The 57,671-nt window shown below is 62.6% G+C and carries 50 protein-coding genes (2 of these 50 running past the window's edge); 29 read left to right on the forward strand and 21 right to left on the reverse strand.

Annotated elements, in window-relative coordinates:
- A protein-coding gene (locus AC0969_RS03250) for a polyprenyl synthetase family protein (RefSeq protein WP_479622829.1) crosses the window boundary here: on the forward strand, positions 1–672 show its 3' portion. Its footprint begins 258 nt before the window's first position; 672 of the gene's 930 nt are visible here — the last part of the coding sequence; its start codon lies beyond the left edge, outside the window; its stop codon occupies positions 670–672.
- Positions 673–692: 20 nt separating this feature from the next.
- Here AC0969_RS03250 and AC0969_RS03255 read toward each other — a convergent pair whose 3' ends face one another.
- From AC0969_RS03255 to AC0969_RS03280, 6 genes are all read right to left on the reverse strand, one after another.
- On the reverse strand, positions 693–1,430 hold the full coding sequence (locus AC0969_RS03255; protein ID WP_479622687.1) for a lysophospholipid acyltransferase family protein: 738 nt from the start codon (positions 1,428–1,430) through the stop codon (positions 693–695).
- A gap of 66 nt (positions 1,431–1,496) precedes the next feature.
- Positions 1,497–2,798 carry a dihydroorotase gene (locus AC0969_RS03260; RefSeq protein WP_479622688.1) on the reverse strand — a complete coding sequence of 434 codons (1,302 nt, stop codon included), beginning with the start codon at positions 2,796–2,798 and terminating at the stop codon, positions 1,497–1,499.
- A gap of 198 nt (positions 2,799–2,996) precedes the next feature.
- Positions 2,997–3,962 carry an aspartate carbamoyltransferase catalytic subunit gene (locus AC0969_RS03265; protein WP_479622689.1) on the reverse strand — a complete coding sequence of 322 codons (966 nt, stop codon included), beginning with the start codon at positions 3,960–3,962 and terminating at the stop codon, positions 2,997–2,999.
- 3 nt (positions 3,963–3,965) lie between these two features.
- A complete protein-coding gene (pyrR, locus tag AC0969_RS03270) occupies positions 3,966–4,454 on the reverse strand; it encodes a bifunctional pyr operon transcriptional regulator/uracil phosphoribosyltransferase PyrR (protein WP_479622830.1) in 489 nt (162 codons plus the stop codon).
- Between the two features lie 8 nt (positions 4,455–4,462).
- Positions 4,463–4,870, reverse strand: a complete 408-nt coding sequence (ruvX, locus tag AC0969_RS03275) for a Holliday junction resolvase RuvX (RefSeq protein WP_479622690.1) — start codon at positions 4,868–4,870, stop codon at positions 4,463–4,465.
- A 164-nt stretch (positions 4,871–5,034) separates the two neighbouring features.
- Complete coding sequence (locus AC0969_RS03280; RefSeq protein ID WP_479622691.1) at positions 5,035–5,634, reverse strand: YqgE/AlgH family protein; 600 nt, start codon at positions 5,632–5,634, stop codon at positions 5,035–5,037.
- 165 nt (positions 5,635–5,799) lie between these two features.
- Here AC0969_RS03280 and AC0969_RS03285 point away from each other — a divergent pair, with 165 nt between their 5' ends.
- The 17 genes from AC0969_RS03285 to AC0969_RS03365 all read left to right on the forward strand — a co-directional run bounded on the left by AC0969_RS03285 (position 5,800) and on the right by AC0969_RS03365 (position 26,334).
- Positions 5,800–7,059, forward strand: a complete 1,260-nt coding sequence (locus AC0969_RS03285; RefSeq protein ID WP_479622692.1) for a sarcosine oxidase subunit beta family protein — start codon at positions 5,800–5,802, stop codon at positions 7,057–7,059.
- 2 nt (positions 7,060–7,061) lie between these two features.
- Positions 7,062–7,370 (forward strand): sarcosine oxidase subunit delta, encoded by a 309-nt coding sequence (locus tag AC0969_RS03290; protein ID WP_479622693.1) that lies wholly within the window; start codon positions 7,062–7,064, stop codon positions 7,368–7,370.
- A complete protein-coding gene (locus tag AC0969_RS03295; protein ID WP_479622694.1) occupies positions 7,367–10,363 on the forward strand; it encodes a sarcosine oxidase subunit alpha family protein in 2,997 nt (998 codons plus the stop codon). Before AC0969_RS03290 ends, AC0969_RS03295 begins: the two co-directional genes overlap by 4 nt.
- Entirely contained in the window at positions 10,356–11,009 is a 654-nt protein-coding gene (locus AC0969_RS03300) for a sarcosine oxidase subunit gamma (RefSeq protein WP_479622695.1), read from the forward strand. Before AC0969_RS03295 ends, AC0969_RS03300 begins: the two co-directional genes overlap by 8 nt.
- Before the next feature lie 11 nt (positions 11,010–11,020).
- The gene (gene glyA, locus AC0969_RS03305; RefSeq protein WP_479622696.1) at positions 11,021–12,295 is read left to right on the forward strand and encodes a serine hydroxymethyltransferase; all 1,275 of its coding nucleotides are present in this window, start codon (positions 11,021–11,023) and stop codon (positions 12,293–12,295) included.
- Between the two features lie 22 nt (positions 12,296–12,317).
- Entirely contained in the window at positions 12,318–13,289 is a 972-nt protein-coding gene (locus tag AC0969_RS03310) for a dipeptidase (RefSeq protein WP_479622697.1), read from the forward strand.
- Between the two features lie 65 nt (positions 13,290–13,354).
- Positions 13,355–14,227: a glycine betaine ABC transporter substrate-binding protein gene (locus tag AC0969_RS03315; protein ID WP_479622698.1), complete on the forward strand. Its 873-nt coding sequence runs from the start codon at positions 13,355–13,357 to the stop codon at positions 14,225–14,227.
- 28 nt (positions 14,228–14,255) lie between these two features.
- On the forward strand, positions 14,256–14,789 hold the full coding sequence (locus AC0969_RS03320) for a DUF5943 domain-containing protein (protein ID WP_479622699.1): 534 nt from the start codon (positions 14,256–14,258) through the stop codon (positions 14,787–14,789).
- A 9-nt stretch (positions 14,790–14,798) separates the two neighbouring features.
- Positions 14,799–16,859: an oxidoreductase gene (locus AC0969_RS03325; RefSeq protein WP_479622700.1), complete on the forward strand. Its 2,061-nt coding sequence runs from the start codon at positions 14,799–14,801 to the stop codon at positions 16,857–16,859.
- 1 nt (position 16,860) lies between these two features.
- A complete protein-coding gene (locus AC0969_RS03330) occupies positions 16,861–18,753 on the forward strand; it encodes a (Fe-S)-binding protein (protein ID WP_479622701.1) in 1,893 nt (630 codons plus the stop codon).
- Positions 18,750–19,844, forward strand: coding sequence for an FAD-binding protein (locus tag AC0969_RS03335; protein WP_479622702.1), 1,095 nt, complete (start codon positions 18,750–18,752; stop codon positions 19,842–19,844). The genes AC0969_RS03330 and AC0969_RS03335 overlap by 4 nt, the downstream gene beginning before the upstream one ends.
- Complete coding sequence (locus tag AC0969_RS03340) at positions 19,841–20,713, forward strand: adenine nucleotide alpha hydrolase family protein (protein ID WP_479622703.1); 873 nt, start codon at positions 19,841–19,843, stop codon at positions 20,711–20,713. Before AC0969_RS03335 ends, AC0969_RS03340 begins: the two co-directional genes overlap by 4 nt.
- 12 nt (positions 20,714–20,725) lie before the next feature.
- Positions 20,726–21,991 carry an aromatic ring-hydroxylating oxygenase subunit alpha gene (locus AC0969_RS03345; RefSeq protein ID WP_479622704.1) on the forward strand — a complete coding sequence of 422 codons (1,266 nt, stop codon included), beginning with the start codon at positions 20,726–20,728 and terminating at the stop codon, positions 21,989–21,991.
- 2 nt (positions 21,992–21,993) lie between these two features.
- Entirely contained in the window at positions 21,994–23,103 is a 1,110-nt protein-coding gene (locus AC0969_RS03350; protein ID WP_479622705.1) for an FAD-binding oxidoreductase, read from the forward strand.
- A 225-nt stretch (positions 23,104–23,328) separates the two neighbouring features.
- Positions 23,329–24,378: a quaternary amine ABC transporter ATP-binding protein gene (locus AC0969_RS03355; protein ID WP_479622706.1), complete on the forward strand. Its 1,050-nt coding sequence runs from the start codon at positions 23,329–23,331 to the stop codon at positions 24,376–24,378.
- Complete coding sequence (locus AC0969_RS03360; RefSeq protein ID WP_479622707.1) at positions 24,371–25,243, forward strand: ABC transporter permease; 873 nt, start codon at positions 24,371–24,373, stop codon at positions 25,241–25,243. The genes AC0969_RS03355 and AC0969_RS03360 overlap by 8 nt, the downstream gene beginning before the upstream one ends.
- 122 nt (positions 25,244–25,365) lie before the next feature.
- Positions 25,366–26,334 (forward strand): GlxA family transcriptional regulator, encoded by a 969-nt coding sequence (locus AC0969_RS03365; protein WP_479622831.1) that lies wholly within the window; start codon positions 25,366–25,368, stop codon positions 26,332–26,334.
- Positions 26,335–26,416: 82 nt separating this feature from the next.
- On the opposite strand, the gene AC0969_RS03370 is transcribed toward AC0969_RS03365, so the two are convergent.
- Positions 26,417–28,609: a protein kinase domain-containing protein gene (locus AC0969_RS03370; RefSeq protein ID WP_479622708.1), complete on the reverse strand. Its 2,193-nt coding sequence runs from the start codon at positions 28,607–28,609 to the stop codon at positions 26,417–26,419.
- 4 nt (positions 28,610–28,613) lie between these two features.
- Entirely contained in the window at positions 28,614–29,486 is an 873-nt protein-coding gene (locus tag AC0969_RS03375; RefSeq protein ID WP_479622709.1) for a Tll0287-like domain-containing protein, read from the reverse strand.
- A gap of 172 nt (positions 29,487–29,658) precedes the next feature.
- Between AC0969_RS03375 and AC0969_RS03380 the strand changes: the two genes are divergently transcribed.
- From AC0969_RS03380 to AC0969_RS03405, 6 genes are all read left to right on the forward strand, one after another.
- On the forward strand, positions 29,659–30,606 hold the full coding sequence (locus AC0969_RS03380) for a choline ABC transporter substrate-binding protein (protein ID WP_479622710.1): 948 nt from the start codon (positions 29,659–29,661) through the stop codon (positions 30,604–30,606).
- A 68-nt stretch (positions 30,607–30,674) separates the two neighbouring features.
- Complete coding sequence (gene purU / locus AC0969_RS03385; protein WP_479622711.1) at positions 30,675–31,535, forward strand: formyltetrahydrofolate deformylase; 861 nt, start codon at positions 30,675–30,677, stop codon at positions 31,533–31,535.
- Between the two features lie 19 nt (positions 31,536–31,554).
- A complete protein-coding gene (betB, locus tag AC0969_RS03390; RefSeq protein ID WP_479622712.1) occupies positions 31,555–33,015 on the forward strand; it encodes a betaine-aldehyde dehydrogenase in 1,461 nt (486 codons plus the stop codon).
- 11 nt (positions 33,016–33,026) lie between these two features.
- Positions 33,027–34,697, forward strand: coding sequence for a choline dehydrogenase (gene betA / locus AC0969_RS03395; RefSeq protein WP_479622713.1), 1,671 nt, complete (start codon positions 33,027–33,029; stop codon positions 34,695–34,697).
- A 133-nt stretch (positions 34,698–34,830) separates the two neighbouring features.
- Positions 34,831–36,222: an L-serine ammonia-lyase gene (locus tag AC0969_RS03400; protein ID WP_479622714.1), complete on the forward strand. Its 1,392-nt coding sequence runs from the start codon at positions 34,831–34,833 to the stop codon at positions 36,220–36,222.
- 132 nt (positions 36,223–36,354) lie between these two features.
- The gene (locus tag AC0969_RS03405; RefSeq protein WP_479622715.1) at positions 36,355–37,836 is read left to right on the forward strand and encodes a cryptochrome/photolyase family protein; all 1,482 of its coding nucleotides are present in this window, start codon (positions 36,355–36,357) and stop codon (positions 37,834–37,836) included.
- A gap of 47 nt (positions 37,837–37,883) precedes the next feature.
- Here AC0969_RS03405 and AC0969_RS03410 read toward each other — a convergent pair whose 3' ends face one another.
- From AC0969_RS03410 to AC0969_RS03435, 6 genes are read right to left on the reverse strand one after another with little or no spacing between them, the layout of a single operon-like run.
- Positions 37,884–43,625, reverse strand: a complete 5,742-nt coding sequence (locus AC0969_RS03410; protein ID WP_479622716.1) for a hybrid sensor histidine kinase/response regulator — start codon at positions 43,623–43,625, stop codon at positions 37,884–37,886.
- 38 nt (positions 43,626–43,663) lie between these two features.
- Entirely contained in the window at positions 43,664–45,895 is a 2,232-nt protein-coding gene (locus AC0969_RS03415; protein ID WP_479622717.1) for a methyl-accepting chemotaxis protein, read from the reverse strand.
- A 22-nt stretch (positions 45,896–45,917) separates the two neighbouring features.
- Positions 45,918–46,457, reverse strand: a complete 540-nt coding sequence (locus tag AC0969_RS03420) for a chemotaxis protein CheW (RefSeq protein WP_479622718.1) — start codon at positions 46,455–46,457, stop codon at positions 45,918–45,920.
- Between the two features lie 13 nt (positions 46,458–46,470).
- Entirely contained in the window at positions 46,471–46,836 is a 366-nt protein-coding gene (locus AC0969_RS03425) for a response regulator (protein WP_479622719.1), read from the reverse strand.
- Positions 46,836–47,234 carry a response regulator gene (locus AC0969_RS03430; RefSeq protein ID WP_479622720.1) on the reverse strand — a complete coding sequence of 133 codons (399 nt, stop codon included), beginning with the start codon at positions 47,232–47,234 and terminating at the stop codon, positions 46,836–46,838. Before AC0969_RS03430 ends, AC0969_RS03425 begins: the two co-directional genes overlap by 1 nt.
- A gap of 49 nt (positions 47,235–47,283) precedes the next feature.
- Positions 47,284–47,457, reverse strand: a complete 174-nt coding sequence (locus AC0969_RS03435; protein WP_479622832.1) for a rubredoxin — start codon at positions 47,455–47,457, stop codon at positions 47,284–47,286.
- A gap of 95 nt (positions 47,458–47,552) precedes the next feature.
- On the opposite strand from AC0969_RS03435, the gene thiD reads away from it, so the two are divergent.
- From thiD to AC0969_RS03450, 3 genes are all read left to right on the forward strand, one after another.
- A complete protein-coding gene (thiD, locus tag AC0969_RS03440; protein ID WP_479622721.1) occupies positions 47,553–48,542 on the forward strand; it encodes a bifunctional hydroxymethylpyrimidine kinase/phosphomethylpyrimidine kinase in 990 nt (329 codons plus the stop codon).
- Complete coding sequence (gene hemL, locus AC0969_RS03445) at positions 48,526–49,839, forward strand: glutamate-1-semialdehyde 2,1-aminomutase (protein ID WP_479622722.1); 1,314 nt, start codon at positions 48,526–48,528, stop codon at positions 49,837–49,839. The genes thiD and hemL overlap by 17 nt, the downstream gene beginning before the upstream one ends.
- A gap of 121 nt (positions 49,840–49,960) precedes the next feature.
- Positions 49,961–50,614, forward strand: coding sequence for a glycine zipper 2TM domain-containing protein (locus AC0969_RS03450; RefSeq protein ID WP_479622723.1), 654 nt, complete (start codon positions 49,961–49,963; stop codon positions 50,612–50,614).
- 136 nt (positions 50,615–50,750) lie between these two features.
- On the opposite strand, the gene AC0969_RS03455 is transcribed toward AC0969_RS03450, so the two are convergent.
- The 5 genes from AC0969_RS03455 to dusB are packed head-to-tail and all read right to left on the reverse strand — an operon-like array spanning position 50,751 to position 54,294.
- Complete coding sequence (locus AC0969_RS03455) at positions 50,751–51,041, reverse strand: putative quinol monooxygenase (protein WP_479622724.1); 291 nt, start codon at positions 51,039–51,041, stop codon at positions 50,751–50,753.
- A gap of 24 nt (positions 51,042–51,065) precedes the next feature.
- Positions 51,066–51,380, reverse strand: a complete 315-nt coding sequence (locus AC0969_RS03460; RefSeq protein WP_479622725.1) for a c-type cytochrome — start codon at positions 51,378–51,380, stop codon at positions 51,066–51,068.
- Positions 51,381–51,384: 4 nt separating this feature from the next.
- Positions 51,385–52,962 (reverse strand): bifunctional phosphoribosylaminoimidazolecarboxamide formyltransferase/IMP cyclohydrolase, encoded by a 1,578-nt coding sequence (gene purH, locus AC0969_RS03465; RefSeq protein WP_479622726.1) that lies wholly within the window; start codon positions 52,960–52,962, stop codon positions 51,385–51,387.
- Positions 52,963–53,011: 49 nt separating this feature from the next.
- Positions 53,012–53,248, reverse strand: a complete 237-nt coding sequence (locus AC0969_RS03470; protein WP_315182599.1) for a Fis family transcriptional regulator — start codon at positions 53,246–53,248, stop codon at positions 53,012–53,014.
- Positions 53,245–54,294 carry a tRNA dihydrouridine synthase DusB gene (gene dusB, locus AC0969_RS03475; RefSeq protein ID WP_479622727.1) on the reverse strand — a complete coding sequence of 350 codons (1,050 nt, stop codon included), beginning with the start codon at positions 54,292–54,294 and terminating at the stop codon, positions 53,245–53,247. The genes AC0969_RS03470 and dusB overlap by 4 nt, the downstream gene beginning before the upstream one ends.
- A 166-nt stretch (positions 54,295–54,460) precedes the next feature.
- On the opposite strand from dusB, the gene AC0969_RS03480 reads away from it, so the two are divergent.
- Positions 54,461–54,988: a septal ring lytic transglycosylase RlpA family protein gene (locus AC0969_RS03480; RefSeq protein WP_479622728.1), complete on the forward strand. Its 528-nt coding sequence runs from the start codon at positions 54,461–54,463 to the stop codon at positions 54,986–54,988.
- A gap of 84 nt (positions 54,989–55,072) precedes the next feature.
- On the opposite strand, the gene aceA is transcribed toward AC0969_RS03480, so the two are convergent.
- Positions 55,073–56,392 (reverse strand): isocitrate lyase, encoded by a 1,320-nt coding sequence (gene aceA / locus AC0969_RS03485; RefSeq protein ID WP_479622729.1) that lies wholly within the window; start codon positions 56,390–56,392, stop codon positions 55,073–55,075.
- A 314-nt stretch (positions 56,393–56,706) separates the two neighbouring features.
- Between aceA and AC0969_RS03490 the strand changes: the two genes are divergently transcribed.
- On the forward strand, positions 56,707–57,186 hold the full coding sequence (locus AC0969_RS03490) for a YqaA family protein (RefSeq protein WP_479622730.1): 480 nt from the start codon (positions 56,707–56,709) through the stop codon (positions 57,184–57,186).
- Here the strand turns inward: AC0969_RS03490 and AC0969_RS03495 are convergent.
- Positions 57,183–57,671 carry the 3' portion of an RNA pseudouridine synthase gene (locus AC0969_RS03495; RefSeq protein WP_479622731.1) on the reverse strand. The gene runs 264 nt beyond the window's last position, so the window shows 489 of its 753 coding nt (coding positions 265–753); its start codon lies off the right edge, out of view; its stop codon occupies positions 57,183–57,185. The two genes, AC0969_RS03490 and AC0969_RS03495, sit on opposite strands and share 4 nt — an antisense overlap.

Consider the following 57,671-nt stretch of genomic DNA (forward strand, 5'->3'; position numbering starts at 1 on the left):
AACGAGTCCTTCGGCAACCCGGCCAGCGTGTTGGTGGGCGACTTTTTGTACTCGCGCGCTTTCCAGATGATGGTGGATGTCAAAGATATGCGCATCATGCAGACTTTGGCCGATGCCACCAATGTGATTGCCGAGGGCGAGGTGATGCAGCTGGTCAACATGCACGACGCGTCGCTCGATGAAGCCGCCTACCTGCGCGTGATCCGCTCCAAAACCGCCAAACTCTTCGAGGCTAGCGCCCGTCTGGCCGCTATTTTGTCCCACAGCTCGCCCGCGATTGAGCAAGCTTGCGCCGATTACGGCCAAGCCCTAGGCACGGCATTCCAGGTGATTGATGACGTACTGGACTATGACGGGGACGCGGCGGAAATGGGCAAAAACCTGGGCGATGACCTGCGCGAAGGCAAAGCTACTTTGCCATTGATCGCAGCCATGCAACGTGGCAGCCAAGAACAAAGTGACTTGATCCGCCGCGCCATTGAAACCGGTGAAACCGAGCGCCTGAACGAGATCATTGCGATTGTCAAAAGCACCGGTGCCTTGGATGTCACCCGCCAAGCCGCAGCCGCTGAAGCGCAGCGCGCAGTAGAGGCAACGAAGCACTTCCAGCCCAATGCCTACACCGATGGATTACTGCAATTAGCCGCGCAATTGCTGGAACGCCGCTCTTGATTTTGTAGCGTATCAGGCTCCTAGCCATTTCGCAAAACTTGCACTTGCTGCTGTAAATCCTGCGCCCAAGTGCGGCGGTCTCGGCCCTCGGCATGTTCGGGCACGCCAAAGCGGACTTCGGCACCCAACGATGTGGCAGCCAGCGTGCGCCAGATAGAGCCCACCAGGGTTTCATCGCCCACAAAACTGGGGGCGAAGTGCACGGCCCCGGTATGTACATCCACAAAGCGCAGCGCCAGCGGCAACACCGGCACATCGGCAGATATCGCGGCTTGCAGCAGGTTGGCGTGGAAGGGCAACATGCTGCGGCCGTCGCCAGTGGTGCCTTCAGGGAATACGCCCAGCACGTCCCCCGCCCGCAGGCGCTCGGTCATGTGGTGGACCACGCGCATCGCGTCGCGGCGGGATTCCCGCTCAATGAAGAGCGTGCCCGCACCCGCAGCCAGGGTGCCGACGATGGGCCAGTGTTTGACGTCGGACTTCGACACAAAGCGGCAGTAACCCGCTGCGTGGATCACCGCAATATCCAGCCACGAGAGGTGGTTGGCCACCAGCAGCAGAGGGCCGTGGGCAGGCGGTGTGCCGTGGACCCGCAATGGGATGCCGAAGACCTTGAGCACCTGGACAGACCAGGCCTGCACCTGCCGCCCACGCTCGGCATCGTCCATCAGGGGAAAGTGGCGGCGGATGGTCCACCAGCCGACGGCGATGTGCCACAGCAGGTGCAACAGCTTGATTAGGACGCGAAAGAGACGCATAGAAATTTATAAAAAATAGGCTGCTAACGCAGATACCACCTACGCTAGCAGCTATCTATTTAATAGTTAAACCAGACGGTCTTCAAAGGCCACGTGCCCGGCCACCACGGCGCAACGCACCCGGCCGGGCAGCTCGTAGCCGGAGAACGGGGTGTGCTTGCCCTGGCTGCGCAGGGTGTCGGCAGCGACGGTCCAGCGGGCAGCGGGATCAAACACGCAGACATCGGCCACGCCGCCCACCACCAGCTGGCCCACGCTGGCTTGCAGCGTACCCAGGCTGGTGCCGAGCACGGCGGCAGCGGCGCTGGTAACGGTGGCCAGGGCGCGGTGCAGAGGCACGCCGTCGTCTTCGCTCCACTTCAAGGCCAGGCTGAGCAGCAGCTCCAGGCCCGTGGCACCGGGCTCGGCTTCGGCGAACGGCAGGGCTTTGGCATCCGCCTCAACCGGCGTGTGGTCGGACACCAGCGCGTCGATGGTGCCATCGGCCAGGGCGGCGCGCAGGGCATCGCGGTCGCGCTGCTGGCGCAGTGGTGGGGTCAGGCGGGCACGGCTGTCGAAGTAGCCGATGTCCACGTCCGTCAGGTGCAGCGAGTTGATGCTGACATCGCAGGTGACGCGCAGGCCGTCTTTTTTGGCTTGGCGCACCAGGGCGATACCTGCGGCGCTACTGATGCGGCACAGGTGGACGCGGGCGCCAGTGGTTTTCAGCAGCTCAAAAATGGTGTGCAGCGCGATGGTTTCTGCGGCTACCGGCACGCCACCCAGGCCCATGCGGGTGGCCAGTGCGCCACTGGCGGCCACGCCCTTGCCCAGGTACAGCTCTTGCGGGCGCAGCCAGACCGGGTAATCAAAAGTGGCGGCGTACTGCAGCGCGCGTTGCAGCACCTGGGTGTTGCCCAGCGGCACCTCGGCCTGGCCGAAGCCAATGCAGCCCGCGCCGGTGAGTTCGACCATCTCGGTCAGCACCTCGCCTTGCAGGCCCCGGGTGAGCGCACCCAGCGGGAACAGGCGCGCCTGGTGGTTCTTTTTAGCGCGGAACTTCAGCATCTGCACCAGGCCGGGCTCGTCCAGCACGGGGTCGGTGTCGGGCGGGCAGACCAGGCTGGTGATGCCCCCGGCGGCAGCGGCGGCCATTTCGGACTCCATCATGCCCTCGTGCTCGTAGCCGGGCTCGCGCAGGCGGGCGCACAAATCCACCAGACCGGGCATGACGATGCAGCCGCTGGCATCGACTACGCGGTCGGGCGTGAAGTCGGGCAGATCACGGCCCACGGCAATGATGCGACCGGTGGCGATGGCGATGGAGCCGGTGGTGTCCAGGCCGCTGGCGGGGTCGATGATGCGACCGTGTTGGATCAGGGTTTTCATATTTTTATACCAAATAGGGCTCTAGCACATGTATCACCTGCGCTAGCAGCTATGAATTAAATAGCAAAAATCATAGACATCCACGGCGCTCTGTACGTGAAACACCGCAGAACCGGCTCCGCCGGGCTGCTGGTGTTGCCCCCTGCAAGGGGGGTGGCGAAAGATGCCCAGCACTGAAGCCTGGGGGTGTGCCACAAGTTATGCCTCGTTCCCCGCGACGATGCCCATCACGGCCATGCGCACGGCGATGCCGAAGGTCACCTGCGGCAGGATCACGGCCTGCTTGCCATCGACCACGGCGGAGTCGATCTCCACGCCCCGGTTGATCGGGCCGGGGTGCATCACGATGGCATCGGGCTTGGCCAGGGCCAGTTTCTCGGGGGTCAGGCCGAAGCTGCGGAAATACTCCTGGCTGGACGGCAGCAGTGCGCCGCTCATGCGCTCGTTTTGCAGGCGCAGCATGATGACCACGTCGCAGCCTTTGATGCCCTCTTCCAGCGTGTGGCAGACGCGCACGCCCATCTGCGCCATGTCGGCGGGCACCAGGGTTTTGGGGCCGACCACGCGCACTTCGGCGCAGCCCAGCGTCGTCAATGCGTGGATGTCAGAACGGGCCACGCGGGAGTGCAGTACGTCACCGACGATGGCCACGGTGAGGTTGCTGAAGTCTTTTTTGAAGTGCCGGATGGTGAACATGTCCAGCAAGCCCTGGGTGGGGTGGGCATGGCGACCGTCGCCCGCATTCACCACGTGGACGTGCGGTGCGACGTGCTGGGCGATCAGGTAGGGGGCACCAGATTCGCTGTGCCGCACCACGAAGATGTCGGCGGCCATCGCGCTCAGGTTGGCGATGGTGTCCAGCAGCGATTCGCCCTTGGCGGCACTGGAGCGGGCGATGTCGAGGTTGATTACATCGGCGCTCAGGCGCTTGGCCGCGATGTCGAAGGTGGTGCGGGTGCGGGTCGAGTTCTCAAAGAACAGGTTGAACACGCTTTTGCCGCGCAGCAAGGGCACTTTTTTGACCTCTCGGTCGTTGACGCTAACAAAGTTGGCGGCGGTGTCCAGAATCTGCGTCAGGATGTCTTTGGGCAAGCCTTCGGTGGACAGCAGGTGGACCAGTTCGCCGTGCTTGTTGAGTTGGGGGTTGTTGCGTTTGTAGAGCAAGATTTAGCCCTCCACATTAAAACTAAAGGCACCCGTCGCGCTGCGCGCCAATGCCAGCTGCTGGGTGGCGGGCAGAATGATGCGGGCGGCGGCGAAGTCGGGCTGGATAGGCAGCTCGCGCCCGCCCCGGTCCACCAGCACCGCCAGCTTGACGGCTGCCGGGCGGCCGAAGTCAAACAGCTCATTGACCACGGCGCGGATGGTGCGGCCGGTGTAGAGCACGTCGTCCAGCAGGATGATGTCGGCCCCATTCACGTCAAAGGCCAGCGCAGTTTGCCCGCCGCCACCCGAGACCATGCCGCGCTGCGAAAAGTCGTCGCGGTGCATGGCCGACGAGATCACGCCCGATTTCCCGTCCAACGCCAGGTCGGCTTGCAAGCGCTCGGCCAGCCAAGCGCCGCCGGAGGTGATGCCGACCAGTCGGGTGTCGGGGTGGAGTAAGGCGCGAACGCCCTTCAACAACTCTAAATACAGCGCTTCGGCATCCAACATCAATGTACTCACGGGATACTCCTCAAAAATTGTTCCAGGATGATGCAGGCCGCTGCGGCATCGGCATCTTTTGCGCCCATCTCTAGGGCTTCTGTGGTGCTATAGCGCTCATCTACCTCGAAAACCGGCAGATTGAAGCGACCGCGCAACTGGCGGCCAAACTTTTGCGCACGCCGGGTGTTGTCGTGGGCCGCACCGTCCGGGTGGAACGGCACGCCGATGACAATGGCATCGGGCTGCCACTCCTTGACGCGGGCGGCGATAGGCACAAACCGGGCATCGCCCTCGGCGGTGATCGTGCCCTGCGGCGTGGCGGTGCGGGTGAGGCGATTGCCCACGGCCACGCCGGTACGCTTTTGGCCATAGTCAAAGGCCAGAAAGGATTGCAAGTTGGCAGGAATTTCAACCAAACTCATTCAAATTGCCCCAGCCATGCAGCCCTTAACTACGGCATGAAACGAGGACGGCTCATTCCAGAAATACCGCAGAACCGGCTTCGCCGGGCTGCTGGTATTGCCCCCTGCAAGGGGGTGGGCGGCCACACGCAGTGGGCAAGCCTGGGGGTGTTCCACAGTAAAAGTCATGCATGGCCCGCTTCGGGGGAGAGCATCCACGACTGCAAACCCAGCAGCAGCAAAGCTTGGTCGTAGCGCTGGGCCACCGGGGTATCGAAGATCACCGCCAAATCGGCCTCCACCGTGAGCCAGCTGTTTTCGCCCAACTCTGCCTCCAGCTGGCCCTCGCCCCAGGCCGAATAGCCCAAAGACACCAGCACGCGCTGTGGGCCTGCGCCGGAGGAAATGGCCTCCAGCACGTCTTTGGAGGTGGTCATCTCCAGCCCGCCGGGGATGGCCATGGTGGACGCATACACGGATTCGGAGGGGTCGATGTCGCTGCTGACAAAGGCCTCGTGCAGCACAAAACCGCGTTCGGTTTGCACCGGGCCGCCCTGGAACACGGGGCTATCGCTCAAGTCGGCACGGCGCAGCGGCAGATCAACCTTGTCGAACAGGCTCTTCAGGCTGATATCGCTGGGTTTGTTGATCACCAGGCCCATCGCGCCGCGCGGGCTGTGTTCGCACAGGTACACCACGCTTTTAGCGAAGGCTTCGTCCTCCAGACCGGGCATCGCAATCAGAAAGTGATGCGTCAGGTTCATGGGGGCAATGTCAGTGGTCATTCGTCGATTTTAAGGGGTCCATCAGCACAAACTGGCCCCGGATGTAAAGAGACAAATTCGACGTAAATCGCCTGAATGTCGAATTTTGACAACTGCACGTCTGCACGGCGCAAGGTGGCGCGGGGGTGGCATCCAACAATGCATGCAGACACCCACGGACACACTATGCGCGGCCAAAACTACTCTCTCTGGAGCCTGCTCAAGCATGGCTTTAAAAACCACCAAACCTGGGAACCGGCCTGGGAACGGGTGGCCTTGAAACCTGCCTACGACATAGTCATCGTCGGCGGAGGCGGACATGGCCTGGCCACGGCCTACTACCTGGCCAAGAACCACCCCGAGGTCGGCAAGATCGCCGTGCTGGAAAAAGGCTACCTCGGCGGCGGCAACACGGCACGCAACACCACCATCGTGCGCTCCAACTACCTGTGGGACGAGTCCGCCGCGATTTACGAGCATTCGCTGAAGCTCTGGGAAGGCCTGACCGAAGACCTGAACTTCAACGTCATGTTCAGCCAGCGCGGCGTATTCAACCTGGGCCACACCCTGCAAGACATGCGCGACATCGAGCGCCGGGTAAATGCCAACGCGCTGCAAGGCGTGGATGCCCATGTGTTGAATGCTAAGGAAGTGAAAGAAAAAATCCCCCAGCTCGATTGCAGCCGCAGCCGCCGCTTCCCGGTGCTGGGGGCCAGCTGGCAGCCGCGTGCGGGTGTGGCGCACCACGATGCCGTGGCCCGGGGCTTTGCCCGCGCCGCCAGCCGCCTGGGTGTGGATTTGATCGAGGGCTGCGAAGTCACCGGCATGGACATCCAAAACGGCCAAATCCGTGGCCTGCAAACCAACCTGGGGGCCATCAAGACCGAGCGTGTGGGTTGCGTGGCTGCCGGGCACTCGTCTGTGCTGGCCAAGATGGCCGGGCTGCGCATGCCGCTGGAAAGCCATCCGCTCCAAGCCTTTGTATCGGAGTCGATGCAGCGTGTGATCGACACCGTGATCATGTCCAACGCGGTGCATGGCTACCTCAGCCAGTCCGACAAGGGCGAGCTGGTGATTGGTGCGGGCATCGATAGCTACCTGGGCTACGGCCAACGCGGCAGCCCGCACGTGATCGAGCACACGGCGGCCGCCATCATCGAGCTGTTCCCCCAGTTCTCCCGCGTGCGCATGAACCGCCAGTGGGGCGGCATTGTGGACGTGACCCCGGATGCCTGCCCGATCATCTCCAAGACCGCCGTGCAAGGCCTGTTTTTCAACTGCGGCTGGGGCACCGGCGGCTTCAAGGCCACACCGGGATCGGGCCATGTGTTTGCCGACATGCTGGCCAAAGGCGAGGCGGGCCCGCTGTCCAAAGCCTTCACGGTTGATCGTTTCCATTCCGGCCACCTTATTGACGAACACGGCGCCGCTGGCGTCGCGCACTAACCATGTTTTTATTGCACTGCCCCCACTGCGGCGAAACGCGGGACGAAGAAGAGTTCAGCAACGCCGGCGAAGCCTATATCTCCCGCCCTGCCCAACCCGAAGCGGTGGACGATGCCACCTGGGGCGACTATGTTTTCATGCGCCGCAACACCAAAGGCTGGTTTTGGGAGCAATGGCAACACACGGCGGCCTGCCGCAAGGTGTTTGCCGTGAAGCGCAACACAGCCACCTACGAAATTGCCGGAAGCTGGACGCTGGCCGAAGGCAAAGCACTGTTTCTGGCCGATCTGGCCCAGGAGAAATCGGCATGAGCGGCACCCGCGTACCCCAGACCACCGCGCGCATCGACACCACGCGCATAGTGAAGTTCACCTTTGATGGCCGTGAGTTCACCGGCCACCCCGGCGACACGCTGGCTTCTGCCCTGCTGGCCGTTGGTGTACGCCGCATGGCCCGCAGCTTCAAATATGGCCGTCCACGCGGCATCATCGGCGCGGGGGCGGAAGAGCCCAATGCGCTGGTGCAGCTGGGCGTGGGCGCACTCACTACGCCCAATGTCAAAGCCACCCAGGCCGAGCTGTTTGAGGGTTTGAGCGCACGTTCCACCTCGGGTTGGCCATCCCTCGATTTCGATTTGAAATCTGTACTGGGCCAAGGCTCGCGTTTCATGCCTGCGGGTTTCTACAGCAAGACCTTCAAATGGCCGCAAAAGCTGTGGCCGCTGTATGAGACCGTGATCCGCAAGTTCGCCGGATTTGGCGATGCGCCCACCGAGCCCGATCCCGAAAAATACGACCACTTGCACCACCACGTCGATGTGCTGGTGGTGGGCGGTGGTGCCTGTGGCCTGCTGGCCGCGCTGCAAGCCGGGCGCGCCGGGCTCAAGACCCTGCTGGTGGACGAGCAAAACGAACTGGGCGGCTGGTTGCTGTCCGACCCCAGCGCACAGATCGATGGCCGCAACAGCGATGCCACCATCCGCTCGGTGCAAGCCGCCCTGGCCGACATGCCGCATGTGACCGTGCTGCCCCGCACCACGGCGTTCGGCATGTACGAGCAAAACCTGGTGCAGGCCGTGGAGCTGGTGCAAGACCATATCACCCCCGCGCAGCGCCAGGCCCACCTGCCGCGCCACCGCATGCACAAGATCCGCGCCCACCACGTGGTGCTGGCCACCGGTGCCATCGAACGCCCCCTGGTGTTTGGCAACAACGACCTGCCCGGCGTGATGACCGTGTCGGCCGGCCAAACCTTCCTGGTGCGCTACGGCGTGCGGGTGGGCCAGCGCATCGTGATCTGCGGTACCAGCGACCTCATCCACGACTGCGCCGAGGTGCTGGCCCAAGCCGGTGCCAGCGTCACCGTGGCCGATGTGCGCCACGGCGCGGTCGCCCGCAATAAAAACTACACCGTCATGGCGGGCCACGGCATTGCCGAAGTCACCGGCGGTAGCGAGGTCAAAGGCGTGCGCCTGGTGCCCCTGCACCCCACCAAGGATGAGGTCGCAGGCAACGGCACACACATCGCCTGCGACGTAGTGCTGAGTTCTGGTGGCCTGTCGCCCACCGTGCATTTGTTCTGCCACGACGGCAGCCGCCCCACCTGGGATGAAGCCGTCGCCGCCTTCGTGGTGCCAGGCACCGGCCGCAAGGGTGTGGCCTGCGTGGGTTCGGTCACCGGCGCTTTCGAGCTGTCCGACGCAATGGCACAAACCACGCGCGCCATGCAACAGGTGCTGGCCGCCTGCGGCAAGCGCGAATCGCTGCAAGCCCCGGTTTGCTTCCAGCCCAAACGCATGCCCGCCCGCCCTATGTTCCGCCTGCCTGACGGCAAGCAAGAAGGCGCAGGCGCCAAGGCCTTTGTGGACTACCAGAACGACGTGAGCGCCGCCGACATCGAACTGGCGGTACGCGAGAACTACCACTCCATCGAGCACGTCAAGCGCTACACCGCGCTGGGCTTCGGCACCGACCAGGGCAAGCTGTCCAACGTCAACGGCTTCGTCATCACCGCCCGCGCCCTGAAGCGCCCGGTGAACGAAGTCGGCACCACCACCTACCGCCCGGCCTACACCCCGGTGAGCCTGGGCGCGTTGGCGGGCACCATGACCGAAGAGCTGTTTGACCCGAACCGCTACAGCGCCATCCACGCCTCCCACGTGGCCAGAGGTGCCGCCCTGGAGCCGGTAGGCCAATGGCAGCGGCCCTGGTACTTTGCCAAGCTCGGTGAAGACCTGCACGCCGCCGTCAACCGCGAATGCCTGGCAGCCCGCAACGGCGTGGCCGTGATGGACGCGTCCACCCTGGGCAAGATCCAGATCGACGGCCCGGATGCGCGTGAATTTTTGAACCGTATCTACGCCAATGCCTGGACCCAACTGGCCGTGGGCAAGTGCCGCTACGGCCTGATGTTGGACGAAAACGGCATGGTGATGGACGACGGCGTAACCGCCTGCATCCAGCAAAACCAGTTCTACATGACCACCACCACCGGCGGTGCGGCCCGCGTACTGAACTGGCTGGAGCGCTGGCACCAGACCGAGTGGCCCGAACTCAAGGTGTGGATGACCTCGGTGACCGACCACTGGTCCACCGTGGCCCTGGTCGGCCCCAAGGCCCGCGCCGTGCTGGCCAAGCTGTGCCCGGACATTGATTTGTCGCCGGAGAACTTCAAGTTCATGGACTGGCGCGCGGGCACAGTGGGTGGCCTGCCCGCCCGCGTGTTCCGCATCAGCTTCTCGGGCGAACTATCGTATGAATTGAACGTCGAATCCGGCTACGGCCACGCCCTGTGGGAGGCCGTGATGGCCGCCGGGGCCGAGTTCGATATCACGCCCTACGGCACCGAAACCATGCACGTGCTGCGGGCCGAAAAGGGCTTCATCATTGTCGGCCAGGACACCGATGGCTCGATGAGCCCGATGGACCTGGACATGGCCTGGGCTGTGGGCATGAAAAAGCCGTTCAGCTTCCTGGGCAAGCGCTCACTGGCCCGCAGCGACACGGCCCGCGAAGGCCGCAAGCAACTCGTGGGTTTGTTGCCAGAAGACCCCAACACCGTGCTGATCGAAGGCGCGCAAATCATGGAAAGCGCCACCGTGGGCAGCAGCAACCAGATGCTGGGCCACGTGACTTCTAGCTACCACAGCGCCTTCCTGGGCCGCTCCATTGCCATGGCGGTGGTGGCCGGGGGTCTGCAGCGCAAGGAGCAAACCCTGTACGTGCATGCCCACGGCAAAGTGACGCCGGTGAAGGTCGGTGGCAGCGTGTTTGTCGATGTGAAAGGTGACCGTCAAAATGTCTAAAGATTTGAACGCGATGCTGGAATCGCCCCTGCACGCCTTTGACCTGCCCGCCCGCGTGGCCAGCCCCACCGCCCAAAACCGGGTGGTGGTAAGTGAACTGGGCAACCTGGGCTACATCGTGCTGCGTGGCAAGGCCGACGATGCTGCCTTTATGCAGGCCGTGGCCGGTGTGTTGGGCCAGGCCCTGCCGACCCAGCCCATGACCGTATTGACTACCACCGCCGGTGTGGTGCTTTGGGTGTCGCCCGACGAATGGCTGCTGGTGTGCAAGCGCTCAACCCGCGACAACCTGCTGGCCGCACTGACCGCCGCCGTGCAAGACCTGTTTGCCCAGGTGGTGGACAACAGCGGTGGCCTGACCGCCCTGCGCCTGAGCGGTCCCGACCATATGCTGCTACTGCGCCAAATGGGGCCGTACGACTACGAGAGCCTGGCCGTGGGCCGCTGCGCCAGCACCGTGGTGTCCAAAACCGGACTCACTGTGGCCCGTACCGACGAAGCGGGCGTGGTGCTGGTCTTCCGGCGCAGCTTTGCCGACTACACCTGGCGCTTGCTGGAACGCACCGCCCTGCCCTACCGCCTGTGCATTGCCTCGCCAGACCAGCACGCCGACCCGGTGTTCACCCCTTTGTTTGAAAACGTTTAGGACTTTTTGCCATGACAACCGAAAGCTTCTTCTCCGTGGGTGTGGCCCAGACCGACCCTGCCGTCAGCGCCGCGATGGACCATGAACTGCAACGCCAGCGCGAACAGATCGAACTCATCGCCTCAGAAAACATCGTCTCCAAAGCGGTGATGGAAGCCCAAGGTTCGGCCCTCACCAACAAGTATGCCGAAGGCTACCCCGGCAAGCGCTATTACGGCGGCTGCGAGCACGTGGATGTGGTGGAGGCGCTGGCCATTGAGCGCCTGTGCAAGTTGTTCGGTTGCGAATACGCCAACGTGCAACCCCACTCCGGTGCCCAGGCCAACACCGCCGTGATGCTGGCCCTGGTGCAGCCCGGCGACACGGTGCTGGGCATGTCGTTGTCCGCAGGCGGGCATTTGACGCACGGGGCCAAACCCGCGCTGTCGGGCAAATGGTTCAAGGCCGTGCAATACGGTGTGCGCCGCGAAGACTCATTAATCGACTACGACGAGGTCGAAGCCCTGGCCGTAGAACACCAGCCCAAACTCATCATTGCAGGCTTCTCGGCCTACCCCCGCACCATCGACTGGGCGCGTTTTCGCGCCATCGCCGACAAGGTGGGCGCATTTTTGATGGTGGACATGGCCCACGTGGCAGGCTTGGTGGCCACGGGTGTCTACCCCAGCCCCGTGCCGCATGCCCATGTAACCACCTCCACCACCCACAAAACCCTGCGCGGGCCGCGCGGCGGCGTGATTTTGACCAACGACGAAGCCTTGTCGAAGAAGATCAACTCGGCCGTGTTCCCGGGCTCGCAAGGCGGCCCGCTGATGCACGTCATCGCGGCCAAGGCCGTGGCCTTTGGCGAGGCACTGCAACCCAGCTTCAAGGCTTACACCGAGCAGGTGGTGGCCAACGCCAAAGCCCTGGGCGCCGTACTCAAGGCGGGCGGCCTGGACCTGGTCACCGGCGGTACCGACAACCACCTGTTGCTGGTCGATCTGCGCCCCCTGGGCCTGAAGGGCAACACCACCGAAGTAGCGTTGGAGCGCGCGGGCATTACCTGCAATAAAAACGGCATACCGTTTGACGACGAGAAGCCCACCATCACCTCCGGCATCCGCGTCGGCACGGCGGCCGGCACTACGCGCGGCTTCGGCGTGGCCGAGTTTGAAGAAGTGGGCCGGTTGATGCTGGAAGTATTCAACAGCCTGAAAACCCATCCGGCGGGCGACCCTGCCACCGAGGCCTCGGTATACGCCCGCGTCAAGACACTGACCGCCCGTTTTCCTCTGTACGCCTAAATCTTTTTTGAAGGAACGCGCCATGAGCACACTCCACCAGGACTCCATCGTCATCGACGGTCTCATCATTGCCAACCTGAACCGCAGCGTCTTTGAAGACATGAAAAAGGGCGGTTTGTCCGCCGCCAACTGCACCGTCTCCGTGTGGGAAGACTTCCCCAAGACGGTGGACAACATCGCCCAGCTCAAACAGTTGATCCGCGACAACAGCGACCTCGTGACCCTGGCCCGCAACACGGCCGACATCAATCAAGCCAAGGCCGATGGCAAGACCGGCATCGTCCTAGGCTTCCAGAACGCCCATGCCTTTGAGGACAACCTGGGATACATCGAAGCCTTCCACGACATGGGTGTGCGCGTGGTCCAGCTGTGCTACAACACGCAAAACCTCGTGGGCACCGGCTGCTATGAGCGCGATGGCGGGCTGTCCGGCTTCGGCCGCGAGGTGATTGCAGAGATGAACCGCGTGGGCATCATGGTCGACCTATCGCACGTGGGCAGCAAGACCTCAGAAGAAGCGATCCTGGCGTCCACCAAGCCCGTGGCTTACACCCACTGCCTGCCGCTGGGCCTGAAGGACCACCCGCGCAACAAGAGTGACGCGGAGCTGAAGTTCATCGCCGACCACGGTGGTTTTATCGGCGTGACCATGTTCTCGCCTTTTCTCAAGCGCGGCAATGATTCGACCGTGCACGACTACGTCGAGGCCATCGACTACGTCATCAACATTGTGGGCGAAGACTGTGTGGGCCTGGGCTCGGACTTCACCCAAGGCCACGGCCATGAGTTCTTCGACATGCTGACGCATGACAAAGGCCGCTGGCGCCGACTGACCACCTTTGGCCAGGTGGTCAACCCGGAAGGCATTCGCACCATCGGCGACTTCCCCAACCTCACGGCCACGATGCAGCAAACCGGCTGGTCCGATGCCCGCATCACCAAGGTGCTGGGTGCCAACTGGATGAAGTTCTTCGACCAGGTCTGGGGTAGCTAGAACCCACCACCCACTGATTTCCCCGCCCCTTCGCATTCCCTATCCACAACCAGGAGTTAGCTGCTATGACCGTTTCGTTCTCCCCCCGCAAACGCCGTGAGTTCCTCACACAGACTTTGGGCCTGTCCGCATTGGCCGTGTCCGGCAGCGCCTTCGCCCAGGCCAAGCCCACCATCAAAATCGGCTTTGTCGATGGCTGGTCGGACAGTGTGGCCACCACCAACCTGGCCGCCGCCATCATCCGCAGCAAGCTGGGCTACCCGGTCGAATTAGTGCCGTTGGCTGCGGGCATCATGTGGCAGGCGGTGGCGCGTGGCGACCTGGACACAACCCTGTCGGCCTGGCTGCCCGTGACGCACGAGGCCTATCTGGCCAACTTCAAAGACAAGGTGCAAATTCTGGGTGCCAACTACCCCGGCGCCAAAATCGGCCTGATCGTGCCCGACTACGTCAAAGCCACCAGCCTGGCCGATCTGAACGCCCACCGTGCCGACTTTGGCGACCGCATCGTCGGCATTGATGCGGGTGCAGGCGTGATGAAAAAAACCGAAGAAGCCATCAAAGCCTATGGCCTGGAGATGCGCCTACAGCCCAGCTCTGGCCCGGCGATGGCAGCCGAACTCGACCGCGCCTACCGCGCCAACAAGGCGATTGCCGTCACCGGCTGGATTCCGCACTGGATGTTTGCCAAGTACAAGCTGCGCTTTCTGGCCGACCCGAAGAACATCTTTGGCGCCGAAGAGCATGTGGACAGCGTGATCAACCCGGCACTGAACGCCAAGGCACCTGCGGTGGTGGCCTTCCTGAAGAAGTTCTCCTGGAAGCCCGAAGAAATCGGTGCCGTGATGCTGGCCGTTGAAGGCGGAGCCAAGCCTGCCGATGCCGCTGAAAAGTGGATGAACGACAACCCGGCGCGCGTCTCCGGCTGGCTCGCCTAACCCCTCGCTGTAACCAAGAAAGCGCACCATGCACCCCCAGCTCCCCATAGATGTTGATGCCGACACCGGCGTCTGGACCACCGACGGCCTGCCGATGATCTATGTGCCCCGGCACTTCTTCGTCAACAACCACGTGGAAACCGAAGCCGTGGTGGGCCGCGAGGTGTATGCCCCGGCGCTGTACAAGGCCGGTTACCGTTCGGCCTACTTCTGGTGCCAACAAGAGGCCGCCACCCACGGCCTGACAGGCATGGCGGTGTACGAGCACTACCTCAAACGGCTATCCCAACGTGGCTGGGGCCTGTTCTCCTTCGTTGAGGCCGACGCCACCACCGGCCACGCCCAGGTCAAGCTGGAGCATTCGGTGTTCGTGCTGGCCCAGGGCATTGCAGGCGTACCCATCAACCACAGCAAGGTCTGCTACCTGTTTGCAGGCTGGTTCTCGGGCGCGATGGACTGGGTGCTGGAAACCAGCGGCTCGGCGGTGCGCACCACCAGCACCGAGACCCAATGTGCAGCCGAAGGCCACGCCCACTGCGTTTTCACCGTTAGTCCCCTCTAGAGATTCACCATGCGCTATCCGCATTTGTTTGAGCCCATCCGCCTGAACCAGGTGCTGTTGCGCAACCGCATCGTCAGTACCGCGCACGCCGAGGTGTATGCCGAAGGCGGTAACCCCACCGAGCGCTACATCCGCTACTACGAAGAAAAAGCCAAGGGCGGCGTGGGCCTGGCTATTTGTGGCGGCTCCAGCCCGGTGTCGCGCGACAGCCCCTGGTCGTGGTGGAGCTCCATCAATCTGGCCACCAACAAGGTGATTGAGCCGCTGAGCCAATTGGCCGATACCATGCACAAGCACGGTGCCAAGCTGATGATCCAGGCCACCCACATGGGACGGCGCAACGCCTGGCATGGCTTTGACTGGCCCCACCTGGTCAGCCCATCCGGCATCCGCGAGCCGGTGCACCGTGGCAACGCCAAAACGATTGAGATCGAAGAAATCCGCCGCATCGCCGCCGACTACGGTCGCGCCGCCAAGCGCGTCAAGGACGCAGGCCTGGACGGCATCGAAATCTCCGCTGCGCACCAGCAACTGATCGACCAGTTCTGGAGCCCCCGCGTGAACCACCGCACCGACGAGTACGGCGGCAGCCTGGAAAACCGTATGCGCTTCGGCTACGAGGTATTGCAAGCCGTGCGCGAACAGGTCGGTAGCGACTTCTGCGTCGGCCTGCGCATGTGTGGCGACGAGTTCCACGAAGACGGTATCAGCCACGAGATGGCCAAGGAAATTGCCCAGTCGCTATCGGAGAGCGGCATGATCGATTTCTTGAGCGTAGTCGGCTCCGGAGCCGACACCCACAACACCCTGGTCAACTGCATGCCGCCGATGGCACTGCCACCCGAGCCGTTTGTGCATTTGGCCGCAGGTATCAAATCGGTATCCAAAGTGCCGGTGATGCACGCCCAGAGCATCCGCGACGCATCGCAGGCCGAGCGCATCCTGGCCACCGGGATGGTGGACATGGTGGGCATGACCCGCGCGCAGATTGCCGACCCGCACATGGTCATCAAGATCCGCGATGGCAAAGAGGATCAGATCAAACAGTGCGTCGGTGCCAACTACTGCATCGACCGCCAGTACAACGGCCTGGATGTGCTGTGCATCCAGAACGCCGCCACCAGCCGCGAAGAAACCATGCCCCACGTAATCGAAAAGACCACGGGTGTACGCCGCAAGGTGGTGGTGGTGGGCGCAGGCCCCGCCGGGCTGGAGGCAGCCCGCGTGGCCCGCGAGCGCGGCCACGACGTGGTGCTGTTCGAGAAGCACACCCTGGTCGGCGGACAGGTCAACCTGGCCGCCAAACCACCCAAACGCGAGCAAATGGCCGGCATCATCCGCTGGTTCGACATGGAAACCGTGCGCCTGGGCGTGGACCGCCGCCTCGGCGTGGCCGCCACCCAAGAAATGATCCTGGCGGAAAAACCCGACATCGTGGTGATGGCCACCGGCGGCGTGCCCCACACCGGCCAAACCCCGGCTTGGGGCGCGGCTGAAGGCCTGTGCGTCAGCGGCTGGGACATCTTGTCCGGCGCAGTAGCCCCCGGTGAGAACGTGCTGGTCTACGACAGCATCAGCACCCATGCGGGCACCGGTGTGGCCGACTTCATCGCCGCGCGCGGCAAGCTGGTGGAGATCGTCACCCCCGACGTGAAAGTGGCCGACGACGTGGGCGGTACCACCTTCCCCATCTTTTACCGCCAGCTCTACGCCAACGGGGTGGTCCTAACCCCCAACTACTGGCTGGAAAAGGTGTACCGGGAGGGGGACAAGCTGATCGCCGTGCTGAAGAACGAGTACACCGAAGCGCTGGAAGAGCGCGCCGTGGACCAGGTGGTGGTTGAAAACGGCATCCTGCCCAATGACGGCCTGTACTGGCAGCTCAAGCCCCTGTCAATGAACAAGGGCCAGACCGACATTGAAGCGCTGTATGACGCTCTGCCCCAGCCGGGTTTGAGCCAGACGACCGGCAACGGCAACTTCCTGCTCTACCGCGTGGGCGACTGCGTGTCGATGCACAACATCCACGCCGCCATCTACGACTCGCTACGCCTGTGCAAGGATTTTTGACATGCTGGCGCACCTGGTAAGCACGATTTTCTGGCTGGCAATGCTGGGCCTGGCCTGGGGCATGGCCCGCCGGGCGCTTATATGGAAAAAAGGCCGCCAGCGCTCAGTAGATATGCGCGGACTGCTACAAATACCGAAGCGTTACTTTGTGGACCTGCACGACGTAGTGGCACGTGAACCCTTCGTCGCCCGGGCCCACGTGGGCGTGGCGGGCGGTGCAATTCTGGCGCTGGCGCTGGTGGGGCTGAACTACGGCCTGGGCCTGTACTGGCCGGTGCTGGACGGCGTTTTGCTGCTGGCGGGGTTGATGATGTTGGCCGGTGCCACGGCAATGGCCTCGCGCCGCCGCAATGCGCCAGCCCGCCTGTCCAAAGGGGCGTGGAGCCGCCTGCCCTACTCCCTCATGCTGTTTGCAGTGGCCGTGGCGCTGGTGGGCGCCGTGGCACTCACCGGCACAGCCCTTGCCCCCTGGCTGGCGGGTGTGATCAGCTTGGCATTTGCCGCAGGCGCTGCGGAGCTGGCCTTTGGCATCGGCCTAGGCGGCCCCATGAAGCACGCCGTCGCCGGTCTGCTACACCTGGGCTTGCACCCGCGGCCCGAGCGCTTTGGGAGCCCTGCCGAACGGCGTTTTGCCACGGCCCTGCAACCCCTCACCCTCACCCCTGAAGACATGGGCGTCGGCAAGCCCGCCGACTTCGCCTGGAACAAGCTGCTGTCCTTCGACGCCTGCGTGCAGTGCGGCAAGTGCGAGGCCGCCTGCCCCGCATTTGCCGCAGGCCAGCCGCTGAACCCCAAGAAGCTGATCCAGGATTTGGTGGTCGGCATGAGCGCCAAGAGCGACGCAAATTACGCTGGCAGCCCCTACCCCGGCCACAAGGTCGGCGAACATTCTGGCGCACCGCACTTGCCCATCGTGGGCGGCCTGATCAACGCCGACACGCTCTGGTCCTGCACCACCTGCCGCGCCTGTGTACAAGAGTGCCCGATGCTGATCGAGCACGTGGATGCCATCGTCGACATGCGCCGCCACATCACCCTGGTGACTGGCGTGGTGCCCAACAAGGGCATGGAAGTTCTGGCACAACTGCGCGACACCGATACCGTGGGCGGCTTCCCGCTGACTGCGCGCCACCACTGGGCGGCGGATTTGAACCTGCCGGTACTCAACGAGGGCGCTGCAACCGACTGGCTGGTGCTGGTCGGCGAAGGCGGCTTCGATATGCGTTACCAGCGCAGCCTGCGGGCCTTCATCAAGACGCTACAAAAAGCAGAGCTAAAGATCGCCATCCTGGGCGCGGCAGAGACCGATTGCGGCGATTTGGCACGGCGGCTGGGCGACGAAGCGGGTTTCCAACGCTTGTCCAAGCAGCTCATCGCCACGCTCCAAACCCGCAAGTTTGCACACATCGTCACGCCCGATCCGCATATCTTCCATTCGCTGAAGAATGAATTCCCCGCTATGGGCGGCAACTTCGACGTGTGGCACCACACCCAGCTGCTGGCCGACCTGCTGGCCAAAAAGACGCTCCAGCCCACCCGCGCAGGCAGCTTAGAGGCCGTGACCTACCACGACCCCTGCTACCTGGGCCGCTATGGCCGCGAGGTGGATGCCCCGCGTGCCGTGCTCAAGGGCATTGGCATCCAAGTGGTGGAAATGGAACGCAGCCGCGAACGCGGCCGCTGCTGCGGCGGCGGCGGCGGCGCACCGTTTACCGATATACCCGGCACCACCCGCATCCCCGACATCCGCATGGCCGACGCGAAGCAAACCGGCGCAGGCGTGGTGGCTGTGGCCTGCCCCAACTGCACGGCGATGCTCGAAGGCGTGGTCGGCCCCCGGCCCGAGGTATTGGACATTGCCGAGTTGGTGGCACACGCCTTGGAGGTTGCATGAACACCTTGATTCGCCGCATCGATCCGCGCCGCCCCGCCATCATCACCCCCGCAGGCCTGCGCCGCATCATCCTGGGCAGCAGCGAGGGTGAACGCCTGACGGCTAATGCCGCCAACGGCCCCGCCATCAAACCGGTGCGCAGCCAAGGCCCATTTACCCGCTGCACCCTGGTCGTCACCCACGCCGAGCGCGGCGCGCTGACCGATGGCGCACGCCAAGCCATCGCCGCCGCCGCCATCCTGGCCACGGCAGACACCGAAATCGTCTTGGCGGTACTGGGGCCGTGTGGTGACGATGTAGCCATCTTGGGCGTGGACAAGCTTCTAATGCTGGACAGTTTCGACCCCAGCGCCTACCAGCCCAGCGCCTGCGTGCAGTGGCTGCAAGGTCTGCACGCCGCACTCGCCCCAACGCAGTGGCTGTTTGCCGACAGCGCCGCCGACGGGCAACTGGGTCGCCGTTTCGCGGTTGCCACGGGCCTGGGCCTGCAATGCGGCGTGGTCGAACTGGCGGCAGACAGCCTGCGCGTACCCGCCAATGGGCAGCAAGACTGGCTGTGCCCGCACGCCCCGGTGGTGCTGCTGGCCAAGGGTGTCGCCAGCACCAAGCTGCCGTTTATCGGCCTGGGCCTGCGCGCAGCCGCACCGGCCTTGCCCGCCGTGCCGGATGCCGGTATCGAGGACCTCGGCATGCAAGCTGGTGACCCGCAAACCCTGGCGCTGGAAGAAGCCGACTTCATCCTCGCCGCAGGCAATGGCGTGACCGACCTGCCCCTGTTCCACGCCCTGGCTTTGGCCGTGGGCGCGGCGGTGGGCGCATCCCGCGTGGCGGTGGACGATGGCCGCTTTGCCCGCACGCAACAAATTGGGGCCACCGGCAAAACCGTTTCGGCATCCGGCTATCTGGCGCTGGGCATCTCGGGCGCAGTGCAGCATCTGCAAGGCATCAAGGACTGCCGCCACGTGATCGCGGTGAACCTGGATGCAGCAGCCCCCATCGCCCGCCGCGCCGACCTGACCGTGGTGGAAGACAGCGCCGCCTTGATGCAAGCCCTGCTCGGCCTGGTTCGCAAAGAGAAAGAAGGCGCATGAACACCATCACCGTACTGGTAGCCCCGCGCCGCCACCCCAGCAGCCAGCGCCTGACCCGCTGCCAGGCTGATGCCACAGCCGCTACGCTGGCCCTGGGCTTGTCGATGCCGGTGCGCCTACTGTGCGCAGGCCCCATGCCTGACGCGGTAGCCCGCGACTACCTGGCACTGGGTGCGCCCGTGGTCGAGGTACTGCAATGCGCAGACGATGCCCGGCTGTTGGACATGCTGCTGCCCGCCCTGCGTGGTGTGGCCCTGGTGCTGACCGGCACGCGCTCCGAAGCCGACCAGGGTTCCGGTGTATTGCCTTACACCCTTGCGGCAGCGCTGGGGCGGCCCTTGGTGACCGACGTGCTGCACGTGGAAGCCGACGGCTCCGGCTGGATCGTCACCCAGGCCCTGCCCAAAGGCGCACGGCGGCGTTTGAAGGTGCAGGCTCCGGCGGTGCTGGCCATCAGCGCGGCGGCTCCGTTGACGCTGCGCCATTCGCTGGCCGACGCGGTGGCTGGAGAAATTATTCGCACTCCGGTACTGGTGCCTCACCGGCCCCCACCCCAACCCTCCCCCGAGGGGGGAGGGAGTGATACGGAGCCCTGTCTTGCCCCCTCCCCCCCCGGGGGAGGGCTGGGGTGGGGGCCGGATGTCAGGCCTTCCTCCCCTCGCCTGCGCACGGCTGAGGGTGTATTGGTCCCCAGCCGCAAGCGGCGCCAAGTGCTGGAAGCCAAAACCGTGCAATCCGGCCACGCCCGCATGCTGGGCGCCATTGAATCGCCCTCTACCGGTGGCACCGTCATCCAAACCGGCAGTGTTGACAGCAAAGCCCAAGCCGTTCTCGATTACCTGCGCACCCATTCTCTTGTGACCTTTTGAGGAGACATTCCCATGACCACCACGCACGCCACCCTATCTGCGCAAACCCTGCTGACCCGCGAACTGCTGGCCCGCCGCCGCCCCGGCTACAGCCTGGAGGCCCCGTTTTATCTGAGCGACACCATTTTGCAGGCCGATATGGAGCACATCTTCGGCAAGCACTGGATCTTTGTTGCCGTTGAGCCGCAAGTACCCGAGGCCGGTGACTACATCACCGTGGACTTTGGCAAAAACTCCATCCTGATCGTGCGCGATGACGACATGCAGATCCAGGCCTTCCACAACGTCTGCCGCCACCGGGGCTCCCGCCTGTGCGCCAACCAGCAGGGCGTGGTGGGCAACATCGTCTGCCCCTACCACCAGTGGACCTACGACCTGACCGGCAAACTGCTCCACGCCAAACACATGGGCGAAGACTTCGACCCCAGCGGCCACAGTCTCAAACCCGTGCACATCCGCAACCTGGCCGGGCTGCTGTTCATCTGCCTGGCCGAGCACCCGCCCGAAGACTTCGCGCAAATGGCCGCCGAGATGACCCCCTATATCGCCCCGCACCAGCTCAGCCAGTGCAAGGTGGCGGCGCAGGTGGACATCATCGAAGACTGCAACTGGAAGCTGACGATGGAGAACAACCGCGAGTGCTACCACTGCGTGGGCAACCATCCCGAATTGACCATCTCGCTCTATGAGTACGGCTTTGGTTACCAGCCCGACGAGCACAACAAGGCCGACCTGCAACGCTTCCAGGACATCATGGCCGCCAACCATGAGCGCTGGGAAGGCATGGGCCTGCCTTCGGCCGAGATCGACACGCTGGACGACCGTGTCACCGGCTTCCGTACCCAGCGCCTGCCGATCGACCGCTCAGGCCAGTCGCAGACCATGAACGCTGAAGTCGCATCCAAGAAATTGCTAGCAGACTTCGTAGATCCGGCGCTCGGTGGCCTGTCTTTCTGGACCCAACCCAATTCCTGGCACCACTTCATGAGCGACCACATCGTCAGCTTCACCGTGCTGCCGATCTCGGCCACCAAAACCCTGGTGCGCACCACCTGGTGCGTGCACAAAGACGCGGTCGAAGGCGTGGACTACACCAAGGAAAACCTCACTGCCGTGTGGAACGCCACCAACGACCAAGACCGCCGTTTGGTCGAAGAATCACAAATCGGCATTGCCACCGGAGCCTACGAGCCCGGCCCCTACTCGCCCTTCACCGAAGGCCTGGTGGAGAAGTTTTGCAACTGGTACGTGAACCGCCTGAGCACTTTGACTAGCTGACTATGTCCATCCCTTTCTACGCCCCAGACTTTGCCGCCCCGGTGTCCCCGCCCTGGAACTCCGACCAGGATGAAACCCTGCGCTGCGTGCACATCCGCCAGGAGACGGCGGATGTCAAAACCTTTGTGCTGGCGGCCAGTGCAGGCCCGCGCAACTTCCGCTACCTGCCAGGCCAGTTCATCACGCTGGAGCTGGAGATTGGCGGCGCACGCATCAACCGCTGCTACACCCTGTCCAGCACGCCCACCCGGCCCGATGTCGTCAGCATCACCGTCAAGCGCGTGCCCGGCGGCATCGTGTCCAACTGGCTGCACGATAATGTGCGCGTCGGCATGGAACTGGGCGCGATGGGGCCATCGGGCGCATTCAGCTGCTTCACCGCACCGGCCAAAAGCTACCTATTTATGTCGGGCGGCAGCGGCGTGACCCCGCTGATGGCGATGGCCCGCGCCCTGTTTGATTTGGGCAGCGACGCCGACGTGGTGTTTGTGCACTGCGCCCGCAGCCCCGCCGACGTGCTGTTTTCCGAAGAGCTGGCCCTGATGGCGCGCAATATGCCGCACTTTCGCATCGCCCTGGTCTGCGAAAATCACACGCCGGGCAGCCCCTATGCTGGCCACCTGGGTCGGCTAGATGCCGCCCGGCTGGCCCACATTGCACCCGACTTCCTACAGCGCGATGTCTACACCTGCGGCCCAGCCCCGTTCATGGCGGCGGTGCGCAGCCTGCTGTGCACGGCCGGTTTTGACATGCCGCGCTACCGCGAAGAAAGCTTTTCATTTGCCGCACTGGAGGCCGATACCGCCCTCCATCCAGATTATCCAGAAGCAACAAAAGAAAATACAGAAACAATATACAAAATTGATCTGCAAAAAATAGGATCATCATTTAATTGCCGGTCTGACCAAACTATTTTGCAAGCCTCGGCAGCAGCGGGCGTGCGCCTTCCTTCGTCATGCAGCGGCGGTGCATGTGGCACCTGTAAATCCAAAAAAATATCCGGCACAGTAGAAATGAAACATGCGGGTGGTATCCGCCAACGCGAAATCGACCAAGGCTGGTTTTTGCCCTGTTGCAGCAAGCCCACCAGTGACATTGTGATAGACCGCTAAAAAAATCTGCCCCACTCCATCCGCCCAACACCGTTTTTTGGCGGTTTTTTACATTTTGTAATTTATAAAAAAACCTATATTGGTGCAAGCGCACCATTCGCACCGCATTCTTATGGATTAACCCTATGTTTTAATTTAATTTCTCACAGAAAATAGTGGCACGCTGCTTGCTAATAATAAATACCGCAGCGTGTTATTGCCACCCCATAATCCCGGAGACCCGCGATGTCCAAGCCCAAGATCAGCGTCAAAAATTTATACAAAATATTTGGCAACAATATCGCCCCCGCCCAAAAGATGCTGGCAGAGGGGCGCAGCAAAGACGAGGTTTTTGCCACCACCGGCCATGTCGTGGGGGTCAACAAAGTCAGCTTTGACGTGGCAGCGGGAGAAATTTACGTGCTCATGGGCTTGTCGGGCTCGGGCAAGTCCACGCTGATCCGGCTCATCAACCGGCTGGTCGAGCCGTCTTCGGGCTCCATCAATATCGACGGTGAAGACATCGCCCGGCTGCCCCAGCCCGCGCTGGTGAAGTGGCGGCGCAAGCGGGTGGCAATGGTGTTCCAGTCGTTCGCCCTGATGCCACACCGCAACGTACTGGATAACGCCGCCTTCGGACTCGAAATGGCCGGAACAGACCGCAAAACCCGCGAAGCCCGCGCCCTGGAGGTGCTCGGCCAAGTGGGCCTGCAAACCTACGCCGCCAAATTCCCCTCGCAGCTCTCGGGCGGCATGCAGCAGCGGGTGGGCCTGGCCCGCGCCTTGGCGGTAGACCCCGACATCCTGCTCATGGACGAAGCCTTCTCGGCGCTCGACCCGCTCAAGCGCGTGGAAATGCAGGGCCTGATGCTGGAGCTGCAAAAAAAGCAGCAACGCACCGTGCTGTTTGTGTCGCACGACCTCGAAGAAGCCCTGCGCATCGGCACCCGCATCGCCATCATGGAAGGCGGCAACCTGGTGCAAGAAGGCACCGCGCACCAAATCATCACCCAGCCCGCCAACGACTACGTGCGCCGCTTCTTTGAAGGCGTGGACACCTCGCGCTACCTCACTGCCGCCGACCTGCTCGACCCCGGCCTAAACGGCCACTCCTACACCGGCGGGCCGCGCCTGCCCTGGTCCACCACCCTGCCCGACGCCATGAAAATCGTGCTCGGCGGCGACCAACCCGTGGGCGTGTTCGATTCCACAAACCAGTTGCTGGGCTGCATTTCTGCGCGCAGCCTGCTCGTCAAAATGTCCCACAAAATGTCCAATGAGGCCCGCCATGTCTGATCTGCTGACCCAAGTCACCGATGCCACGCACAACATGCTGCCACTGGGCAAATGGGTGAATGCGGGCGTCAAAAGCCTGCTCGACAGCAGCGCCACCGTGTTCGACTCCATCGGCGTGGTGGTGGAGGGCTTTGCCCAGTCGATTGAGCAAGCCATGCTGGCCATCCCCTTCTGGCTGGTGATTCTGGTGGCCACGGTGGTGGGCTGGCGCCGCCTGGGCTGGAAGTTTGGCGTGTTTGTTGCTTTGGCCTTGATGCTGATTGTGGTGACCGGCTTCTGGCCGCAAACCATGGTGACGCTGGCGCTCACGCTGTCGGCCACCATCATCAGCCTGGTTTTCGGCATCCCCCTGGGCATCTGGTGTGCCCGCAACAACCACATAAACGCCACGGTACGCCCGATCCTCGACTTCATGCAGACCATGCCCGCCTTTGTGTACCTGATTCCGGCCGCCATGCTGTTTGGCCTGGGCCGCGTGCCCGGCACCATTGCCACCGTGATCTTTGCCATGCCGCCCGTGGTGCGCCTGACCAGCTTAGGCATCCGCCAGGTCAGCGCCGAGCAGGTCGAAGCGGGCAACGCCTTTGGCTGCACCGCCACGCAACTGCTGTTCAAAGTGCAGCTACCCATCGCCCTGCCCACCATCATGGCCGGGGTCAACCAGACCATCATGATGGCGCTGTCGATGGTCATCATCGCCTCAATGGTGGGCGCGGGTGGGCTGGGCAACGACGTGCTGGCCAGCATCCAGCGGCTGGACATCGGCCTCGGGTTTGAGAGTGGGTTGGCAGTGGTGCTGCTGGCTATCATCCTGGATCGCCTGACGGAAAGCTTCGGCGTGGCCCGAAAAACCAGAGAAAGCTAAGGACCCCTACCGTGCCCCGCATCTCTCCAGAATCCGCCCCGGCTGCCGCATTCGGCGCCAATGACGCCAGTGGCAAGGCCCGCACGATCCACGTCGGCTTCATCCTGCTGCCTGAGTATTCGATGATCGCCTTTGCCAACGCGGTGGAAACCCTGCGCATGGCCAACTACATCAGCCGCCAGACCCTGTACCGCTGGAGCGTGGTCAGCCCCGAACAGCATGCCGCCGTGGCCAGCAACGGCCTGGCGGTCAGCGCACTGGGCAGCCTGGCCGGGCTGGCCGATTGCGACATGGTGTTTGTCTGCGGCGGGGTCAACGTGCGCCAGGCCACCAACGATGCGGTGCGCCAGCTGCTGCGCCAATGTGCCGCGTCGGGTGCCACTATGGGATCGCTCTGCACCGGAGCCTACGCCCTGGCCAGCGCCGGCCTGCTGGACGGCCACCGCTGCGCCATCCACTGGGAAAACCTGGCCGCCATCAGCGAAGAATTCCCCAAGGTGCAGTTCTCCACCGAAGTCTTCATCGTCGACCGCGAGCGCATCACCTGCTCCGGCGGCACCAGCCCGCTGCACCTGATGCTGCACCTGATGCGCGAGCGCTTTGGCGCCAAGCTGGTGATGGATGTGTCCGAGCAGTTCATCGTCGAGCGCCTGCGTGCCAGCAAGGACCGCCAGCGCATCCCCCAGCCCGAATGCATCGGCCCTGGCTACCAGCACCTCACCGAAGCCGCCGAAATCATGGCCGCCAATATCGAAGAACCCCTGCCCCTGGCCGAGCTGGCCAGTGCCATCCACCTGTCGCTGCGCCAGCTGGAGCGCCTGTTCCACCGCTACTTCAGCATGAACCCGGCGCAGTACTACATGAACCTGCGCCTGCGCCGCGCCCAGGAGCTGCTCACCCACAGCAGTATGCCCATCATGCAGGTCACCGTGGCCTGCGGCTTCCAGTCGTCGTCACACTTCTGCAAGGCCTACCGCAGCCTGTTCGGCCAGTCTCCCAGTGAAGAGCGCCGCAGCCATGCAGCCGCCACCACCAAACCACGCCCAAGCGCCTGGCAAGAGCGCCCTGGACCGGTGATGCGGGTGGCTTGACGGAATGCGAAGGACGCTATATTTTTAATAGCTTCTAGCGCAGGTTAGATATGCGCCAGATGCCAATTTCACCCACAAAATCCTAATACGACCGCTTCGGCAATGCGCGCTTCAGAGCCTGGATGAATAGCTCCCGCTGTTCGGGCCGGTCAATCGTTTGGGCGATGGTGGCGATGAAGTCTTTGAAGGTGGTGCAGTGACCGGCTTTTTTGCGGATCAGTACTTTGGCGATCGGGCCGATGAACTTGCTCAGCGCCAGCTCTATGGTGGCCAGCTCGTCCGCGCTGATCTCGAAGGGGGGTGCCGCCGAACGCAGCTGCGACACGGATTGGCTGGTGCCCGGGAAGCTGTGGCTGCCAAGGCTATTCGGCCGGCCCGTCACGGGCTGGCTGGGCGCTTGGCTCACGGGCTGACTGCGGAGCATGCCCGGTGCCGTCGTGAGCGACTGGAATCCGCTGGGCGTGGTTTTGCTGGCGAAGTGCGCATGGCTCGCAGCTTGGTTGCCGGCCAAAAACGATTCGCGCGTGCGCGACTCCTGGATGGCCGGGGCCAGGGTTTCCCGCAGATGGGCAATGCCTTGCGCCAAAGGCAGCGCTTTGCGCACCAGCACCTGCGCCAGCGGGCCGATGTGGCGGGAGAGTTCGGCTTCAATCTCCAGCACCTTCTCGGGGGCCAGTAGCGTGGCGGTCTGCATGCGCACCGTGGTGGTGTAGCCCGTGCCGACTGTCGGCCCCATTTTCAGGGTGCTCTCAGAGCCCAGCAGGATGGATTCCACCGCATAGACCTCGTGCAGGCGGCCATGCTTGTCTTCGTGCTGGCCAAGGTAGCGAAACAGCTCGTCCGTGCGGTCGGTAATGCGCGAGATGACATCAAAGTACGAGCGCGACACCAGCAGTTGATTGGCCTGGGCGAAGTCCATGACGCGCTTGGCCACGTTGATGCCATCGCCCACCACGTTCACCCGCTCGTTGATGTCCGAGATGATGCGCACCGGCCCCATGTGCAGCCCCATCCGCACCGCCACCTGGCTGCCATAGCGTTGCCCCAGCAGGTCGCGCAGCAGCATGGCCGATTGCAGGGCTTCCTCGGGGTCGCCTAAAAAGCAGATCGCCGCGCCGTCGCCCGTGTCAATGGCGATACGGGTTTCTTCGGCAATGCCATGCAGGGCCTTGACGATGAGTTCGTTGAACACTCTTTTCAGCGCCACCTGGCCATCGACCGAGCGGATCGAGTAGCCCACCAGGTCCAGGAACAGGATGGTGCACAGCAGGTTACGCCGCTGGTCGGCGGGGATGCGGGCCGCAGCCGTACGGTTGATGAGGCCGCTCTCTGAGGCCAGATGGAAGTCCGGCATGGCCGCAATGTCGGGTTTTGCGGCTTCCACAATCGCCGCCCGGAACAAGGCGACCGTTTGCGGACGGCGGCTCTCATCGGGCAGCATCGCCCAGTCGATGGCCTGTAGCAGTTTGACCCCAAAAACCCCGGCATCGCCAATGCTGGAGGCGGGCAGCATGGTGTCTTGCGTAACACGCGCGGCCGACTCGGTGGGCTTCTCGCCGGTGGTCATCCAGTACATCACCGCGCCGAGAGAATAGATGTCGGTCCAGGCCCCTTGCTTGCCCTGGGAGTGGTACTGCTCAAACGGCGCAAAACCCGGGCTGATGATGTTGGTCATAGCGCTGTCGCTGCTGACGCGGCGGGCTGCGCCAAAGTCGAGCAGCACCGGCGTGCCATCGGCGCGCACATAGATGTTGTCTGGCTTGATGTCGCGGTGCAGGAAGCCAGTGGCGTGCACGGCATCCAGTCCATCGAGCAGCGGATGGATGATGGACAGCAAGGCATCCCGGCCCAGGGGCGCTTGGTTGGGCACCCAGCGTTTCAGGCGCTGGCCCACTTCGTATTCCATGACGATGTAGGCGCTGTCGTTGTGCCGAAAATAGCGCAGCACACGCACGATATTGGGGTGCCGAAACGAGGCCAGAGCCCGGGCTTCATCCAGAAATCGCTGCAAACCCCAGTCGTACTTGGCCTGCGCACCCTGCTGGCCGTCGCGTACCGCTACGGCGTGGTCATCACCGCGTGCCACCAGGCCGTTGGGGAAATATTCCTTGATCGCTACCGTCAGGTTCAGGTTGTCGTCCTTGGCCAAATAGGTAATGCCAAAGCCGCCACTGCCCAGCACGCTTTGGATCTGGTATTCCAACATGCGGTAGCCCGCAGGCAGACTGGCCGTATCGACCGTGGCTTTTTTGGGCGCTGCGCCAGGATCCGACATGGGTTTACTCGTCAATCATCTGCATGGCTTTTTCCAGACTGCGGCGCATGCGGTTGAAGGAACTGCCCAGCACGGCGACTTCGTCACCGCCTTTTTCGCTGAACTCGGGCTGGTTGAAGTCCCCGGTGGAAATGCCGTCGGCCGCCATCGACATGCGGCGGATCGGCCGCACGATGAGCCAGCTGAGCATGATGTTGAGCACAATGAAAACCACCACAAACACCCCGGCCAGCGAGGCCATGAAGGCGGTAAAGGCCCGGTCCGCGTGGGCCAGCGGCACCTCCATCGGCACCGACACCACCTGGGCACCAACGATTTCGTTGTGCTTCCAGCCAAAGCCATTGGCCGTACCGTAGATTTTGAGCATGGTGGGCGGCGCAGCAGCGGCCACGCTATGGCATTGCAGGCAGGCCGCATTGGTGATCTGGATGGGCTTGGCAATGTACAGGCTGCGCCCGGTGAGTGACGGCCGCTCGCCCACCACTTCGCGTATGCCCTCGTGCTGGCGGAATTGGTTCACCACATCGGCCTCCCAGTCGGCCGTGCGGTCGCGGGGGTTGGTGGGGTTGAGCACTGCCTCTTTGTAGCTGTACTCGGGGTAGTTCTTTTGCAGCTGGTTCAGGGTCTCGGTGGCCGCATAGGCGGGCACGGTTTGCGGCAAAAACACCTCTTCCAGCTGCTTGAGCAGATGCGGCTGCACCTGGGTGATGGTGTAGTTACGCACCGCACCGGCGGTTTCCATCATCAGGCGGGCGTTACGCACCACTTCATCCCGGGCGTTGTCTTGCAAAAGCTGGCGCGACACCGCTCCGGCGGCAAAAAATCCCGCCAGAAACACCAACGCCAACACCAGATTGAATTTAAATCGCAGGCCCATTTTTTGTATCTTTTATTAACAACTCATTCTATCGGCACACACTACCGGCCCGTGTGCATGCCGCCGCCCCAGAACAACTCCGCGTCGTTCTTAGCCAAGTTGTGCCCCGTCAACCTGTGAAAGTGCAGGGGTGTCGTCGTGCTGTACCCACTCTCTTTTCAAGGAACCGGACATGAAATCGAAACTTGCTTTACTCACCGCCTCTGCTGCTGCCGCTGCCACCCTGTGCGCCCCGTTGGCCTGGGCGGCCGATCCCGCCAGCTGCAAGGCCGTGCGCTTTGCCGATGTGGGCTGGAGCGATATTGCCGCCACCACCGGCCTGGCCTCGGTGGTGCTGGACGGTTTGGGCTACAAACCCACGGTGACCATCGCCTCGGTGCCGATCGCGTTTGCGGGCATCAAATCCAAGCAGATTGATGCCTTTTTAGGCTACTGGAACCCCAGCATGACCCCGATCATCGAGCCCTTCGTCAAGGCCGGGCAGATCAAGGTGCTGGAGACCCCCAACCTGGTGGGTGCCAAGTACACCCTGGCCGTACCGGCGTATCTGTATGACAAGGGCCTGAAAACCTTTGCCGACATCGCCAAATTCAAGGCCGAGCTGGACGGCAAGATCTACGGCATCGAACCCGGCAACGACGGCAATGCCCTCATCAAAGGCATGATCGACAAGAACGAGTACGGCCTGAAAGACTTCAAAATGGTCGAGTCCAGCGAAGCAGGCATGCTGGCAGAAGTGCAGCGTGCAGGCCGCGCCAGCAAGGGCATCGTCTTTCTGGGCTGGGAGCCGCACCCCATGAACGTGCAAATGAAGATGAAATACCTGGAAGGCGGCGACGCGGTGTTCGGCCCCAACCTGGGTGAAGCCAAGGTGTTCACCGCCCTGCCCCCCAGCTATGAAGCCCGCTGCCCCAACGTGGCCACGCTGCTGAAAAACCTGCAATTCACCACCACTATGGAAAACACGGTGATGATCGGCATCATGGACAAGGTCAAGCCCAACGATGCCGCCCGCGCCTACCTCAGGAAGAACCCCGGCGCGCTGGACGGCTGGCTCAAAGGGGTGACGACCTTGGACGGCAAAGACGGTTTGGCCGCCGTCACCGCCAAACTGAAATAAGCCCTCGCCCCAACCCTCTCCCGCCTGCGAGAGAGGGCGCAAGACAAAACCCCCACTTCACCCCGTCCATGACTACCGCCCAAGCCACCCACTACTGCCTGAACCTCGCCTGCGGCAGCGACCAGGGGCAGGTTGCTGCCGTGTCGGCCCTGCTCAACGCACACGGGGCCTACATCGAACAGTTTTCGGTATTTGACGACCACAGCACCGAGCGCTTTTACGTGCGCAGCGTGTTCAGCCTGACCAGCTCGGTACAGGCCTTGCACAGCGCGTTTTCCGAGCTGGCGGTGGGCTTTCCGCAGGCGCAGTGGCAGGTGCACGACTTGGCCATGCCCACCCGCGTGCTCATCATGGTGTCCAAGTTCGACCACTGCCTGCGCGAGCTTATCGCCCAGTGGCGGCGCGGCGAACTGAAGATGGACATCGTCGCCATCGTCTCCAACCACCCCGACCTGGCCCCCATTGCCGCTGCCGAAGGCATCCCCTTTCACCACCTGCCCATCACCGCCGACACCAAGCCCGCCCAAGAAGCCAAGCTCAAGCAGCTGATCCTGGACACCGATACTGAATACGTGGTGCTGGCCCGCTACATGCAAGTGCTGAGCGAGGAGCTATGCCACGAGCTGCATGGCCGCGTCATCAACATCCACCACTCCTTTCTGCCCGGCTTTAAGGGCGGCAAGCCGTACCAGCAAGCCTTTGACCGGGGCGTGAAACTCATTGGGGCCACGGCCCACTTTGCCACCACCGACCTGGACGAAGGCCCCATCATTGAGCAGTCTGTAGAGCGCGTAGACCACGCCGACACCCCCCAGCATCTGTCGCAAGCTGGGCGGCTGGTAGAGAGCCTGGTTTTATCCCGTGCGCTGCGTTTTGTTTTAGAACGCCGAGTCTTCATCAACGGCATGAAGACCGTCGTCTTGCGCTGATATTTTTCTGAGATTTTTTATGACCGATGCCTTGATCCCCAGCTTCGTCAATGGCCTGCCCGTGCACGGCAGCGGCGAGCGCTTTGACACTAATAACCCCGCCACGGGAGCCGTGATTGCCGGGGTGCACGACAGCGATGAAGCAGATGTCAACGCCGCTGTGGCAGCCGCAGAGGCTGGCTTTGCCATCTGGTCGGCCATGACCGGCACCGAGCGTGGCCGCATCCTGCACCGCGCCGCACAGTTGCTGCGCGAGCGCAACGACGCACTCGCCGCCCTCGAGGTGCAAGACACCGGCAAACCCTGGCAGGAAGCCTGCGTGGTGGACGTGGCCAGCGGGGCCGACTGCATCGAATACTTTGCCGGAGCCGCCGCCACCCTGGCCGGTGCGCAGTACCCCCTCAAGAACGCCTTCGCCTACACCCGCCGCGAGCCGCTGGGCGTGTGCGTGGGCATTGGCGCGTGGAACTACCCCCTCCAGATTGCCTGCTGGAAGTCTGCGCCCGCGCTGGCTGCGGGCAACGCGATGATTTTTAAGCCGTCCGAACTCACGCCCATGACGGCCGTAAAGCTAGCCGAGATTTACCTCGAAGCGGGCGTGCCCCCAGGAGTCTTCAACGTGCTGCAAGGCCGGGGCACCACTGGCGCGCTGCTGGCGGCCCACCCGGGTGTGGCCAAGGTGTCGGTGACGGGCTCCATCCCCACCGGCAAACGCGTAATGGCCAGCGCCGCCGCTACTTTGAAGCGGGTGACCATGGAGCTGGGCGGCAAGTCGCCGTTGATCGTGTTTGACGATGCCGACTTCGAGCAGGCCGTAAGCGCCGCGATGATGGCCAATTTCTACACCCAGGGCGAAATCTGCACCAACGGCACACGGGTGTTTGTGCAGCGCGGCATTGCCGACAAGTTTTTAGCCCGCCTGAAAGAACGCACCCTGCTGCTGCGCGTGGGCGACCCGACCGATCCGGAAACCGAAGTCGGTGCCCTCATCTCCGCCGCCCACCGCGACAAGGTGCTGGGCTACGTGGCCCAGGGCGTGACAGGTGGCGCCACGCTGGTCTGTGGCGGCACGGCAGTCAGCGTGCCAGGCTGTGAAAACGGCAACTTCGTCGCCCCCACCATCTTTGCCGACTGCAGCGACGGCATGGCCATCGTGACGGACGAAATCTTCGGCCCGGTGATGGCGCTGCTGGTATTTGACGACGAGGCCGAAGTGGTGCAGCGCGCCAACGCCACCCGCTTTGGCCTAGCTGCCGGCGTGTTCACCCGCGACGGGGCACGCGGCCACCGCGTGGCGGCACGCTTGAAGGCGGGCATTTGCTGGATCAACAACTACAACATTACGCCGATCGAAATTCCCTTTGGCGGCGCGGGCGAATCCGGCATTGGCCATGAAAACAGCATGGTCGCGCTGGAGCACTACACCCAGCTGAAAACCGTGTACGTGGAACTGGGCGAAGTCGCCTGCGGCTACCGCTGAGATTGCGCCCCATGACCACCGAAAATTTCGACTACATCATCGTCGGCGCAGGCTCCGCAGGCTGCGTGCTGGCGAATCGCCTGACCGAAGACCCGGACGTGAAAGTGCTGCTGCTGGAGGCCGGGCCGGGCGACCGCAGCATCTTCATCCACATGCCGTCGGCCTTTGCCTACCCGCTGGCGAACGACAAGTTCAACTGGTTCTACCACTCCGAGCCCGAACCCTTCATGGACAACCGCCCCATGTACTGCCCGCGCGGCCGGGTGCTGGGAGGGTCGTCATCCATCAACGGCATGGTCTACATCCGGGGCCACGCGCTCGATTACGACAGCTGGGCTTCAAACAAAGGGCTGGAAAACTGGTCCTACGCCGACTGCCTGCCCTACTTTCGCAAGACTGAGACCCGTGCCAAGGGCGGCGATGCCTACCGGGGCGACAGCGGCCCACTGAATGTATCCACCGGAGCCTGCATCAACCCGCTGTACAACGCCTTCATCGAAGCCGGTCAACAGGCCGGTTACACGCGCACCGAAGACATGAACGGCTACCGCCAGGAGGGTCTGGGCCCGATGGACATGACCGTCCACAAAGGCCGCCGCTGGAGCACCGCGATGGCCTACCTGCGCCCAGCAATGAAACGCCCCAACCTGCAAGTACGTACCCGCGCATTGGTGGCCAAGGTGGCGTTCGCACCCGACACCAGTCCGCCCCGCGCCGTGGGCGTGGAGGTGGTCAACGGCCACCGCACCGACCTGATCCGCGCCAGCCGCGAAGTGATTCTGTGCGGCGGTGCCATCAACTCGCCACAGTTGCTGATGCTGTCGGGCGTGGGCAACCCGGACGATCTGCGCAAACTGGGCATCCCCATCGTCGCTGCGCTACGCGGCGTGGGGGCGAACCTGCAAGACCATCTGGAAACCTATGTGCAGTACCAGTGCAAGGAACCCATCACCCTGTACAGCGCCATGCACCCCGTGGCCAAGGTGAAGATCGGCGCGGAATGGATGTTGAAGGGCACGGGCCTGGGGGCCACCAACCACTTCGAGTCGGGTGGCTTCATCCGCAGCGCAGCGGGCGTGAAGCACCCGGATTTGCAGTACCACTTTTTGCCGATGGCCATCCAGTACGACGGCAGCGCCCCGGCGAGCTTCCACGGCTTTCAGGCGCATGTGGGGCCGATGCGCCCGACCAGCCGGGGGGCGGTCACGCTCAAAACCGCCAGCCCCAAAGACGCGCCGCGCATCCTGTTCAACTACATGGCGACCGAGCAAGACCGCAAGGAAATGCGTGCGGGCATCCGCCTGACGCGCGAGATCTTCAGCCAGCCCGCGTTCGACAAATTCCGGGGCGATGCCGTGTCCCCCACCGACCGGGTACAGACCGATTCCGAGATTGATGCCCACATCCGCGAGCATGGCGAAAGCGCCCTGCACCCGTCCTGCACCTGCCGCATGGGCACGGACGACATGGCCGTCACCGACGGCGCGGGCCGCGTGCATGGCATTGCTAACCTGCGGGTGGTGGACGCGTCCCTGATGCCCGACGTGGTCAGCGGCAACCTGAACGCCCCCACCATCATGCTGGCCGAGAAGATGGCCGATGTGATCCGGGGCAAGCAAGCCCTGCCGCGTTCCGACGCGCCTTTCTTTGTGCACCCCGACTACCAAACCGCACAGCGCTGAACCATCGACCCTCACCCTAGCCCTCTCCCGCGCGCGGGAGAGGGGACAAGACGGGGCCCTGCATTGCCCCCGCTCCCCCCCGGGAGAGGGTTGGGGTGAGGGCCTCCCCCTGCACTCCATCAGAAAGCCCACCATGGCCGTCAGTGTTTTCGACATCTTCAAAATCGGTATCGGCCCCAGCAGCTCGCACACCGTCGGCCCCATGCGCGCCGCCCGGATGTTCACCGAACGCCTGGCCCACCAGGGCCTGCTGGGCGCATGCGCCAAGGTCGAGGTCAAGTTGTACGGCTCGCTGGGCTCCACCGGCAAGGGCCACGGCACCGACAAAGCGGTCTTGCTCGGCCTGGAAGGCCATGATCCTGAAAGCGTGGACGTGGAAGCCATTCCCGCCCTGCTAGAGGCCATCCGCAGCACCGGCCTGCTGCGTTTGGGCGGTATGCACCCGGTGATGTTCAAAGAGAAAGACCACCTGGCCTTCTACCGCCGCGAGACCCTGCCCTTTCACCCCAACGGCATGCGCTGCATCGCCTATGACGCAGACGGTGCAGAGCTGCTGAACCGCTGCTACTACTCGGTGGGCGGTGGCTTTGTGGTCAGTGACGAGGTGGCGGCCGACGGCAACAAGCAAAAAGTGCTGGCCCCCGACACCACCGTGCTGCCCTTTCCCTTCCATAGCGGCGACGAGCTGCTGGCCCAGTGCAAAACCGCAGGTATCTCCATTGCCGAGCTGATGCGCCGCAACGAGCAGCACTGGCGCACCGATGCCGAAATCGACGCGGGTCTGCAGAAAATCTGGACAGTCATGCAGGCCTGCGTAGTGCGCGGTTGCCGCACCCAGGGCGTGCTGCCCGGCGGCTTCAAGGTCAAGCGCCGCGCCGCCGACCTGTTCACCAAGCTCTGCGCCAACCCCGAGCTCGCGCTACGTGATCCGCTACAGGTGCTGGACTGGGTGAACCTGTATGCCCTGGCCGTGAACGAAGAAAACGCCGCCGGGGGCCGCGTGGTCACCGCACCCACCAACGGCGCCGCAGGCATCGTGCCCGCTGTGTTGCACTACTACGTGCGCTTTGTGGCCACGTCCACGCCCAGCGGCGTGATCGACTTCATGCTGACCGCCGCCGCCATCGGCATGCTGTACAAAGAAAATGCCTCTATCTCGGGGGCCGAAGTGGGCTGCCAGGGCGAGGTGGGCGTGGCCTGCTCGATGGCCGCCGCTGCCCTGTGCGCGGTGATGGGCGGCACGCCGGAGCAGGTCGAAAACGCGGCCGAAATCGGCATGGAACACCACCTGGGCCTGACCTGCGACCCGGTGGGCGGCTTGGTGCAAATCCCCTGCATCGAGCGCAACGCCATTGCGTCCGTCAAGGCCATCAACGCCGCCCGCATGGCCTTGCACGGCGACGGGAGCCACTTCGTGAGTTTGGACAAGGTGATAAAGACCATGCGCGAAACCGGGGCCGACATGATGACCAAGTACAAGGAAACCGCGCGTGGCGGGCTGGCGGTGAACATTGTGGAGTGCTGATGCGACCCAAGCACGGACACTATTAAATTTATAGCTACTTGCGCAGGTAATACCAGGGCTAACGACCTAAAACAACCTCATCTTCCAGTGGGGTACTACGTCGCGCAGCGGGCGGGCCATTAACATCGTGGAATGCAAGCCCCCCCCCGTTCTGACACATTCGCCACCGGCCTCGTCTGGTTCCGCCGCGACCTGCGCAGCTTTGACCATGCGGCTCTTTTCCATGCGCTTAAATCTTGCCAGCAGGTGCACTGCGTGTTTGTGTTCGACAAGGACATTTTGGACAGCCTGCCCCACGCCGACCGCCGGGTGGAGTTCATCCAGGCATCCGTCTCCGAGCTGGATACCGCCCTGCGCGCCCTGCAGCCCAGCACGGGTTTGATCACCCTGCACGCGGTGGCCCGCGAGGCGATTCCTGCGCTGGCCAAAGCGCTGCACGCCCAGGCCGTATTTGCCAACCACGACGACGAGCCGCAAGCCTTGGCCCGCGATGCCGTGGTGCTGGGCGCGCTGGCGCACCTGGGCATTGCGCTGCACACTTTTAAGGACCACGTGATTTTTGAGCGCAAGGAGCTGCTGACCCAGCAGGGCCGACCGTATGGCGTGTTCACACCCTACAAAAATGCCTGGCTCAAAAAAGTAGACGACTTTTATCTGAAGTCGTACACGGTAGCAAAGTACGCCGTGCGGCTGGCACCACGCCCGCATCCGCAGCCCGTGCCAAGTTTGCAGGCGCTCGGTTTCGAGCCCACCAACCTGACCCAGCTGAAACTGCCCACCGGGCAAAGTGGCGGCCAGCAGTTGTTCGAGGAATTCTTCGAGCGCATGGACCAGTACCACGCCACCCGTGACTTCCCCGGCATCAAAGGCCCCAGCTACCTGGGCGTGCACCTGCGCTTTGGCACGGTGTCGATCCGGCAGATGGCGGCAGCGGCCCACCCGCTGCACCTGGAAGGCAACCAGGGCGCCAGCGTGTGGCTCAGCGAGCTGGTATGGCGGGATTTTTATGCGCAGATTCTCAGCAACTTCCCGCACGCGGCAACGGCAGCGTTCAAGCCCGAATACGACAACATCGCCTGGGAGCACGGCAAGGCCGCCAAGGCCCTGTTTGCCGCTTGGTGCGAGGGCCGCACCGGCTACCCCCTGGTAGATGCCGCCATGGCCCAGATCAACCAGACCGGCTACATGCACAACCGCCTGCGCATGGTGGTGGCGAGCTTTTTGGTGAAAGACCTGGGGCTGGACTGGCGCTGGGGCGAGGCCTACTTTGCCACGCACCTGAACGACTTTGACCTGTCCGCCAACAACGGCGGCTGGCAGTGGGCCAGCTCCAGCGGGTGTGATGCGCAGCCCTACTTTCGCATCTTCAACCCCACCAGCCAGAGCGAAAAGTTCGACCCCGAGGGCAAATTTATCCGCCGCTACCTGCCGCAGCTGGCCAAGCTGCCCAACGCCGCTATCCATGCGCCCTGGCTGGCCAAGCCGATGGAATTGCAGGCGGCAGAGGTGGTGCTGGGCAAAACGTACCCGCTGCCCATCGTGGCGCATGACGAGGCCCGCGCCCGCACCCTGTTGCGCTACGCGGTGGTCAAAAAGCCACATGTCTTACCGTAACACGAATACTATCTAATTGATAGCTACTCGTGCATGTAGCTATTGCGCTAAAGACCTAAAACATCCTCAGTTTTAGTAGTGTAACGGCGCACCAAACTGAGCAACTCTTCTTCCGGATACGGCTTGCCTAGGTAGTGGTTCACGCCCAGCGCACGCGCATGTTCGCGGTGCTTCTCGGCCATGCGCGAGGTGATCATGATGATCGGCAGGTCTTTCAGCACGGCATCGGCGCGGATGTTGCGGGTTAGGTCGAAGCCGTCCATGCGCGGCATTTCGATGTCCGACAAGACCAGCGCGGGCACTTCATCGCGCAGCCGCTCCAGCGCTTGCAAGCCGTCGTTGGCCAACGCCACGCGGTAACCTTCGCGCTGCAACAGACGCTGGGTGACGCGGCGCACGGTGATGGAATCGTCCACCACCAGCACCAAAGGGGTGTGCTGCGGTGCCGGCAGCAGCGCGGCACCAGCGCCTACGCCCGTGCCTTCTTGCAACAACCGGGCTTGCGCACCGTACACCGATGACAAGGCCACCGGGTTGTAAATCAGCACCACGGCACCAGAGGCCAGCACCGACATGCCCGACAAACCTGGTAAGCGCGACAGCTGGGGGCCGAGGTTTTTGACCACCACTTCCTGGTTACCCAGCACCTCGTCCACGTGCAGTGCCAGCCGTTGTGCGGCGCTGCGGAACACCACTACCGCGCTGTTTTTGCTAGGCGGCTCCACACTGTGCTGCGACACCTGTAGCAGCGCCCCCGACCAGTAAAACGGCACCGACTCGCCCGCGACATCGACCACCTGGTTGGCATACGCCTGCGCCAGCTCGGCCTGTGGCACGCGGCGCACGACTTCAATCACGTTGGCCGGCACGCCAATCGACAAGCTGCCCATGCGCAGCATCACCACCTGCGTCACGGCGGTGGTCAGCGGCAGCACCAGCCGGAACTGTGTGCCCTGCCCGGCCGTGGTACTGGTTTCGATACGGCCACCCAGGGCCTGCACTTCGGAACGCACCACATCCATGCCGATACCGCGACCGGCCAGCTCGGTGACCTGCGCTGCGGTCGAAAAACCGGGCAGAAAAATCATCTCGGCCACGGCCGCCGGGTCCAGCACTTCGTGTTCTTGCACCAGGCCCTGGGCCAGTGCTTTCTGTTGGATACGGGCGATATCCAGGCCTGCGCCATCGTCGGCAAAGCGCACCGAAATGTCGTTGCCTTCATGGTGCAGCTCGACCAAGATGTTGCCGATGGCGGCTTTGCCCGCCGCCGTGCGTACGTCAGGCAGTTCGATACCGTGGGCCACGGCGTTGCGCAGCAAATGCTCAAACGCCGGGGCCATGCGGTCCAGTACACCCCGGTCCATCTCGATGGAGCCACCGGTGATGTCCAGCTTGATCTGTTTGCCGGTGTCTTTGGAGGCCTGGCGGACCACCGCATAGAGGCGCTCGGCAATACCTTCAAACTCGACCATGCGGGTGCGCAACAGATCGCGCTGCAATTCACGGGCCTGGCGGGCCTGGATGACCAGGTCATCCTCGGTGCCTTCAATCGTGCGTTGCAAATTGCGCTGCACCGTGCCCACGTCGTTGACCGATTCGGCCATCATGCGGGTCAGCTCTTGGACCCGGGTAAAGCGGTCGAATTCCAGCGGATCGAAACCCAGCGCCGTGTCTTTGCTCAGCGCCAGCCGCGATTGCATTTGCGATTCGGCCTGGACTTCAATATCACGCAAATGGCCACGCATGCGGTCCAGGTTACCTGTCAGATCGACCAGCGCACCCCGCAGCTGGGTAAGCCGTGCCTCTAACCGGGTCCGGGTGATGATGACCTCACCCGCCTGGTTGACCAGCCGGTCCAGCAGTTGGGAGCGCACGCGCACCGACTGGTGGGCCATCAAGCGGGGAGCCGCCAAAACCGGTTGCGCAGGCGCTGCCACCCGCACGCCCTGGGGCAGCGCAATGGCACTGGATGCCTCGGCTTTCGCTTGGGGCTTGGCAGGCAATGGCAGATCCACGGCGGCCGCCACAGCCATGTTTTGGGTCAGCAAAGAGTCCTGGTGCAAGCCGTCCATATTGGCTTGCAGCGCGTCAAAGTGCGACAACAGGGGCTCGATCTGTGCGGCGTGCAAAGGCTCGGAGCCCAGGTATTCAATCTCGGTTTCCAGCCGATGGGCCAGCTCGCCCAAGCGCAGGGCTCCCGCCAAACGGGCGCTGCCTTTCAGCGTATGCAGGGCGCGCAGCACCTCGCTGCGGGCACCCAGGTTGTCGGGACGGGCCCACCACTGGCGCAAGGCTCCGCCCAATTGCGGCAACAGCTCAGTGGCTTCTTCTTCAAAAATGGGGAACAGATCGGTATCGATCACATCCACCAGGTCGATCTCGTCATCGAAGTCGGAAGGCGAGGACGGGGCAGACAAAACAAAGCTCGGCACGTCTTCCGGCACGGCCGCCACAACGGGTTCAGGCTCGGGTTCGACCACTGCCACTGCCACGGGAAGTTCCTCGGCCACATCCAGCAAAGCCAGGTCGGCCAGATCATCCGCCTCCGCCTCTGCGTCCACAGGCTCTTGCGGCTCAGGCTGTTCCAGAGGAGCGGCCAGGGACACAGGGCTCGCAGAATCATCGAGCAAGTCGCGCAATGCCTGTAGCACGCTGGCGTTGGGTTCTTTCAAGAATCCGGCCGCAAACTGGTGCAGCAGTCGGCGGATATCTTCCGCCGCATCGGTAAATATCTGGGCATACGCCACCGTGCCCTGGTTCAGCAGTTGCACGTGCTCCAGCGCCGACTCCAGCGCACGGGCCATTTGCGACAGTGCCTGGAAACCCACGGTGGCCGAACTTCCTGCCAGCGAGTGTGCCAATGCAACTGTGGAGTCCGGCAGGGGCTGGTGCAATTCCAGCGCCCATTCGTTGATCTCGGTCAGCAAACGGCGCGACCATTCGTCGGCCTCGTTCAGGTAAACGTTGTAGAGCGGAATGCCAATCCGCAGGGGGCCAATCACTTTGGTGGCCTCGTCCAGCGGGGACATCGCCAACGGGGCCAAATCAGAAACAATTTCTTCTGCCGCATCCACGGCTAGCGCGGGTTCAAGCACGTCCTCTGCCACTTCCGCCACTTCGGGCTCAGACACCGGCTCGGGTCCCTCGTCCAGCACAGGTGCTTCAGCAGCGGCGGGGGTCTCATCAGCCACTCCGGCATCCACAGCGGCCTCTAGCGCCAGCTCTGGTTCGGCAGCCCATGCAGGTTCAGGTGCATCGGACGGTTCGGGCACCAAGATGTCCGCAGAGGCTTGGGGCACCACCAGGGGCACGGTACGCAGCTCTAAGCGGCGTGCATCGGCAGAGGCGCGGAAGGGCTGGGCACTCCAGTGGTCCGCAGCACCGACGGCGATATCCTCGACCCACAGGCCAAAGGCATTCAGGGCATCGCGGGCAACTTGCAGCAAGTCGGGGTCGGCGGGGGTTTGCTCGGCCAGCCAGCCGTTGACCATTTGCTCCATCGCCCAACTGGCTTCACCAAACTCGGTAAAACCCACCATCCGGGCACTACCCTTGAGGGTATGGAAAGCGCGGCGCAGCGCACTTTGCGGTGCCACAGCGCCGGGCTCAGTGAACAGCGTCTGCACGGCGGCCAAACCGTTTTGGACCACTTCGCGGGCTTCTTCCAGAAAAATATCCTGTAGCTCCGCGTCTTCCTCGACCGGCTCAGCATGGACTACGGATGCGGGTGCAGTGCCCACTTCGGCATCGTGCCCAGAGTCTGGCGAATCGGCGGTCAGGGTAAATTCTGGCTCCACTTCTTCGGTTGCAGACATCACCGACACCGGCTCCAAGGCATCTACAGGCTCGGGCGCAAGCATTTCCAGTGGTACGGGCGCAGAAGCCAAAGCCAAATCCAGATCCACGTGGGTCCACGGTCCGGCATCCAACACGGGCAGGGGTTCCGGCACCTCGGCCACCAGACCCACCGCCTGGGAGCGTTCGTCCATTGCATCCTGGTACGGCGCTTGTACAGAATCTGCGGCTGAAACGGTGCTGCGGCCCATCGCCAGTTTGAATTCGCCTGCCTCTTCGTCGTAGGAGAACAGCTTCTTGGCCAACGCGCGCTGGTAACCCAGCATGTCAATCAAGAACCCCAAGGCCCCCAGACTATTGCCCAGCTTGTCGAAGCTGGATGCCTGGGCGGACGCATCCACCTCGGCATCGGACATGTAGCCATCCACCGTTTCGCGCATGCGCATCACGGCATAGGACGCCTGGTCGAGACCCAACACCGACAGCACACCCCGCATTTGCGTCATTTGGTGGCCTACCTTGGCCAATGGCACTTTCTCGCGTGGGGTACGGAAAAATTGGTCCAGCGACTGCTCCACCTCGGCCAGGGTGCTGCGCAGCTCATCGACCACGCTGCCCATGGTTTGTCTATCACTGACGCGGTGGTAGAGCTCTTCCATCCACGGGGCCAGCGGCTCAGGGCGCAGGCCCTGCCCCACAGCGGTCAAACGGTCGGCGAGCAGCGTGGCGCGTTCGGCCAATTCGGCATCGGCCTGGTCCAGCTCTTCAAATGCGGCTTCCAAGTACAGCACCGAGGTCGCCACTTCCATGCCCAGTGCGGCGGAAGGTGGGGCCTTGGAACGCACGGTGGACTCCACCGCCTGGGTCAGAGCTTGCGCCAGCACCACACTGCCGGCATGCAGCTTGGTCAGCGACTCGCCCACCATCGCAAACTGGTCCAGTGCCGGCTTGAAGCGGTGGGTATCTCCCCCCGCCAAAGCCGACCAGGTCTCGGCTGCTGCGGCCAACCGCTTGCGCGCCTGGGCCAGCAAGGCAGGGTCAAATCGGCCAAACGGCCGCATTTCGTAGTCAATCGGCGCGTGCCGCTGCAAGCCGTATGCCTGACGCACAGCGGCCAGCGTAGGTGCATCGGCGGTTTTTTCCGGCACAGCCTGGGCACAGAAAAAAAGCATATCCTGGACCAGCCGAGGTGTGATGCTGGCTTCGCCCCTGGCTAGCGCGGCGTACTGCCTCAACAACCGCGAGGCAATGCGCTTGGAGTACACATCGGGCGTAAAAAGCCCGAGCGACAAGGCTTCAAAATAAGCAGCTGCAATACGCCAAAAAACCTGTTCGGGTTGCTGCTGCTGGTGCTGGGCCAAACCCAGACAGAGGTTGACCAGTGCCTTGGCCGCCATCGGGTCCCCGGTTTTGACCACCTTCAGCACGCAACGGTCCAGGCGCGCCCGCAACCCCGGCGCATAGGCCAGAGGAAGCACGGGTTCGGCCAAGACAATATCCCGCCAATGCGGCTCTACCGGCCACAGGTCGGCCGGATGCACATGGGCCACTCCAGCCAACGCCTGGACTTCGCGGTACTGCGGAAATAGTCCCACCGAAGACACCGGCTTGCTGGCCAACACCGCCTCCAGATAATCCACCACGGCAAAACTGGCCCGTTCGATCTTGCCGACGGTTTCGTCGCTACACAGGCTCGGGTTGTCACACCACTTGGCAACCGCCGACTCCATAGCGCGCAGCAGTAGCGATGACGGCACCATGTCCACCATCTCCAGCGCACCCACCGTCAGGTGCAGTTGCTGAAGCGCGGTACGCAGATGGCTGGTATCGGGTATGGCAAAACCTGCGGCCTGCGATGCATCGGCCTCGCGCACGTAGCGCTTCAGGGATTTAACCGCCACGTCCAGCGTTTTACGCAGCTCGTCGAGTACCCAGGCCAGGGGACCAAGGTCATGCTCAAGCTCATCAATGGCAACGCACGCAGTAGTGGACATGGTGTCTAGGGCAGCAGATGGCGACGGCAGCATGGGGCTTATTTAATTTTGAACCGTGCCACCGACAGGCGCAATTCTTCGGCCATCTGCGACAACTCACGCACCTGGGTTGCGGTGGTGCGGGTGCCTTCTCCGGTTTGCTCGGTCACCGCAAAAATATGCTGGATGTTGTCGGCCACCACGTTGGCTTTTTCGGCCTCGCGTGAAGTGGCCTGCGAAATTTGCTCGATCAGGTCGGCCAGACGGCGCGACACATGGTCGATCTCGGTCAAGGCGGTACCTGCACTGTCTGACAGTGCAGCTCCGGCAACCACACCCTGGGTCGAACGCTCCATAGCGGCAACGGCATCTTGGGTGTCGGTCTGGATCGCCTTCACCAGTGCGGCAATCTGGCGAGTTGCATCGGCGGAGCGCTCGGCCAGCCGCTGCACTTCTTCAGCCACCACCGAGAAACCGCGTCCAGCCTCACCCGCTGATGCGGCCTGGATGGCGGCATTCAGCGCCAGCACGTTGGTTTGCTCGGTAATGTCGGAAATCAGCTCGGTGATTTCACCAATCTCTTGCGAAGACTCACCCAGGCGCTTGATGCGCTTGGAGGTTTCCTGGATCTGGTCGCGGATGGCATTCATACCGCCGATGGCGTTCTGCACGGCCTCCAGGCCCGAATCGGCAGCTTGCAGCGACTGGCGCGCCACCGTGGCCGACTCTTGCGCCTGGGTAGACACTTCATTGATGCGCGAAGCCATGTCCAGCACCGAACGGCCGGTTTCGCGAATTTCGCGCAATTGTTCGGTCGATGCCGCCAACAGTTCGGTCGAAGTGCTATCCACCTGGGCCGTCGTTTGGGCCACTTGGGTGGCCGTTTTTTGCACGCTGCCCACCAGGGCGCGGAGTTCTTCTACGGTGTAGTTCACCGAGTCGGCAATCGCACCGGTGATGTCCTCGGTCACAGTGGCCTCTTGGGTCAAATCGCCCTCGGCTACGGCCTGCAACTCGTTCATCAATCGCAAAATGGCGGCCTGGTTGGCATCATTCACGCGCTTGGCATCTTGTTGGGACAATTCAGCATCGACCCGCTGGCGCTCCGCCTGGAGCTGCCGCTGCCGGCTTTGCTGCAGCTGCAAGCGCACCAAGCCCGCCGCACTGGCCAGCGCCAGCAGTATCGAGGCCAGCAGCAGCACCGCAACGAAAGCGCCCAGTCCGGTACGGTCAGACAACTTGGCCTGCAAGTCTTCCAGCATACGGCGCAGTGGCTCGCTATCTGAGCCAATGGAAACCTGGGCTTCCCGGGCTGAAACCAGCCCCTGCAAATTACCCAAGATTGCACCGGCCTGGAGCCTTGTTTCTTCATACAGTTTGAGCAAGGCGTTGAGCTGTTCACGGGTGGCGGCATCTTTGGCCGCACCCAACCGCAGCTCACTGCTTCCGTCCAACAGGCCCTGGGTAATTTCTTTGAACGAATTCAAGTCTTTACCCAGCAGGAACACCGCCTCAGGACTCACCCCATCCATCGTCTGAAACTCATTGGCAGACTTGCCAATGCGCTGGGTCAACATCACCAGCTGGCCAGCGGCCGCAATCTCGGCGGGGCTGGCAGCCTGCTGCAATTTAAACGAGGACACGGTTTCCGCAATTTCCAGCAAATCTGACGACTGACGGTTGATGGTGCGCAGCGCGCTTCCCACCTGAGTCAGAATTTTTTGCTGACCCATCACAGTCGCCGCATTTTTGGTGGCGCGCTCAACCAAAGGTTTAATGGCGGCTACATCCGGCTGCAAGCCGGCATCCACCGCCACATCACCATCGCCACCCAATTCAAAACTATGGGCCTCTGTCGCCAGCGATGCTGAGCTTTCTGCCACATCAGGGAAGGCCGCAGCACTGCCCACCAAGGCTTGCGAAACAGACTTCGCCAGCCGCTGTGACTGCATCAAAGCCGTACCCACGCCACCCAGTTGCTGTGCAACGGTGCTAGAGCGCCAGAACGCATATCCACCCGCCACCGCAAAGACCACCAAGGACGCAACCAGCGCCCCGCCCAAAATCCGCTGGTGGGCGGTGATGTGGCGCTTGCCCAGCAATGGCAGCGTGACCGATTCATCCAAGGGATCAGAGGTGCGCCCACTGACGAAGCGACTCTCGCCAAAGTCGGGACTAGAGTGCATCAATTCACCAGGCAGGGTCTCCTGGGGATATTCCGCCACCGTATCTGCATCCGCAGAGTCATCGGCCACAGAATGGGGAATTGTCTTATCGTCAACAGCAGGCATGGAACAGCTTTCTGGAGGGACACTAAGCACTGATGCTCAGAAAAGAGGGGAGTTGGGACAAGCTCAGCAGGTTGATTTCCTGCCATGAAAAACCAGCCGCATCGGTATGTACGCGGCCAAAATATGCGGGTGCGCCATCGGCCGGAGCGGCAGACGCCGTAAAAGAATCCAAGCCGCGCAGCCCACTGAGTTGGTCCACCAACAGCGCGCAATTGAGCTCCAGCACCGTATTGAATGACAGCAAACTGCATTCAGACAATGCCGCATCGGTACGTGCAACCGGCGCAAGAACGGCATCGGGGTCCATGAATTGCACCAGATCCACCACGCCGCACAAACCACCGCGCAAGTTCGCCACGCCCAGAAACCAAGCCTGGGTATAGGCCGCAGGCTGCACCGGAGTCCAGGGAAAAATCTCGCCACACTGGGCCAGTGGAAACAAATAACGCGTCTCTCCCACATGGGCTGCCAGCCAGCGGATCGACAGGCCTTCGCTGCGCGCCGCTTGCAGGCGGGAGGCCAATCGGGTTTGTAGTTCTCGGAGCGCTTCGCGGTTCGCCATGGGTAAGGCTGCCTTACTTTAAAGCGCTGATCTTGGCCTTCAGCTCGGCCGCATTCACCGGTTTCGTGATGTAGTCACGGGCCCCCTGGCGCATGCCCCAAACCCGGTCGGTCTCTTGGTTCTTGCTGGTGCACATGATGATGGGCACGTCGGCGTACTCAGGGGTACGGTTGATGGCCCGGGTCAACTGGAAGCCGTTTTGGCCTGGCATCACCACGTCCATCAAGATCAAATCGGGCTTTTGCTCGGCCAGGCGGCGCAACGCCTCCTCGGCGTTTTCAGCTGTGCGCACCGACATGCCCATTTTCTCCAGCAGATCGGTGAGATACATCAACTCGGTCTTGGAGTCGTCAACGATCAGCACATTGTGGATAGCCATTAGGTAGTTCCTTGCGCGGCGGCACCAAACTGTTGCACCGCTTGGAGCAACTGGTCTTTGGTAAACGGCTTGGTTAAATAATCTTGCGAACCCACCATGCGGCCACGGGCCTTGTCAAAAACGCCGTCTTTGGAAGACAGCATGACCACAGGGATGGCCGCAAATTTGGGATTGCGTTTGATGATGGCGCAAGTCTGGTATCCGTCCAGCTTGGGCATCAAAATGTCACAGAAAATCAGCTGTGGCAGATGGTCATTGATTTTGGACAGAGCATCAAAACCATCCTCCGCCAACAGCACCTCATGCCCGCCTTGCTTCAGAAAAATTTCAGCACTGCGACGGATCGTATTGCTGTCATCGACCACAAGGACTTTAAAAGTTGCGGCTTGCGTACTCACGTGGCACTTCTCCGGTAGGGAAGGGAACTACGCAGACGGTTGCCGCGCATCAAAGTTGGACCATCTCGAAGTCTTCTTTACGCGCACCGCACTCGGGGCACGTCCAGTTCATGGGCACCAATGCCCATGCGGTTCCGGCGGCGATGCCACTCTCAGGCGAACCTGTAGCCTCATCGTAAATCCAACCGCAAATCAAGCACATCCAAGTTTTAAAGTCAGTCACAGCGTAAAAAGCCTTCGGAATAGAATGAAACAGATTGTATAGATGCAAATTATTACCTTCGCCATTTTGCACGTGACCCAAGTCAATTTAGGCCTATGAACGCACCCACCCCCCCCAAAACACCGGCCGAAGACGATTTGATCGAGACCACGCATGAGCCTGAAGAGGCCGAAGAAGACCTTGAAGGCCCAGCCTGCGTCATGGTATTTAACGCCAGCGACCCCAGCGGCGCGGGCGGCCTGGCCGCCGACACCACCGCCATCGCTTCGGTCGGCGGCCATGCCTTGCCTGTGGTCACCGGGGCCTACGCCCGCGACACTGGCGAAATCTTTGAACACTTCTGCTTCGACGAAGAAGCCGTCACCGAACAGGCCCGCGCCGTGCTGGAAGACATTGCCGTGCAGGTCTTCAAGGTCGGCTTTGTGGGTAGCCCAGAAAACGTCAGCGCGATTGCCGAAATCACCTCTGATTACGCCGACGTGCCGGTGGTGGCCTACATGCCAAACCTGTCGTGGTGGGACGAAGACAAGATCGAAGACTACCTGGATGCCTTCCGCGAACTGATGTTGCCGCAAACCACCGTATTGGTGGGCAACCACAGCACACTGCGCCGCTGGCTGCTGCCCGACTGGGACGGCGAGCGCAACCCCAGCCCGCGCGACATCGCCAAGGCCGCCGCCGCCATGGGCGTGCCCTACACCTTGGTCACCGGCATCCCCCTGCCCGACCAGCACGTGGAAAACGTCTTGACCAGCCCGCAGGCCGTGCTGGTGAGCGAAAAATTCGAGCTGTTTGAAGCCATATTCACTGGCGCGGGCGAAACCCTGTCGGCCGCACTGGCTGCCCTGCTGGCCAGCGGCAGCGACTTGGCCGAAGCCACCAATGAGGCCATGAGCTACCTGGACCGCTGCCTGGACGGCGGCTTTCGCCCCGGCATGGGCCACATCCTGCCCGACCGCATGTTTTGGGCCCAGCCGGAAGATGACGATGCCCCCGATGACGGCTCCGACCCCGATGCCCCCCTGGACGAAGAAACCCTGCGCGCCATTGCCGCTTTGGAAGCCCCGAATGAAACCCGACACTGATCTGAACCAACAACTATTCGACCGCGCCACCAAGGTCATCCCCGGCGGTGTGAACTCCCCCGTCCGCGCCTTCAAGGCCGTGGGCGGCACGCCGCGCTTTGTGCAACGCGCCCAGGGTGCCTACTTTTGGGATGCCAACGGCCAACGCTATACCGACTACATCGGCTCCTGGGGCCCGATGATCCTGGGCCACGGCCACCCTGCGGTGGTCGAAGCGGTACAAAAAGCCCTGCTCGAAGGCTTCTCGTTCGGTGCCCCCACCGAACGAGAGGTTGAGCTGGCCGAAGAAATTTTGTCGCTGGTGCCATCCATGGAGATGCTGCGCCTGGTCAGCTCCGGCACCGAAGCCGCCATGAGCACCATCCGCCTGGCGCGTGGTGCCACGGGCCGCAACAAAATCGTCAAATTTGAAGGCTGCTACCACGGCCACGCCGATGCGCTGCTGGTCAAAGCCGGGTCTGGCCTGGCCACATTCGGCAGTGCCACCAGCGCCGGTGTACCGCCCGAAGTGGTGCAGCACACCCTGGTGCTGGAATACAACCACATCGCCCAGCTCGAAGAAGCCTTTGCCCTGCACGGCAAAGACATTGCCTGCCTGATGATCGAACCTATCGCGGGCAACATGAACTTTGTGCGCGCTTCTCTGCCCTTCATGCAACGCTGCCGCGAACTCTGCACCCAGTACGGCGCGCTGCTGGTGTTCGACGAAGTGATGACCGGCTTCCGCGTCGCCCTGGGCAGCGCCCAAAGCGTCTACGCCAAATCCATCCCCGGCTTTGCCCCCGATATGACGGTGCTGGGCAAGGTGATTGGCGGCGGCATGCCGCTGGCGGCCTTTGGCGGCTCGCGTGCGGTGATGGAACACCTGGCCCCGTTGGGCACGGTGTACCAGGCGGGCACGCTGTCGGGTAACCCGGTGGCCACCGCCTGCGGGCTGGCCACGCTGCGCGAAATCCGCAAACCCGGCTTTTTTGAAGCCCTGTCGGCCACCACCCGGTCGCTGGTCAGCGGCCTGCAAGCGGCCGCCGATACCGAAGGCGTGGCCTTCAGCAGCGACTGTGAGGGCGGCATGTTTGGCTTCTTCTTGCTCGACACCCTGCCGGTTAATTACCCCCAGGTAATGAAGACCAGCAGCCCGCGCTTCAACCACCTGTTCCACGGCCTGCTGGACCGGGGCGTGTACATCGCCCCGGCGCTGTACGAGGCCGGGTTTGTCAGCGCCGCGCACACGGCTGACGACATTGCCGCCACCATAGCGGCAGCGCGCGCAGTTTTCAAAGAACTATCAAAAGCATAGCTGCAAGCGCATATTCAATATGCGCCAGAGGCCAATTTAATGCTTAAAAATGGGCGGGTAAATTGAAAATGCGCGGTAAAGCCTGTAACCGCCGGGGGCTGGCAGGCGTTTAATCCACACCATGCAAAAGATTCTCATCCTCAGCGCCCTGACCCTGGTGTCGGGCTTGGCCACCGCCCAGGAAACTGGGCGGGTGATTTCATCCACCCCCATCCTCCAGCAGGTCAGCGTGCCGCGCCAGGTGTGCAGCCAGCAGCAGGTGGCGGTGGAGTCGCCGCGTTCCGGGGCAGGTGCACTGATGGGCGGCATTGCCGGTGGCGCGATGGGCAACGCGATTGGCGGCGGCAGTGGCCGCGCAGCCGCCACCATGCTGGGCGTTTTGGGCGGCGCGATTCTGGGCAACAACATCGAAGGCCCCGGCCAAACCCAGCTGCAAACCGTCCAAAATTGCAGCACCCAAACCTTTTTCGAGACCCGCAACGCAGGCTACACCGTGGTCTATGAATACGCGGGCAGGCAGTACACCACCACCCTGGCCGTTGATCCCGGTGCAAGCATTGCGCTACAAGTCAGCCCCTTGGGCTACAGCACCATGCCTCCCGTGCGTGCGCCCGTGCAGCAGCAGGTCATCTCGGGCGACTACTACCAACCCGAACCGGCCTACACCGTGGCCGCCCCGGTGGTCGTGCAGGCGGAGCCCTACTACCGGGCACCGGTGCCAATTGGTGTGGAATTGAACTTCGGCTACCAGCGCGGCTACGGCCACTGGCGCTGATATAGCCCCCCTCAAAAAAAGACCGCACTGGGCGGTCTTTTTTTTATCCATTCACTCCCAAAAACGTAGCAGCCTACGCCGAATAAATAAGGGCCAAGGGCATTTTTCGCTTAGAAATGCGGCCCCGCAGGCGGGTTCACGCCACTTGCCGCATCTGCAAAATTTCGAAGTCGCCAATCCATTCGCCTGCCTGTGCGCGGAAGGCGGCGCTGTGGGCACCGGCGATATGGTTTTCCCAAGCGTTGCGGTCGGCCCAGCGTTCATAAAACAGCACCTTGCCGGGCTGGGTGAGGTCTTCGTGCAGCTCGTAGGCAATGCAACCGGGCTGCTGGAGCGACAGCGCGACCAGGGCAGTTTGTGCGGCGACCAAGGCGGCTTCAAAACCGGGCTTGGCCTGGGCGCGGGCGATGATGATGAGATCGGGCATGGGGAGTCTCCGGGGATGAAAGGCTTAGGGTTGGGACAGCACCCAGCGGGCCAGCGCCAGTGCTTCGGCTTCCGTGAGTTGCGGATGCCGGGGCATGATGACACGGCCCCAGGCCCCCACGCTGCCGTTGCGTATCTTGCCCGCCAGTCGCAGCGGGGCATCGGCATCGCTCCGGTAGCGCGCAGCAATTTGGGCGAAACCGGGGCCGATCTGCTTGTGAACCATGCCGTGGCAGGCCATGCAACCGGATTTTTGGGCCAGCTCCTGCGGGTTGACCACCTGGGCTGCGGCCAACCCGCTGACCAGCAGCAAAGCGAGACTGGCAGCGACCCGCAACATCGTTTTAGTGGCGGAAGTGGCGCACGCCGGTCAACACCATCGCCACACCACGCTCGTTGGCGGCGGCAATCACTTCTTCGTCGCGCATCGAACCACCGGGCTGGATGACGCAGGTGGCGCCTGCATCCACCACCACGTCCAGGCCGTCGCGGAACGGGAAGAAGGCATCGCTGGCCACCGCCGTGCCGGCCAATGCCAGACCGGCATGGCCGGCCTTGATGCTGGCGATGCGGGCGGAGTCCAGGCGGCTCATCTGGCCTGCGCCCACGCCCATGGTCATGCCGTCCTTGCAGAAGACGATGGCGTTGCTCTTGACGAACTTGGCGACCTTCCAGGCGAACAGCAGGTCTTCCAATTGCTGCGGCGTGGGTTGCAGGGTGGTGACGACCTTCAGGTCGGCCAGCACCAGCTCGTGGTTGTCGGCGGTTTGCATCAGCAGACCGGAGCCAATGCGCTTGATGTCCATGGCGTTCTGGCCCTTGTCCCAGGCGGTCGCGCCACCTGGGGGCAAGGCAATTTCCAGAATCCGCACGTTGACCTTGGACTTGAACACTTCCAGCGCTTCGGCGGTGTAGCCGGGGGCCATCAGCACTTCAACAAATTGCTTCGAAATTTGTAGCGCAGCGTCCTTATCCAACGTGCGGTTGAGGGCAATAATGCCACCAAAAGCGGAAGTGGGGTCGGTTTGGAATGCTTTGCTGTAAGCCTCCAGGCCGCTCAAACCCACGGCCACGCCGCAGGGGTTGGCGTGCTTGACGATCACACACGCGGGCACGTCGAAGCTCTTCACGCATTCCCAGGCCGCGTCGGCATCGGCGATGTTGTTGTAGCTGAGTTCTTTGCCTTGCAACTGCTTGGCGGTAACCAGCGAGCCGGGCGCCGGGTGCAGGTCGCGGTAGAAGGCGGCTTGCTGGTGTGGGTTTTCGCCGTAGCGCAGGTCTTGCAGCTTGACGAAGCGGCCATTGGTTTGCGCGGGAAACTGGGCGTGGCTGCCGTCCTCAACGATGCTGGACAGGTAGTCGCTGATGGCACCGTCGTACTGGCTGATGCGGTTGAACGCGGCCACAGACAGGGCGAACTTGGTCTTGTGGCTCACGCTGCCGGTGGCTTGCAGCTCGGCCAGCACGGTGGCGTACTGGCTGGCATCGGTCAGCACGGCCACGTCTTTCCAGTTCTTGGCGGCGCTGCGCACCATGGCGGGGCCGCCGATGTCGATGTTCTCAATAGCGTCTTCCAGCGTGCAGCCGGGCTTGGCGACGGTGGCTTCAAACGGGTAGAGGTTGACCACCAGCAGGTCGATGGTGGCGATGTCGTGCGTCTCCAAAGCCGCCATGTGCTCGGGGAAGTCGCGGCGCGCCAACAGGCCGCCGTGGACCTTGGGGTGCAGGGTTTTGACGCGGCCATCCAGCATTTCGGGGAAGCCGGTGTGATCCGCCACTTCGGTGACGGGCAGGCCGTTGTCGGCCAGCAGCTTGGCGGTGCCGCCGGTGGACAGCAGGCCAAAGCCCAGGGCGTGCAGGGACTGGGCGAGTTCCAAAACACCGGTTTTGTCGGAGACGGAGAGAAGTGCGTTCATGGGCATCGGGGGATCGGGGGGAGGTTAAAAATCGTTATGAACAAGCCGTGGCGGCTTATTCCATCAAATGGTGTTCGAGCAGCTTTTTGCGCAGGGTGTTGCGGTTCAAGCCCAGCCAGGCGGCGGCGCGGGACTGGTTGTGGTCGGCCTGGGCCATGACCACTTCGAGCAGCGGTTTTTCCACCACCCGCACCATCATGTCGTACATGCCTGCGGGGTCGATGCCGTCCAGGTCTTTGAAATAGCTTTCCAGACTGGCGCGCACGCACTCGTCGATACTTTTTTGGCTCACGCGGCGCTCTCCAGATGCAGGTTGTGTTCTTGATGGGCTTGGCTATCGGCTGCGGGCATGCGGTCCATGCGGCTGGCCATCTCAGTAAAAAATGCGTCCACCGCCGCCCATTGCTGCTGCGGGTCTTCCAGCAAATTCATGCGGGTACGAAAGGCCTCGCCACCAGGCAGGGTTTTGACATACCAGCCAATGTGCTTGCGGGCGGTGCGCACGCCGGTGTACTCGCCGTACAGGCTGTAGTGGTCTTGCAGGTGGTCCAGCAGCAGGCGCTGGACCTCATTCACCAGGGGCGGGGCCAGGTAGGTGCCGGTGTCCAGAAAGTGCGCCACTTCACGGAATATCCACGGGCGGCCCTGGGCGGCGCGGCCAATCATCACTGCATCGGCCCCGGTGGCGGCCAGCACGTCGCGCACTTTCTCGGGGGTGGTCATGTCGCCATTGGCCACCACCGGCACGCGCACAGCAGCTTTGACGGCGGCGATGGTGTCGTATTCGGCGTGGCCGGTGTAGCCCTGCTCGCGGGTGCGGCCGTGCACGGTCAGCATCTGGATACCGGCCTGCTCGAACTGGCGTGCCAGCGACACAGCATTCTTGTTCGCCTGGCTCCAGCCAGTGCGCATCTTCAGGGTGACGGGCACGTTGTGTGGGGCGCAAGCGGCCACCACGGCTTCGACAATGGCCAGGGCCAGCGGCTCGTCTTGCATCAGCGCCGAACCGGCCCATTTGTTGCACACCTTCTTGGCTGGGCAGCCCATATTGATGTCGATGATTTGCGCGCCATTGGCGATGTTGTAGGCTGCGGCCTCGGCCATCATCTCGGCGTCCGTCCCGGCGATTTGCACCGCGATGGGGGCGACTTCGCCGTCGTGGTTGGCACGGCGCGAGGTTTTCAGCGTGGCCCACAGGTCACGCCGCGAGGTGACCATTTCGCTCACCGCATAGCCCGCCCCCAGTGATTTGCACAAACGCCGAAACGGCCGGTCCGTCACGCCAGCCATGGGCGCAACAAACAGACGATTCGCTAAAGCGTAGGGGCCAATGTGCATGGGAATAGGAACCGGCGCCGGTGGGGCGCCAATGAAATACGGGGAAAATTTTGGGAGGAAAGGCATTCTAACTGCCCAAATTTTCAGCAATTGAAATCTCACACTTGCTTACAGCAGGCCTGGTGGCAGTGGTGGGCAGTGGGTGGACAGGCACTAACATGCCGCGATGTTTGAAAAGTCTCCTGTTGTATTCGCCTTGCTGCTGGGTGCTTGGGTGTGCGGGCTGGCATCTGTACACGCCCAAACCCACCCCTCTGACGCGCCAGATAGCGAGGCCCCGCCTGCGGAGGCCATCCGAGCCTCCCCCGCCGAGTTTTGGGCCACCGATCTGGGTGAGGGCACCGGCCAACGGGGTAAAGCCAGCTGGTACGGCCCGCGCTTCCACGGCAAACGCACCGCCTCGGGTGAGATGTTCAAAATGCACGAGCTGACCGCCGCGCACCGCACTTTGCCGCTGCTGAGCTACGCCAAAGTCACCTACCTGCGCAACGGCAAAGCCGTCATCGTGCGCATCAACGACCGGGGCCCGCACATCCTGACTCGCCGCATCATCGACCTGAGCCGCGCCGCTGCTGCGGAGCTAGGTTTGATTGACCAGGGCACCGGCGACGTGCTGGTGGAACGCGTGGTGGCGCGCCAAGACGAGGATGCAGCACCGCCCCGGCTGCGCCTGCCTTTGCTATTAAATAAGTAGCTACAAATGCAAACAGCCTGCGCGGTGGCAGGCTATTTAGCTACAAACCCAGCCGCAAACACGCTGGGGCGGAGTCACCCGTCCTTAGTGGAACTGTTCTTCTTCGGTAGAACCGGTGAGTGCCGTCACGCTGGACTTGCCGCCCTGGATCACGGTGGTCACTTCGTCGAAGTAACCGGTGCCGACTTCCTGCTGGTGCGACACGAAGGTGTAACCCCGGTCACGGGCGGCGAACTCGGGCTCTTGCACCTTCTCGACATAGGCCGACATGCCGCGCTTCACGTAGTCTTGCGCCAAGTCGAACATGTTGTACCACATGGAATGGATACCGGCCAAGGTGATGAACTGGTACTTGTAACCCATGGCGCCCAGCTCGCGCTGGAACTTGGCGATGGTCGCGTCGTCCAGGTTTTTCTTCCAGTTGAAGGACGGCGAGCAGTTGTAGGCCAACATCTTGCCGGGGTGGACCGCATGCACTGCGTCGGCAAACTTTTTGGCAAATTCCAGGTCCGGCGTGCCGGTTTCGCACCACACCAAGTCGGCGTAATGGGCGTAGGCAATGGCGCGGCTGATGGCCTGGTCGATGCCCTTATTGGTCTTGTAGAAGCCCTCAGACGTGCGCTCACCGGTGATGAACGGCTTGTCGTTTTCGTCATAGTCGCTGGTCAGCAGATCGGCGGCTTCGGCATCGGTGCGGGCAATCACCAGGGTGGGCACGCCGCACACATCGGCGGCCATGCGGGCAGCGATGAGCTTCTGGCAGGCTTCCACCGTCGGCACCAGCACTTTGCCGCCCATGTGGCCGCACTTCTTGACGGATGCCAATTGGTCTTCCCAATGCACGCCAGCCGCACCGGAGTTGATCATGGCCTTCATCAACTCGAACGCATTCAGCACGCCGCCGAAACCGGCTTCGGCATCGGCCACGATGGGCGCGAAGTTGTCGATGTAGCCAGCGTCGCCCGCGTCAATGCCCTTGGAGTGCTGGATTTCATCGGCACGGCGGAAGGTGTTGTTGATGCGCTCAACCACCTTTGGCACCGAATCCACGGGGTACAGCGACTGGTCGGGGTACATGGCGGCGTAGCCGTTGTTGTCTGCCGCGACTTGCCAGCCGGACAGGTAAATCGCCTTCACGCCGGCCTTGACTTGCTGCATGGCCTGGCCACCGGTCAATGCGCCCAGGCAGTTGACGTACGCCTCGGTATGCAACAGATCCCAGAGCTTTTCGGCGCCACGGCGGGCCAGCGTGTGCTCGATGGGGAAAGAGCCGCGCAGACGCACGACTTCGGCCGCCGTGTAACCCCGCTTGATGCCCTTCCAACGGGGGTTGGTGTCCCAGTCTTTTTGCAGAGCGGCAGCTTGTTGGTCACGGCTGAGTTGTTCGGTGATGGATTGCGGCATAAAAACTCCAAGGTGGATGGATGAGCGAATGAAAGGGGTCTGCACTGCGTTATTTTGCGGTGCCGATGGAGAAATTCTAAGTCTGATACATGACAATTCCAACTCTTATGTCTTATATAAGATTAAAAATATCAACCAATAAAATCAACAACTTACAGTTAATTTTTCACAATACAAAAACAACTTTTGTAGTTTGGTAAAAATTATTGCAGTGCAACATAGGTGCTTTTCGCAGAGCGGTTTTTTGCTTCCACATTGTGAAAAATAGACGGCGCCGAACCAGGCTGCGGCACACGCGCCACTACACTTCTTGCATGGAATCCTGGATAGCCCACCTTCTCACCCTGTTGGCCCTGCCGCAATTCGGCCTGAGCACCGTATTTATCGTCTCGTTCATCTCGGCCACGTTGCTGCCGCTGGGCTCGGAGCCGGTGGTGTTTGGGCTGGTCAAGCTCAACCCCGGGCTGTTTTGGCCCGCCATACTGGTCGCCACCGCAGGCAACACCCTAGGCGGCGCGGTGGACTGGTGGATGGGTTTTGGCGCGCACCGGGTGGCGGACAAATACAGCCACTCCAAGCACCACACCCGCGTGCTGGATTGGCTGGAAAAGCTGGGGCCGAAAGCCTGTTTGTTGGCCTGGCTGCCGCTCGTGGGCGACCCGCTGTGCGCGGTGGCGGGCTGGCTTAAATTACCGTTTTGGCCCTGCCTGGGCTATATGGCGATAGGCAAGTTTTTGCGCTACGTGATGCTGACCGGGTCGCTGGTGTGGGCGTTCCCGGCAGGCTGGTTTTAAAACCGCTCGTGTTCGGCCAGATAGCGCCACTGGCCGATTGCCAAAGCCGTCATGGCCACACGGCCTACGCGGATGCGTTTCACGCTGCGGATCTGCAAACCCGCGCTTTCGCACAGGTAGTCAATCTGGCCGGGGCGCTCGCCTTTCAACGCAAAGCGTAGCCGGGTTTCCGTATCGGTATTGCTGCTGATACTGACCTTGGCGGGGGTCAAAATTTTCTCAACAAACTGCACCGGGTCGGCCAGTTTGCGCAGCATGCCGGGGGTGACATCGCCCGCCACCTCCACCATCACCTCGTGCTCGATCAGGTCGGCGTCTTCTTCCAGCTTGCGCACCACGCGGCCGTCCTGGGTGTAGACCACCAAGCCACTGGCGCGGCTGTCCATCGGCGTGGCCAGGCGCAACTGGGCGAAGTGCTTCTTTAATGTACGGATACCGGAGCGGTCGTCGGCAGCATGGTTCTCACGCGTCAGCAAGGTGAGCGC

It is taken from the genome of Rhodoferax sp. LB1P47, from assembly GCF_056521445.1.

Coding starts and splice junctions, on each gene's coding strand:
- AC0969_RS03400 (WP_479622714.1), top strand. CDS start 34,831: ATGGCCGTCAGTGTTTTCGACATCTTCAAAATCGGTATCGGCCCCAGC.
- AC0969_RS03300 (WP_479622695.1), top strand. CDS start 10,356: ATGTCTAAAGATTTGAACGCGATGCTGGAATCGCCCCTGCACGCCTTT.
- AC0969_RS03450 (WP_479622723.1), top strand. CDS start 49,961: ATGCAAAAGATTCTCATCCTCAGCGCCCTGACCCTGGTGTCGGGCTTG.
- AC0969_RS03355 (WP_479622706.1), top strand. CDS start 23,329: ATGTCCAAGCCCAAGATCAGCGTCAAAAATTTATACAAAATATTTGGC.
- AC0969_RS03255 (WP_479622687.1), bottom strand. CDS start 1,430: ATGCGTCTCTTTCGCGTCCTAATCAAGCTGTTGCACCTGCTGTGGCAC.
- AC0969_RS03290 (WP_479622693.1), top strand. CDS start 7,062: ATGTTTTTATTGCACTGCCCCCACTGCGGCGAAACGCGGGACGAAGAA.
- AC0969_RS03285 (WP_479622692.1), top strand. CDS start 5,800: ATGCGCGGCCAAAACTACTCTCTCTGGAGCCTGCTCAAGCATGGCTTT.
- AC0969_RS03260 (WP_479622688.1), bottom strand. CDS start 2,798: ATGAAAACCCTGATCCAACACGGTCGCATCATCGACCCCGCCAGCGGC.
- AC0969_RS03350 (WP_479622705.1), top strand. CDS start 21,994: ATGTCCATCCCTTTCTACGCCCCAGACTTTGCCGCCCCGGTGTCCCCG.
- aceA (WP_479622729.1), bottom strand. CDS start 56,392: ATGCCGCAATCCATCACCGAACAACTCAGCCGTGACCAACAAGCTGCC.
- AC0969_RS03295 (WP_479622694.1), top strand. CDS start 7,367: ATGAGCGGCACCCGCGTACCCCAGACCACCGCGCGCATCGACACCACG.
- AC0969_RS03335 (WP_479622702.1), top strand. CDS start 18,750: ATGAACACCTTGATTCGCCGCATCGATCCGCGCCGCCCCGCCATCATC.
- AC0969_RS03325 (WP_479622700.1), top strand. CDS start 14,799: ATGCGCTATCCGCATTTGTTTGAGCCCATCCGCCTGAACCAGGTGCTG.
- betA (WP_479622713.1), top strand. CDS start 33,027: ATGACCACCGAAAATTTCGACTACATCATCGTCGGCGCAGGCTCCGCA.
- dusB (WP_479622727.1), bottom strand. CDS start 54,294: ATGCACATTGGCCCCTACGCTTTAGCGAATCGTCTGTTTGTTGCGCCC.
- AC0969_RS03310 (WP_479622697.1), top strand. CDS start 12,318: ATGAGCACACTCCACCAGGACTCCATCGTCATCGACGGTCTCATCATT.
- AC0969_RS03460 (WP_479622725.1), bottom strand. CDS start 51,380: ATGTTGCGGGTCGCTGCCAGTCTCGCTTTGCTGCTGGTCAGCGGGTTG.
- AC0969_RS03370 (WP_479622708.1), bottom strand. CDS start 28,609: ATGTCGGATCCTGGCGCAGCGCCCAAAAAAGCCACGGTCGATACGGCC.
- thiD (WP_479622721.1), top strand. CDS start 47,553: ATGAACGCACCCACCCCCCCCAAAACACCGGCCGAAGACGATTTGATC.
- AC0969_RS03420 (WP_479622718.1), bottom strand. CDS start 46,457: ATGGCGAACCGCGAAGCGCTCCGAGAACTACAAACCCGATTGGCCTCC.
- AC0969_RS03330 (WP_479622701.1), top strand. CDS start 16,861: ATGCTGGCGCACCTGGTAAGCACGATTTTCTGGCTGGCAATGCTGGGC.
- AC0969_RS03480 (WP_479622728.1), top strand. CDS start 54,461: ATGTTTGAAAAGTCTCCTGTTGTATTCGCCTTGCTGCTGGGTGCTTGG.
- AC0969_RS03320 (WP_479622699.1), top strand. CDS start 14,256: ATGCACCCCCAGCTCCCCATAGATGTTGATGCCGACACCGGCGTCTGG.
- AC0969_RS03415 (WP_479622717.1), bottom strand. CDS start 45,895: ATGCCTGCTGTTGACGATAAGACAATTCCCCATTCTGTGGCCGATGAC.
- AC0969_RS03315 (WP_479622698.1), top strand. CDS start 13,355: ATGACCGTTTCGTTCTCCCCCCGCAAACGCCGTGAGTTCCTCACACAG.
- AC0969_RS03425 (WP_479622719.1), bottom strand. CDS start 46,836: ATGGCTATCCACAATGTGCTGATCGTTGACGACTCCAAGACCGAGTTG.
- AC0969_RS03380 (WP_479622710.1), top strand. CDS start 29,659: ATGAAATCGAAACTTGCTTTACTCACCGCCTCTGCTGCTGCCGCTGCC.
- ruvX (WP_479622690.1), bottom strand. CDS start 4,870: ATGAGTTTGGTTGAAATTCCTGCCAACTTGCAATCCTTTCTGGCCTTT.
- AC0969_RS03340 (WP_479622703.1), top strand. CDS start 19,841: ATGAACACCATCACCGTACTGGTAGCCCCGCGCCGCCACCCCAGCAGC.
- AC0969_RS03365 (WP_479622831.1), top strand. CDS start 25,366: ATGATCGCCTTTGCCAACGCGGTGGAAACCCTGCGCATGGCCAACTAC.
- AC0969_RS03345 (WP_479622704.1), top strand. CDS start 20,726: ATGACCACCACGCACGCCACCCTATCTGCGCAAACCCTGCTGACCCGC.
- purU (WP_479622711.1), top strand. CDS start 30,675: ATGACTACCGCCCAAGCCACCCACTACTGCCTGAACCTCGCCTGCGGC.
- betB (WP_479622712.1), top strand. CDS start 31,555: ATGACCGATGCCTTGATCCCCAGCTTCGTCAATGGCCTGCCCGTGCAC.
- AC0969_RS03410 (WP_479622716.1), bottom strand. CDS start 43,625: ATGTCCACTACTGCGTGCGTTGCCATTGATGAGCTTGAGCATGACCTT.
- AC0969_RS03405 (WP_479622715.1), top strand. CDS start 36,355: ATGCAAGCCCCCCCCCGTTCTGACACATTCGCCACCGGCCTCGTCTGG.
- glyA (WP_479622696.1), top strand. CDS start 11,021: ATGACAACCGAAAGCTTCTTCTCCGTGGGTGTGGCCCAGACCGACCCT.
- AC0969_RS03375 (WP_479622709.1), bottom strand. CDS start 29,486: ATGGGCCTGCGATTTAAATTCAATCTGGTGTTGGCGTTGGTGTTTCTG.
- AC0969_RS03490 (WP_479622730.1), top strand. CDS start 56,707: ATGGAATCCTGGATAGCCCACCTTCTCACCCTGTTGGCCCTGCCGCAA.
- AC0969_RS03360 (WP_479622707.1), top strand. CDS start 24,371: ATGTCTGATCTGCTGACCCAAGTCACCGATGCCACGCACAACATGCTG.
- AC0969_RS03280 (WP_479622691.1), bottom strand. CDS start 5,634: ATGACCACTGACATTGCCCCCATGAACCTGACGCATCACTTTCTGATT.
- hemL (WP_479622722.1), top strand. CDS start 48,526: ATGAAACCCGACACTGATCTGAACCAACAACTATTCGACCGCGCCACC.
- purH (WP_479622726.1), bottom strand. CDS start 52,962: ATGCCCATGAACGCACTTCTCTCCGTCTCCGACAAAACCGGTGTTTTG.
- AC0969_RS03455 (WP_479622724.1), bottom strand. CDS start 51,041: ATGCCCGATCTCATCATCATCGCCCGCGCCCAGGCCAAGCCCGGTTTT.
- pyrR (WP_479622830.1), bottom strand. CDS start 4,454: ATGTTGGATGCCGAAGCGCTGTATTTAGAGTTGTTGAAGGGCGTTCGC.